Consider the following 55,107-nt stretch of genomic DNA (forward strand, 5'->3'; position numbering starts at 1 on the left):
AGGAGAATCCCGATGAAACGCATCATGATCACCTGCGCCGCCGTCCTCGCCCTCGCCGGCGCCACCGCGGCCCCCGCCGCGGCCGCCCCGCTGGCCCCGGTCGGCAAGGTCGACGTGGCCCGCTACGTGGGCACCTGGCACCAGCTCGCCACGATCCCCGCGCCGTTCAGTGTGCAGTGCGCACGGGACACCACGGCGACCTACCGGATCGTCGACGCGACGAACGTCTCGGTCCACAACAGGTGCACCACGTGGACCGGATCGACGTCGTCGATCCGGGGCAACGCCCGGGTCACCGATCCGCGCACCACCGCGCAGCTGCACGTCTCCTTCCCCGGCGTGCCCACGCAGGACTCCCTCGACGGCCCGCCGAACTACGTGATCGCCGCCCTGGCGCCCGACTACTCCTGGGCGTTCGTCGGCGATCCGGGCCGGCGCAGCGCCTTCGTGCTGTCGCGGACCCCGGCGGTGCCCGCCGCCCGGTGGGCGCAGCTGCGCGCCACCGCGGAGCGGCTCGGCTACAACGCCTGCACCATCCTCAGTACGCCGACCACCGGGGGACTCGAGCGGATCGCGCCGCTGTGTGCGCTCCCCTGACGGAGCGCCGTCCCGCGGACGGGGGCGCTATCGGGCCCGGATCGCCGGGAGCCGGTAACGTACCGCGGGACGAAGGAGGCACACGGATGACTCGTGCGCGAACCGAGGCCGACGACCTGCTCGAGCGCACCGCCGCCGGCGACGTCGGCGCCTTCCGCGAGCTGTACGAGCGCACCGGCCGCCTCGTCTTCGGGACGGCACTGCGGGTGATCGGCGACCGCGGCTACGGCGAGGAGATCACGCAGGAGGTGTACCTCGAGGCGTGGCGCAAGGCGGCCGAATTCGACGCCGCCCGCGGCTCGGCCGAGTCCTGGCTCGTGACCATCGCGCACCGTCGGTCCGTCGACCGGGTCCGCGCCGAGCGCTCCCGCGGGGAGCGCGAGAACAGCTTCGCCCACTCGAGTTATCAACGGCCCCATGACGTGGTGGCCGAGACGAGCGAGCAGCGAGAGGACACGGGCGCCGTGGTCGACTGCCTGGACACCCTCACCAGTCCCCAGCGCGACGCCCTCACCCTCGCCTACTACGGCGGCCACACCTACCGCGAGGTCTCGGAACGGCTCGACGCCCCGCTCGCCACGGTGAAGAGCCGGATCCGCGACGGCATCGCGCGCCTGCGCCGCTGCCTCGAGCCCCTCGGAGCCCCGTCATGAGCGACGCACCGGAGGGGACCGGGAGCGGGGACGCGCTCCTCGACGACGCGGAGGTCTACGCGATCCACGCCCTCGACCCCGACGAACGGGCGGGCGTCGAGTCCGCCCGCGACGCGGCGACCGCCGAGGTGCGCGCGGAGTTCGACGCCCGGGTCGGCGCAGTGCGCGAGACCATGGCGGCGCAGGCCGCCCAGCACGGCGTCGAGCCCCCCGCGGAGGTCTTCGAGCGCGTCCTCGCCCAGGTCGTCGACGATCCGGGCGTCACCCCGCTGCGCCGGCGTCGTTCGCCCGGCCCGTCGCGCACGGCGCTGCGCGCGGCCGCCGCGGCCGCCGTCGTGGTGGTCGCCGTCGCGGCCGGCGTCGTGCTCGGGCGCTCGGTCCTCTCCGGACCGGACGAGCGGACACCGTCGGAGACCGAGATCGTGCTCGCGGCGCCCGACGCCCGCACCACGCAGGCCCGGGTGGGCGACGCGACCATCTCGTTCATCTACTCCCGCGAGCGCAACGCCGGTGTGGTGCTGATGAACGACGTCCCGCCGCCGCAGGACGGCACCGTCTACCAGATGTGGCTGATGGACCCGGGCGGCGGCGCCCGCTCGCGCGGCACGATGACGCAGGCCGACGTGCGACCGACGACGACGGCCGCCCTCACGTCGATCGACGGTGCGGAGACCTTCGGCATCTCGATCGAGCGCCCGGGCGGCGCGGCCACCCCGTCGGACCGGATCGTGACGACCCTGCCGATCGCGCGCTGACCCGCGACCGGTCAGACGACCCGGCCCACGCCGACGTAGCCGTAGTCGCAGCGCAGCTGCGCCTCGGTGAGCGGGAACTCGGGGCGCCACCGGCCGTACCGCACCAGCCCGGGCTCGAGGATCTCGGTGCCCTCGAACCAGGAGAGGACCTCCGCTCGGGGCCGCATGTGCAGCGGCGTGGAGGTGTGCTCGTACCGCCGCCGGACCCACTGCAGCTCGGCGGCGGTCTCGGGGTACGCGGAGTCGTCGGAGAGGTGCGAGATCGCGATCATGCTGCCGGGCACGGTGGTCCGCCGGTACCGACGGAGCACCCCGCCGGGGTCGTCCTCGTCGCCGATGAAGACGAAGGTGCCGACGGCGAGCAGGCCGACGGGCCGGGTGCAGTCGAGGAGCCCGCGCGTGACGGCGTGGTCGAGCACGGCATCGGGGTCGCGGATGTCGAGCTTGAGCACCCCCGCGTGCGGATCGTCGCCGACCAGCTGGCGACCGAGCTCGAAGGCGATCGGTTCGCGGTGGACGAAGACCGTCCGCGCCGCGGGATTGACCAGCCGCGCCAGCTCGTGCACGGTGCCGCCGGCGGTGATGCCCGAGCCGAGGTCGAGGAACTGCTCGATGCCCGCGTTCGCCATCGTCTGCACGGCGCGACGCGCGAAGGTCCGGGTGAGCCGGGCGCCCAGGGCCCAGTGCGGGGCCTCGCGAGCGATCTCCTCGCCGGCGTCCCGGTCGACGGGGAGGTAGCTGGTGCCGCCGAGGAAGTAGTCGTAGAGCCGCGATCCGTTCGGCCGGTCCATGTCCAGTGGGGTCGGCGACGGTGCGCCGGTCGGTTCGGGGTTCGTCATCGCAACGTCGAATCTAATCGAACCGGGCGCCCCGCGTAGAGTGCTCGATCAGAACCGCGAACGAGGAGGGGCATGCCGGGAACCTCATCACCGCTGGGTTTCCTCGCACGCGGTGAATCCGTTGTCGCGCTGCTCGTGGACGAGTTCCTCCTGTCGATCGCGGACGACGTCTACCTCCCCCTGCCGGCCGCCGTGGTCCGGGCGGACCTGCTCACCGCCTTCCAGTCCGTGATCGCCGCGCTCGGTGCCGACGACTTCGATCCGGCGGTGGGCCGCGACGTGGGGCGACTGCTGGTCTCCCTGCAGATCACCGTGCCCGCGGGCGCCGCGGCGGGCGGCCGGGCGATCGCCACCCTGCCCGACGCACTGGTGCGGGAACCGTCGGCCGAGGTGCGGCGACGGACCGCCCTGATCCTCGCGGAGTACACCGCCGGCTACGCCGAGGCCCTCACCCGCCGGATCATCGACGGCCAGGCCGTGGTGCACCGCGCGGCCCAGCTGGCCCGGCGGTCCGCCGAGGAGGGCGAGCGGCAGGCCCAGGCGCGGATGCGCGTGATGTTCGAGCACGCCCGGTCCCCCGTCTTCGTCGCGGACGAGCAGGGCCGCATCCTCGAGGCGAGCTCGGCGATGACCGCCATGATGGAGGCCAACCCGACGCTCCTGGGCGCATCGGGCGACGACGTGCGGCCGTTGCTCGCCGACGATCCCGCGGACGTGGAGCGGGTGCTGCGCGAGCTGGCCGATGCGGGCGACGAAGGCATCACCCGATTCCTCGAGCACCGGCGGCTGCACTTCCTGGGCGGTTCCAGCGTCGGCCGCTGGGCGCTGAGCCGGGTGCCCGCGGAGGGGGACCGGCCGGCGCTGCTCGTGGGCGTCGGGCACGACGTCACCGAGCTGCGGGCGACCCATGCGCAGCTCAGTCACCTGGCCCATCACGACGCGCTCACGGGGCTGCCGAACCGGCGCCGGCTGCGCGAGGACCTCACGGACCACTCCGCGGGCGCGGTGGGCTTCTGCCTCGTCGACCTCGACGGCTTCAAGGCGATCAACGACCGGCTGGGGCACGCGGTGGGCGACCGGCTGCTCGGGGCGATCGCGGCGCGGATCGGCACCGCGCTCACCGGGGTCGGCACCCTGTACCGCGTCGGCGGCGACGAGTTCGCGGTCCTCGTCTCGCCGCCGTTCCGGCCCGGCGACGCGGCGCAGCTCGTGCACCGCGCGCTGTCGACGCCGGTCGAGCTGCCCGCGGCCGACAGCGCCGAGGCGCACGTGGTGCGGATCGGCGCGAGCATCGGCACCACCACGACCGCCGAGGCCGGCACATCCGTGGAGGCGCTCATCGTCGCCGCCGACGCGGGGCTCTACCGCTCCAAGGGGGCCCGGCGGGCCTGACGGCGCGCGTGCACCGTTCCACCGACCCACAGCAGCGCCACGACGACGGCCGTCGAGAGCACCTGCTCCCGGACGTCGTCGTTGGCGATCGCGAGGACGACGATGACCAGCAGCACCACGAGCACCGCCCACGACAGGTACGGGTAACCCCACATCCGCAGCGGCAGCGGCGTCCCGTCCCGGTCGGCCCGGCGGCGCAGCACGATCTGCGAGGCGATGGTCGCGAGCCAGGTGACGATGAGTGTCGATCCCACGACGGCCAGGAGGCGGTCCAGCACCTCGGAGCCCCAGACGTACGTCGCGGGCACGGCGAGGAAGCCGATCACCGCGCTGGCGAGCACCGCGGGGATCNNCACGCCGGCGGCGTTCGCGCGCCCCGCGACCGCCGGCGCCATGCCGCGCTCCGCGAGCGAGTAGAGCATCCGCGAGCTGCCGTACAGGTTGGCGTTGAGCGAGCTGAGCAGCGCGACGACGATGACCACGCCGAGCGTGGTGCCGACCGCGGGCAGCCCGGCGGCCTGGAGCACGGCGACGAAGGGCTCCTTCGCGACGGCCGGATCGTCCCAGGGCAGGGCCAGCAGGATCACCGCGACGCTGCCGACGTAGAAGACCAGGATCCGCCAGACGGTGGCGCGGATCGCCCTCCCGACGGTGCGCTCGGGGTCCTGGGTCTCGGCCGCCGCGACGGCGACGATCTCGATGCCGCCGAAGGCGAAGGCCACCACGAGCAGGGCGGCCACCACACCGCTGATGCCGTGCGGCGCGAAGTCGGTGAGGTTGTCGAGTCCGGGCGACGGCGCGGAGGTCCAGCCGAGGAGGTAGCCCACGCCGATGATCAGGAAGAGCGCCACGAAGACGACCTTGATCAGCGAGAACCAGAACTCGAACTCGCCGAAGCCGCGGACCCCGGCCAGGTTCAGCGCGGTCAGCGCGATCATGAACACCAGCGCCCACACCCACACGGGCGGCCCGCCGGGCAGCAGGCCGTTCAGGATGGCCGCCGCGGCGACGGCCTCCGCGGCCACCACCAGGCACAGCTGCACCCACCACAGCCAGCCCACGGCGAAGCCGGCGCCGGGGCCCAGGGCCCGGCCCGCGTAGTAGGAGAAGGCGCCGGGATTCGGATCGGCGGCCACCATCTCCCCGAGCATCCGCATCACGGCGATGACGACGAGCCCCGCCACGGCGTACGCGATGAGCACCGCCGGGCCGGCCAGGGCGATCCCCTTGCCCGCGCCGACGAACAGCCCGGCGCCGATCGCGGAGCCGAGGCTCATCATGATCAGGTGCCGGGCGCGGAGCCCGGCGTGCAGGCCGGGGTCGGTCGGCGCGGCCGCCGCGGTGTTCTCGCCCGACGGTGCCGCCATCAGGCGAACAGCGCGGGCAGGGTGCCCTCGTGCGCGGCGCGCAGGTCGGCCAGCGTCACGCTGAACCGGCCCTGGACCTCGACGGAGTCGCTGCCCTGGTCGACGACGCCGATGCGGACGGCCGGGAGCTCGCGCGCGGCGCACATGGCCGCGAACCGGGTCTCCTCGGTGCGCGGCACGGCGACCAGGGCGCGGCCGGTCGACTCGGAGAACAGCTGCACGAAGGCGTCCGAGCCCTCGGGGAGCAGCAGCCGGCAGCCCGTCTCGCCCGCGAGCGCGGCCTCGACGACGGCCTGCCAGAGGCCGCCCTCGGAGAGGTCGTGCGCGGCGGAGACGAGGCCGTCGCGGGACGCCGCGGTGAGCACGTCGGCGAGCAGCTTCTCGCGGCCCAGGTCCACGCGCGGCGGCACCCCACCGAGGTGGTCGTGCTCGACCTGCGCCCAGATGGAGCCGTCGAACTCGTCGTGCGTGTCGCCGAGCAGGTACAGCGTCTCGCCGGGCTCGGTGCCGAGCCCCGTCGGGATGCGGCGCCGCACGTCGTCGATGACGCCGAGCACGCCGATCACCGGGGTCGGGAGGATCGCGGTGCTGCCGGTCTGGTTGTAGAAGCTGACGTTGCCGCCGGTCACGGGGATGCCGAGCGCGACGCAGCCGTCGGCGATGCCGTGCACCGCCTGCTGGAACTGCCACATCACGCCCGGGTCCTCCGGCGAACCGAAGTTCAGGCAGTCCGTGACGGCCTTCGGGGTGGCGCCGGTGACGGCGACGTTCCGGTAGGCCTCGGCGAGCGCGAGCTGGCCGCCGACGTACGGGTCGAGGTAGGTGTAGCGGCCCGAGGCGTCGGTGGAGAGGGCGATACCGCGCTGCGTGGTCTCGTCGATCCGGATGACGCCGCCGTCGGCGTGCTCGGCGAGCACGGTGTTGCCGCGGACGTAGCGGTCGTACTGCTCCGTGATGAACTTGCGCGAGCACAGGGCGGGCGAGGCGAGCAGCTTCAGCGCGGTGGCGCGCAGCTCGTCGTCGGAGGCGGGGCGCCGCAGTCCCGACGTGGTGTCGGCGATGAGCGCGTCCATGAACGCGGGCCGCTCGACGGGGCGCTCGTACACCGGCCCGTCGTGGGCGATCGTGCGGGCGGGGGCGTCGACGACGGTCTCGCCGTGCCAGTCGATGACGAGGTGCTCGCCGTCGGTGACCTCGCCGATCACGGTGGCGAGGACGTCCCAGCGGGCGCAGACGGCCATGAAGGCGTCGACGTTCTCCGGCGTCACCACGGCGCACATGCGCTCCTGCGACTCGGACGAGAGGATCTCCGCGGCGCTCATGCCCTGGGCGCGGCAGGCCACCTGGTCGAGGTCGACGTACATGCCGCCGTCGCCCGCGGCCGCCAGCTCGGACGTGGCGCAGGACAGGCCGGCGCCGCCGAGGTCCTGGATGCCGACGACCAGCTTCTCGCGGTACAGGTCCAGGCAGCACTCGATGAGCACCTTCTCCATGAACGGGTCGCCCACCTGCACCGACGGCAGCTTCTTGGGCTTCTCGTCGGCGTCGAAGCTCTCCGACGCGAGCACGGAGACGCCGCCGATGCCGTCGAGGCCGGTGCGGGCGCCGAACAGGATGATCTTGTTGCCCTTGCCGGAGGCGAAGGCCAGGTGCAGGTCCTCGGTGCGCAGCACGCCGGCGCACAGCGCGTTGACCAACGGGTTACCCGCGTAGGAGGCGTCGAAGACGGTCTCGCCGCCCACGTTCGGCAGGCCCAGCGAGTTGCCGTAGCCGCCCACGCCGCGCACCACGCCGTCGAGCACGCGCCGGGTGTCGGGGGCATCGGCCGGGCCGAAGCGCAGCTGGTCCATCACGGCGATCGGGCGGGCACCCATGGCCATGATGTCGCGCACGATGCCGCCCACGCCGGTGGCGGCGCCCTGGTAGGGCTCCACGTACGACGGGTGGTTGTGCGACTCGACCTTGAAGGTCACGGCCCAGCCGTCGCCGATGTCCACGACGCCCGCGTTCTCGCCGATGCCCGCGAGCATCGTCGACCGCATCTCGTCGGTGGTGGTCTCGCCGAAGTAGCGCAGGTGCACCTTGGAGCTCTTGTAGGAGCAGTGCTCGGACCACATCACCGAGTACATGGCGAGCTCGGCGTCGGTGGGGCGGCGGCCGAGGATCTCGCGGATCCGCTGGTACTCGTCGTCCTTGAGTCCGAGCTCGCGGTACGGCTGGTCGACATCGGGCGTGGAGGCGGCGTGGGTCACCGTGTCTACGTGCACCAGGCCAGTTTAGACGGGTGATTCACGGCTCGAGTTTCAGCCAGCGATCGAGCACCACCCGCGCCTGCTGCGCGGGCTCGCCGTCGGCGGGCCGGAGCACCAGCTCGGGCCGTTCCGGCGCCTCGTAGGGCGCGCTGATCCCGGTGAACTCCGCGATCTCCCCCGCCCTGGCCCTGGCGTACATGCCCTTGGGATCGCGCTGCTCGCACAGCTCGACCGGGGTGTCGACGAAGACCTCGACTAAGGGCAGGCCCGCCTCCTCGTGCTGCGCGCGGATCCGGTCGCGGTCCGCGCGGTACGGGCTGATCAGCGAGGCGATCGCCACCGTCCCGGCGTCGGCGAGCAGCTGCGCGACAGCGCCCACGCGCCGCACGTTCTCGGCCCTGTCGGCCGCGGAGAATCCGAGGTCGGCGTTGAGCCCGTGCCGCAGGTTGTCGCCGTCGAGCCGATAGGCGGGCACACCGCGCGCCACCAGGAGGCGCTCGAGCTCGCACGCCACCGTCGACTTGCCCGACGCCGAGAGCCCCGTCAGCCAGACGGTGCCGCCCCTGCTCGCGCGGTCCTCACGGCGCACGGCCGCGCCGTGCCAGACCACGGCGCTCGACTTCAGCGTCGGCCCCGTGATCATCCCGGCGGCGACGGTCTCGTCGGTCTGCGGGTGCACGAGCACGAAGCTGCCGAGGGTGCGGCCCCGCCGGTACGGGTCGAAGAGCACGGGCCGGCGCGCCGTGAGCTGCACGCGGCCGATGTCGTTGAGCCCGAGCTCCGCGGCGTCCTGGTCGCGGTGCAGGGTGCTCGTATCGAGCCGGTAGTCCAGCGCCTCCACCCGCACGAGCTCGGAGCTGTGGGCGTGCAGCATCCGGTACTCGGCACGGACGGTGAGCCTCGCCGTGTCGGAGAACCAGCACACGGTCGTGTCCAGGTCGGTCGCGGACTGCGGCCGGTTCGCGGGCCGGCACAGCACGTCGCCGCGGCCCACGTCGAGGTGGTCGGCGAGCCGCACGCACGCGGCCTCCCCCGCCTCCAGCCGGTCGGCCTTCGCGCCGCCGGGCCGGTACAGCTCGGCCACCGTCGTGGTGAAGCCCGACGGGAGCGCGACCACCTCGTCGCCCACGGCGAACGCCCCGGAGGCGACGGTGCCGGCCACGCCCCGGAAGTCGCTGTCGCGGGGGCGGATCACGTACTGCACGGGCAGGCGCGCGTCGATGAGGTTCCGATCGCTCACCACGTGCACGTTCTCCAGGTGGTAGAGCAGCGACGGGCCGTCGTACCAGGGCGTGTTCGGCGAGCGCTCGGTGACGTTGTCGCCCAACAGGGCCGAGACCGGGATCGCCTCCACGTCGTGCACCTCGAGTTTGGCCGCGAACTCGGCGAACTCGGCGCGGATGGCGTCGAAGCGGGCGCGGTCGAAGCCCACCAGGTCCATCTTGTTGATGCACAGCACGACGTGTTCGACGCCGAGGAGCGAGGTGAGGAACGCGTGCCGGCGGGACTGCCGGGTGAGGCCGTGCCGGGCGTCGACGAGGATCAGCGCGACGTCGGCCGTCGACGCCCCCGTGACCATGTTCCGGGTGTACTGCTCGTGCCCCGGGGTGTCGGCGAGGATGAACTTGCGGGTGGCGGTGGCGAAGTAGCGGTGGGCCACGTCGATGGTGATGCCCTGCTCCCGCTCGGCCCGCAGGCCGTCGGTGAGCAGTGCCAGGTCGACGCCCTCCTCGCCGCGGGCGGCGGTGGTCGCGGCGACCGCGCTGAGCTGGTCCTCCAGCACCGCCTTGGATTCGAAGAGCAGCCGCCCGATGAGCGTGGACTTGCCGTCGTCCACGCTGCCGGCGGTCGCGATGCGCAGGATCTCCATCAGAAGTACCCCTCCTTCTTCCTGTCCTCCATGCCCGCCTCCGAGATCCGGTCGTCGGCGCGGGTCGCGCCGCGCTCGGTGATCCGGGTGGTGGCGACCTCGGCCACGACGGCCTCCGGGGTGGCGGCGTCCGATTCCACGGCGCCGGTGCACGTCGCATCGCCGACGGTGCGGAACCGCACGGTCCGGCGCTCGGGCGCCTCACCGGGCAGGGGCGCGACGAGCGGCCCGGTGGACAGCAGCATCCCGTCGCGCTCGATCACCTCGCGCTCGTGCGCGTAGTAGAGCGACGGCAGCGCTATCGCCTCGGCGGCGATGTACTGCCAGATGTCGAGTTCGGTCCAGTTGGAGAGCGGGAAGACCCGGATGTGCTCGCCCTTCCGGTGCAGGCCGTTGAAGATGTTCCACAGCTCGGGGCGCTGGGCGCGGGGATCCCACTGCCCGAAGCGGTCGCGGAAGCTGAAGATCCGTTCCTTGGCGCGCGCCTTGTCCTCGTCGCGGCGCGCTCCGCCGAAGGCCGCGTCGAAGCGGTGCTCGCCGATCGTCCGCAGCAGCGTCGCCGTCTGCAGCCGGTTGCGCGTGGCGCCCGGGCCGGTGGGCTCGACGACGGCGCCCGAGTCGATGTCGTCCTGCACGCTGCCGACGACGAGCCGCAGCCCGCGCTCCGCGGCGAGCTCGTCGCGGAAGGCGAGCACCTCGTCGAAGTTGTGGCCGGTGTCGATGTGCAGCACCGGGAACGGGATCGCGGCGGGCCAGAACGCCTTGGCCGCGAGGTGCACCATGACCACCGAATCCTTGCCGCCCGAGAACAGCAGCACGGGCCGCTCGAAGGTGGCGGCCACCTCGCGGAAGACGTACACCGCCTCCGCCTCGAGGACCCGCAGATGATCCGCGGCGACCGTCGTCTCCACCACTCCAACCTCCGGTTCATATTTGGACCATGTTGGTCCATTCCTGTTCCGGAGATTAGAACGCGTTCTCGCCGCCTGTCAACACCCGTCAGCGGCGGGGCTTACGACCCCCGATGCGCACGGTGATCCGGTCCGCTGCGGCGATGAGCGCGGCCGCGCGCTCCGCGATCCCCGGCTCGTCCAACTCCGCGCTGACGTACAGGCTGGCCACCATCGCCTGCGCCCCGTCGCCGTCGTAGACGGGCGCCGAGATCACGCTGACGTTCTGCGGCGAGCCGGCCGAATCGCCGTCGCCCCGCAGGTGGACGCGGTCGCCGATGCCCGCGACCACCTCGCCGAGCAGTGCCCGCAGCTCCGCCGGGATGTCACCGGGCACGCCCGCCATGAGGCGGTACAGCTGCTGCCCGGCGGGGGTGAGCAGCTCGACGAGATAGCCGTCCGCGCGGCAGGTCTCGATCACCCGCGCGAGCCGGTCACCGTCGGCGCGCACTCGGTCGCGGGCGAGCCAGCGCTCGAGCCGCCCGGTGCGGTCCCACAGCACGTACATGAGCCCGATCGGCGGCGTGAACGGGTAGCTGTCGCCCACCTTCACCATCGCGGGTCGCCCGGGGTCGACGGCCACGTCGAGCACCGTCACCCGGTCGCCGACCACTCCCGACAGCGAGACCGGGTGCCCGTAGGCCTCCCACAGCCCGGCGAGCACGTCGCCGCCCGCGGGATCGGCCCGCAGCGACGTGCGGGCCGCCCGGCCGAGCGGGATCAGGGCCGGGCCGAGCCGATAGGTCTTGTCCCGGTCGTCGCGGATCAGGTACCCGGATTCGACCAGCGTGGCGGCGATGCCGAGGCAGGTCGGCTTGCTCAGCCCGACGCGCCGCGCGAGCTCCGAGACGCCGAACCGCTCGCGCTCGTGCCGGGACAGGAAGTCGAGCACTGCGACCACCCGCGCGGTGGGCGGCGACGTGCGTCCCGCCGCCCCGCCGGGTTCCACGGGGTCCACCGGATCCGTCATCGAGACTCCTTGACACTCGTCGCCGCCTGCGCCTACGGTCTGGAACAGGTTCTACCGCATTGGTCCACATTTGTACCACTATCGGAGGTGGGATGTACAGCGATCCGCTCGTCGCGGCGATCACCGAGGCCGAGGGCCTCGTCGCCGCGGCATCGCACATCGAGAACGAGGCCGACCTGCTGGAGGGGTTGCAGTACCTGGCGCAGGGCGTCGCGGCCTGCGTGCACGGCGCCTTCCACTTCGACAAGGACCACCCGTTCCTGCTCAGCGGCACCGGGCCGTTCACCAAGATGGGCCTCGACAACCCGGACACGCTGTACTTCGGCGCGCGGGTCGACGGCGCGCACGAGTACGTGGTCACCGGCCGCCGCGGCACCACCTGCGACATCAGCTTCCAGGTGCTCGGCGGCGGCGAGTACACCGACGACAACGTGCCGGCCAGCGCCGTCGCCTTCGACGACCGCGACCTGACCGTCGACGCCGACGGCCGCTTCGCGGTCCGCTTCGGCCCCGGGGAGCCGGGCCCGGACTACTACCGGCTGCCGCCCGGCAAGGCGCAGTTGGTGATCCGCGAGGTCTTCGACGACTGGGCGGCGGAGCGCAGCACGTTCGCCATCGCGCGCGCCGACACCGCGGGCACCGCCCCGCCTCCGGTCACCCCCGAGCTCATGGCCAAGCGCTACGCCGCCGCGGGCAAGCAGCTGGTGAACCGCGTGAAGACCTGGCTGCAGTTCCCCCAGTGGTTCTACGACCCGCTGCCGGTGAACACGCTGACGGCCCCGCGGCTCACGCCGGGCGGCCTCGCCACGCAGTTCTCCTCGGTGGGGCATTACGACCTCGCCGACGACCAGGCGCTGATCATCACGGTGCCCCGCGGCGACGCCCCCTATCTGGGTTTCCAGCTCGGCAGCCTCTGGTACATCTCGCTCGACTACATCCACCACCAGACCTCGCTCAACGCGTCTCAGGCGCAGGTGGATCCGGACGGCATGATCCGGATCGTGGTCGCGCAGCACGACCCCGGCGTCACCAACTGGGTCGAGACACTGGGGCACCGCCGCGGCTACCTCCAGTTCCGGTGGCAGCGCACGGCGTCCCCGCTCACCGCCGCCGACGGGCCCACCGCGCAGGTGGTCCCGCTCGCCGATGTCGCGCAGCACCTCCCCCACTACGCGGCCAACCGCATCGAGGGCGCCGCCTGGCGCGCCCGGATCGCGGAACGCGCGCGCCTCATCGGCGAAAGGATGGTCGGCTGATGCCCGGGCTCGGATTGGACGGCAGGGTCGTCGTCATCGCCGGGGCCGGTCCGGCGCTCGGTGCCGTCCTCGCCCGACGGTTCGCCGACGAGGGCTCGCAGGTGGTCCTCGTCGCGCGGAACGCCGACCGCCTGGAGGCGATGGCCGCCGAGATCAGCGGCGCCGGCGGCACCGTCGTCGCGATCCCCGCGGACATCACCGACGAGGACTCGCTCGCCGCGCTCGCCGCGCAGGTGCAGGAGCGGTTCGGCCGGGTCGACGCGGTGATCAACAACGCCTTCACCTACCCGTCGATGCAGCGCCTGGTGAAGACCGACCCCGCGCACATCCTGCAGAGCGTCGACCTCATGGCGCTCGGCGCGCTGCGCACCGTGCTCGCCTTCCGCGAGGCCCTCGCAGTTGCTGACGGTGGGGGCGCGGTGGTGAACGTGAACTCGATGGTGATCCGCCACTCCGACCTGCGCTACGGCGGCTACAAGGCCGGGAAGACGGCGCAGCTCGCGCTCGCCCAGTCCCTCGCCACCGAGCTCGGCCCCGAGGGCATCCGGATCAATTCGGTGGTGCCGGGCTGGATCTGGGGCGACACGCTCAAGGCCTACTTCGAGTACCGCGCGAGCACCAAGGGCGTCACGGTGGACGAGGACTACGCCGACGCGGCGAAGAACTCCGACCTGCGGCGCCTGCCCACCGAGGACGAGGTGGCCTCGGCCGTCCTGTTCCTCGCGTCCCCCCGCGCGTCCGGCATCACCGGCCAGACGCTCGACGTCAACTGCGGAGAGTTCCATGTCTGAGATCACCACCTCCGTCGGCACGGTCGACGACCTGCACGAGTCCGCGATGCGGCGCACCGGGCTGAGCGACTTCGGCGACCCGTCGGACGGCTACCGCGAGGCCCTGCAGGTCCTCCTCGACTCCTACCGCGACGAGGCGGCGCTCACCGAGCTCGGCTCGAAGCTCTCCCGTGTGTTCCTCCGCGGCGCCCTCTCGGCCCGCCTCATCAGCGAGGCGGCGTTCGCCGCGAACCCCGCGCACGCCGAGACCGCCGTCGAGCGGCCGATGTTCGTCACGGGCCTCCCGCGCTCGGGGACGACGGCGCTGCACCGCCTGCTCGACGCCGACCCCGGCAACCAGGGCCTGCAGATGTGGCTCGCGGAGGTCCCGCAGCCACGGCCCCCGCGCGCGACGTGGGCGGAGAACCCCGTCTACCGGCTGCTCGACGAGCAGTACGCGCAGCATCACACCGAACACCCGGAATTCATGGGGCTGCACTACATGTCGGCCTCCGAGGTCGAGGAGTGCTGGCAGCTGCTGCGCCAGTCGGTGCACTCCGTCTCCTACGAGTGCCTCGCGCACGTCCCGTCGTATGCGGCGTGGCTGGCGGAGCAGGACTGGACGCCCGCGTACCGCCGGCACAAGCGGAACCTGCAACTGATCGGGATGAACGATCCCGGCAAGCGATGGGTGCTCAAGAACCCGAGCCACCTGTTCGCGCTCGACGCGGTGCTCGAGGTGTACCCGGACGCGCTGATCGTGCAGTGCCACCGCCCCGCCGAGACGATCATCGCCTCGGTCTGCTCGCTGGCGCAGCACGCCACGGAGGGCTGGTCGACGGCGTTCACCGGCGCGACGATCGGCGCGGACCAGCTGGACACGTGGGCCCGTGGGCTCGACGCCTTCGACGAGGCCCGCGCCCGGCACACCGCCGCCGGCCGCGGCGCCCAGTTCGTGGACGTGGACTACCGCGATCTGGTCGGCGATCCGCTCGGCACCGTCGGGAACATCTACGGATCGTTCGGCCTGGACCTGACCGACGATGCGCGGCAGGCGATGTCGGCGATGCACGACGCCAGCCGATCGGGCGCCCGGCGCCCCAACCACACCTATGCGCTGGCGGACTACGGGCTCACGGAGGATGCGGTTCGCGCGCGTTTCGCCCGCTGAGCGCCCGGCGGGCCTACCCTCGGGACCATGGCGAATCGACGAGGAATCCGGACCGCGACCGCCGCGACCGTCCTGGCGGTCGCCCTCACCGCGACCGCCGCGTGCGGCCGGTCGGGACAGACGGGGCACACCGGGCACGAGAGTCCCAGTAGCAGTGCGCCACCCGCGGCGGCGGCGCTGCAGCTGCGCCTGGTGACGTCCGCGGAGCCCCTCGGCGCTCGGGCCTGCCCCACGGAGAGCCCGGCCCCGTCGAGCGCGGCGGAGCTGTGCGAGCGCACCGGACCGATGCTCTACCGGCTCGACCGATCGGTGACGCACTCGCCCGCGACGGACGCGACCGTCGCGCAGCAGTCCGGCCAGTGGCTCGTCACGATCCAGCTCGACGACGCCGACACCCGCGCGGTCGCCGAGACCACCGCCCGGAACATCGACAAGCAGCTGGCGATCGTGGTCGGGGCGCGCGTCGTGTCCGCGCCGGTGATCCGCGGCGGCATCGACGGCGGCCGGATCCAGCTGGCGGGTGGTTTCACCGAGCAGCAGGCGCGCGACCTCGCACACGAGCTGAAGCCGTCCTGACCGCGGACGGTCGGGACGGCTTCGGCTGCGAGTGAGGTCAGTGCGCGACCGCCACCTTCGCGTCCGGGGCGGAAGGGCCCTCGGCGCCGTGGTCGTCGACCATCGTCGCCTCGTCGAACGGGTCCTGCTTGTCGAGCACGCGGTGCGTCTGCGCCAGGTCGACGGTGGAGGTCCACTTACCGATGAGCAGCGTGGCGATCGCGTTGCCCGAGAAGTTGGTGAGCGCGCGCGCCTCCGACATGAACCGGTCGATGCCGACGATCACGGGCACACCGTCGAGCAGGTCCGGGCGGTGGGTCTGCAGCCCGCCCGCCAGCGTCGCGAGGCCGGCGCCCGTGACGCCCGCCGCGCCCTTCGAGGCGATCATCATGAACAGCAGGAGGGAGAACTGCTCGCCGATGGAGAACGGCGCACCCATCGCGTCGGCGATGAACAGCGACGCCATCGTCAGATAGATCGCGGTGCCGTCGAGGTTGAAGGAGTAGCCGGTGGGGACCACGATGCCGACGGTCGACTTCTCCACGCCCGCGTGCTGCATCTTCGCGATCAGGCGCGGCAGCGCGGACTCGCTGGACGAGGTGGCGACGATGAGCAGGTACTCACGGCCCAGGTAGCGCGCCAGCTTGAAGACGTTGAGCCCGGTCACCAGCCGCAACAGCGTGCCGAGGATGACGAAGACGAAGATCGCGCAGGTCAGGTAGAAGGCCACCATGAGCCAGGCGAGCTGCTTGACGGCCTCGAAGCCGGTGGCGCCGACCACCGCCGCGATGGCACCGAACGCGCCGACCGGCGCGAGCCACAGGACCATCACGAGGATGCGGAAGACCAGCTTCTGCACCAGGCCGATTCCGCGCAGCACCGGCTCACCCGCACTGCCCATCGCCTGGAGCCCGAACCCCACCAGCAGCGCGACCAGCAGGGCCTGGAGAACGCTGCCCGACGTGAGCGAGGAGAAGAGGGTGTCGGGCACGATGCTGCGGATGAAGTCCCAGGTGCCGCCCGCCTCGTGCGCCTGATCGGCGTACTTGGCGCCGCCACCCGGCTCCTTCGGCAGGTTCAGGCCGGTGCCGGGCTTGAGCAGGTTCCCCACGAACAGGCCGATCGCCAGGGCGAACGTGGACATGAGCACGAAGTATCCCATCGCCAATCCGCCGATCTTGCCGACCGACGCCGCGGCGCGCACCGAGCCGATGCCGAGCACGATGGTGCAGAAGATGACCGGCGCGATCATCATCTTGATCAGGTCGACGAAGAGATCGCCGAGGGGCTTGAGCCCCTTGCCGAACTCGGGGGCCAGCAGCCCCACGATCACGCCGGCCACCACGGCGATGATCACCGCGATGTAGAGCCAGTGCGTCCGGTCGCGTTTTCCTTGAGCCGCCACGGCGTCCTCCTTGATCGATGGGGCTACTGCGAGTCTGGATAGATCCTGCGAGAACTGTGACCTGCAGCACAGCTTGTGTTCATTGTGTAAACGTCTTCACCGTGAGGAAAAGAACCCGCAGCGTCGCCGCGCAGTCCTTCCTGGCCCAGGTGGCGATCCTGCTGACCATCGCCGTGGGCGCGTCGTGGCTGGTCGTGACCCAGGCGCGGGACGACGGTGACCGCACCGCCCGGGCGCAGACCCGGGCCGCCGCGGTGGCACTGGCGGCCTCCCCGTCCACGGTGGCGGCGCTCGCCGCCCCCGACGGTCCCGCGGTGATGCAGCCCGTCGCGGAGCAGGTCGGGGCGCTGGGCGGCCTCGACTTCGTGGTGGTCATGCGGCCGGACCGCACCCGGCTGAGCCACGCCGACCCGGCCCTGATCGGCGGGAAGTTCACCGGCACCATCGACCGGGCGCTCGCGGGCGAGACGTTCACGGAGACGTACGCGGGCAGCCTCGGCCCGTCGATCCGCACCGTCACCCCGGTGTACGACGCCTCCGGCGCGCTCGTCGGCCTGGTCTCGGCGGGCGTGACCCGCGACCGGCTCGGGGACCAGGTGCGCGGCGCCCTGCCCCGTGTGCTCGCGGTCGTGGCCGCGGCCCTGCTCCTGCTGGTCGCGCTCTCCGCGCTCGCGCAGCGGCGGCTGCGCCGCCAGACCCTCGGGCTCTCCGCGCACGACCTGCGCGGCCTCTACGAGCACCACGACGCGGTCCTGCACACCCTCTCCGAGGGCCTGATCGTCTTCGACGCCGACGCGCCCGACGGGCCCGCGCGGGTCGTCAACGACGAGGCCCGCCGCCTGCTGGAGCTGCCGGACGGCGCGGTGGCCCAGGACGACCTGCCGCCCTCGCTGCGCGGCGCCGCCGATCTCACCGACGAGCTGCACGTGACCGGCAGCCGCGTGCTCCTGGTGAACCGCCGCCCCGTCACCGGTCCGACCGGTCCGCTCGGCACCGTCCTCACCGTGCGCGACCGCACCGAGCTGCAGACCGTCCTCGGCGAGCTCGACACCGCCCGGTCCCTCGCGGACGCCCTGAGCGCGCAGGCGCACGAGCACGCCAACCGGCTGCACTCCGTGGTCACCATGATCGAGCTCGGCGAGGACGAGGCGGCGGCGGACCTGGCCGTGGCCGACCGCTCGGCCTCGCAGCGGCTCATCGACCGGCTCGCCGGCGATCCCGCGCCGTCGGCGGTCGCACTGCTCGTGGCGAAGACCGCCGCGGCGGCCGCCCTCGACGTCGAGCTCACCGTCGCCGAGGGCACCGACCTCGCCCGCGCGCCGCTCCCCGACGTCCAGCTGCTCACCCTCCTGGGCAACCTGGTGGACAACGCGATCGACGCCGCGGGGCCGGGCGGCTGGGTGGAGCTCTCGACGGCGAACCCCGGCCGGTCCTGGGAGCTGCGGGTCGCCGACAGCGGGCCGGGCATGTCCGTCGACGAGTTCGCGCGAGCCCGGACCCGCGGCTATTCGACGAAGGACCGCAGCGGCCGCCTGCACGGCGGCGGGCTCGGGCTCGCCCTGGTCGATCAGGTGGTGCGGCAGGCGGGTGGCACGATCGAGGCGGAGCGCGCGCCGTCGACGGTGACGGTGCGCCTGCCGGAGGGAGAGCGATGACGATCCGGGTGCTGGTGGTCGACGACGAGCCGCAGATCGCTCGCGCGCACGCCGAATACGTCCGGCGCATAGACGGATTCGAGCTCGCCGGGGTCGCCGGCACCGCGGCCGCCGCCCTCGGCGAGGTCCGCCGGTCCGCCGTCGCCGGCCCGCCCGTTGACCTGGTGCTCGCGGACGTGGGGCTGCCGGACCGCAGCGGGCTCGACCTCGCGGCGGACCTGGCGGGCGTCCGCCCGCGGCCCGACGTCATGGTGATCACCTCGGCGCGCGACATGGAGACCGTCCGCGGCGCGATGGCGAGCGGCGCGATCCTCTACCTCATCAAGCCGTTCACGTTCGCCGCCTTCGCGGACCGGCTGCGCCGCTACCTCTCGTTCCGCGACGCGCTGGGCGGCGGCGACGTGGGCCAACGGGAGGTGGACGCCGCCTTCGCCGCGCTGCGCGAGGCGCCCACGGAGACGACGGCGCCGAAGGGGCTGGCACCGTCGACCCTCGAGGCGGTGACCGGCGCGCTGCGGCACGCCGACGGCCCCCTCGGCGCCGCCGAGGTCGCCGCCCGCACGGGGATGTCGCGGGTCACCGCGTGGCGCTACCTCGAGCGCCTCGCCGACGACCGGCTGTGCGAGCGGCTCACCGAGTACGGCGGCCGCGGGCGCCCGGAGGTGCGCTACCGCTGGCTGTGATCGCGGCTAGCCGGAGGCCTTGGCCGCCGCGGAGTCGCGCGTGGTCAGGTAGTCCTGGTGCAGCATCCGGCGGGTGATGCGCGGCGTGAACGTGCGGCCGAGGGCGCCGAACACCCCGAGCGGGGTGTTCACCCGCGTCGGCCGGTCGCGCATGGCCTTGATGATGATCCGGGCCGCCTTCTCCGGGCTGATCACGTGCGCGTCGTCGTAGGCCTCGGTCGGGGCGATCATCTCGGTTCGCACGAGCGGCATGTGGATGTTGGTGAACGTCACGTGATCCGACAGCATCTCGGTCGCGGCGATGTCGGTGAAGGCGTCCAGGGCCGCCTTGCTCGCGACGTAGGCGGAGAACCTCGGCCCGCGGGCGAGGACGCCGATGCTCGAGATGTTCACGACGTGGCCGAAGCCCCGCTCGCGCATGTGCGGCAGCAGCGCGAGGATCATGCGGACCGCGCCGAAGTAGTTGACGTCCATCGTCCGCTCGAAATCGTGCATCCGGCCCGTGGAGGCCTTCACCGAGCGGCGGATCGACCGGCCCGCGTTGTTGATGAGGTAGTCGACGTGGCCGTGCTCCGCGAGGATCCGGGCCACCGTCGCGGCCACCGCATCGGCGTCGGTCACGTCGCACACGTACGCGGACGCCTCGCCGCCGCCCGCCCGCACCTGGTCCGCGGTCGCCTCGAGCTCGGCGGCGTTGCGGGCCAGCAGGATCACGCGCGCACCCTGCTCCCCGAGGGAGATCGCCGTCTGCCGGCCGATGCCCGACGAGGCGCCGGTGATCACCACGTGGCGCCCCGCGATCGGGTCGCGGCGGCGGAGCCGGGCCGGATCGAGTTGCTCGCGCCAGTAGTCGAACAGCCGCGGGCCGTACTCCCGCAGCGCCGGCACCTCGATTCCCGTTCCCGCCAGCGCGGCCCGCGTGACCTGCGCGGTGTACGTGGCCGTGAAGCCGAGGTTCTCGAAGGCCTTCGGCGGGATCCCGGCCTGCTTGAGGACGGTGTCGCGCACGACGCCGACCCGGCCGGCGCCGCTGGCGCGGACGGCGGGGTCCACCACGCGGCGCGGCACCCGCCCCACGGCGCGCGGCGCCCCGGCGGGCCGGGCGATGGCGCGGTAGAGCTCCAGCACGCTCTGCGGCTCCGGGTTCACCAGGTGGTACGTCCGTCCGGTTCCGTCCGGCCGCAGCAGCAGTTCGACGAGCGCCTCGGCGACGTAGTCGACCGGCACCACGTTGGTGTCGCCGGTGTCGGGCAACACCATCGGCAGCACGGACGGCACGCGGCGCAGGGCGTCGAAGGCGGGGAAGAAGTAGTAGGGCCCGTCGATCTTGTCCATCTCGCCGGTGACCGAGTCGCCGACCACGATGGCCGGCCGGTAGACGCGCCAGCGGAGCCCCTCGGCGTCGCGGACCAGCTTCTCGGACTCGAACTTGGTGCGGTGGTACGGCGACGGGAAGCCCTGGCCGAGGTCGAAGTCGTTCTCACTGAACGGCCCCCGGTGATCACCGGCGACGGCGACCGACGAGACGTGGTGCAGCTCGGCCCCCGCGGCGCGCGCCAGGTCGATGACGGCGCGCGTGCCCTCGACGTTCACCCGATCGTTCGCCTCGTCCCCCGCCGACATGTCGTAGACCGCGCCGAGGTGCAGGACGGCGTCGATCCCCGCGGGGACGGACGTGATGCCGAGGCCCGGCGCCGCGAGGTCGCCCGGGAGGGGGACGACGCGATCGCCGTACCGTGCGCGCCACTCGTCGAGCTTCGCCAGCGACGACGGGCGCACCAGCAGGTGCACCGTCGCGCCGGGATCGCGCTCCAGCAGCAGGGGGACGATCCGGCGGCCCAGGAAGCCGGTGGCGCCGGTGATCAAGTAGGTACTCATGGGTGCGACTCCTCGGGGAGGCTCTCAGCAACTGACTTTTGAGTAACCTTACTCCATAGTCAGTTCGATGCCGGCCCCGTCACTCCACTGTGACCAGGTTCTCCAGGTCGGACGCGTCCACGAGCGGGTCCTCGAGATCCACGACCAGTCGCGAGTGCGCGATCAGCCGCGCGCGGCCGGTGATCGCGGAGTGCAGCGCCGGGTACTCGCCCACCCGCCCCGCGGCGCCGACGGTGCCGATGAACCGGTTGCCGCGCGGGGAGATCGTCTCCAGCGACTGCCCCTCGGCGATCTCGCCGCGACGGTGCATCAGCGCGAGGCGCGCCGAGGTCCCCGTCCCCGTCGGGCTGCGGCACAGGACGCCGGGGTGGACGTAGGTCGCGGAGCGCGACTCGTACCGGTCCTCGCCGATCCGGCGCACGTCGCCGGTGAAGTGCGCGAACGACAGCGGCCCCACGTCGCCGAGGTCCGGATGCTCCTGCAGCAGGTCCGGTCGCGCCGCCCGCACGAACGCGTCGCCGAACGCGGTCAGGGCGATCTGCTCCTCGCGGCCGAGCGTGAAGTCGTGGGCGCGCGCGTCGATCACCGCGTAATACGCGCCGCTCCACACCAGGTCGAAGCCGACGGTGCCGTAGTACGGCACGTCGACGGCGAGCCCCTCCCGCGCGACGTAGGCCGGCTCCCCCTGCGTGGTGATCGATTCCACGCGGCCGTCGCGCACCTCGGCCCGGATCCGGGCCAGCCCGGCGGGCGATTCGAGGACCACGCTCTGCGTGCCCTCCCGCATCGGGATCGCGCCGCTCTGCAGCAGGGCCGTCGCCGTGCAGATCGTGTTGGAGCCCGAGTACATCGGGTACCCCATGGCCTCCATGATGATGTAGCCGGCCTGCGCCTCGGCGTGCCCGGGTTCCACGATGAGGTCCACCGACATCGCCGGATCCCCGTACGGCTCCGAGAGCAACAGGCGCCGCAGGCCGTCGCCCTCGGACTGCAGGAACCGGGCCTTCTCGCGCACCGTCGACCCCGGAATCGGACCGATCCCGGCGACGACGATGCGGCTGACGTCACCGCCCGACTGGGTGTCGATCAGCTCAAGCGTGCACTCACGCCGCAGCATGGGGCGCTCCCACGTCCGCCCAGTGCCGGTCGGGGACGACCACCAGCTTGCCGACGTACGACTTGGCCAGGAACGCCCGCTGCGCGTCGTGGATCCGCGACAGCGGATACGTACCGGACAACAGCGGCCGGATCGCGCCGGACTCGATGTACCCGAGCAGGCGCCGGAACGCGGTGCGCGTGCCCTGCGAGGAGCCGTGCAGCTCCAGCTGTTTCAGGTACATCGTGCGCAGGTCGAGCTGCACCACGGGGCCGCCGATGGCGCCGGCGGTGGTGTACCGCCCCTCGGGCCGCAGGATCCGCAGCAGGTCGTTGAACATCGGCCCGGCCACGAGGTCGGCGACCACGTCCACCGGCCCGTCCACCGCGCGCTCGACCTCGTCGACGAGGTCGCCGCCGGCGTCCCGCGCGATGACGGCCTCCGTCCCGATGTCGAGCAGCGCCTGTTCCTTGCCCCGGCTCGAGACGGCGTAGGGGATCGCGCCGCGCACGCGCGCCAGTTGGAGGATCGCCGATCCGACGCCGCCCGAGGCACCGGTGACGAGCACGTTCTCGCCGCTCGCCAGACGTGCGCGGTCGAGCATCTGCTCCGCGGTGAGGTAGGCGCAGCAGAAAGTCGCCAGCTCGGCGTCGTCGATCGGGGCGTCGGTGCGATACGCGTTCTCGGCCGGGACCGCGACGTACTCCGCGTAGCCGCCGTCGCGGCCGTGGCCGATGTAGTCGATGTCGGCCAGGCTGTCGTCGCCCTCCGGCCGGTTGTAGATGCTGAAGTCGACGATCACGCGCTCGCCGACCCGGGCGGGTTCCACCCCGTCGCCGACCGCGGCGATCCGGCCCACGATGTCGGCGCCCTGGATCCGCGGGAAGGTCAGGGTGGAGCGGCCGCGCCGCCAGGTGGAGACGGAGGCCGGATCGGTCTCCGTGCCGTACGCGCCCTCGCGCACCCAGACGTCGGTGTTGTTCATCCCGCAGGCGTGGACGTCGATGAGGACCTCGCCGGGGGCGGGGCTGGGCACGGGCACGTCCTCGCGGTAGACGAGGTTGTCCAGCCCGCCGTGGGCGACCAGCTGCACTGCCCTCATCGTCGCAGGAGCACCGGATCGGTCTGATGACTCCATTACCCCGATGCTAACCACGCGTCCCTTCGGCGTCAGCCGTTTCGTGACCTCCGCTACAGATCAGGCGAGCGGGACGAACTCCGAGACGAGGACGTACTGCGGATCCTCGGAGTCGTCGTACCCCGAGTAGCGGATCACCGCGAACTGGAAGCCCTCGATGGCGGCACCGGAGCCGTCCACCGCGGCGCCCACCACCGACGCCCGGACGAACTCCCGCAGCATGCGGTACGCGGCCTTGGTCTCCACGTCGCCGCGGGAAGCAGCGACACCGACCTCCGTACAGACGTCGGACAGGGCCTTGTCACGCCGCCGCTCGGGGAAGAAAAGGGCGTGCCGCCACGTCCGCCGGCGTGACGCGACCGTCTCCCGCCAGTCGGTCACGGCCCCGTCGGCCCCGACTGTCCGGTGGACGACGTGGAAGTCGTGCCGCGCGGGCTCCGGCGCGAAGAAGCGCCAGTTGGGGATGAGGATCCCGATCGGATCCAGGCGCCGCACCCGGTCGAACATCTTGTTGGGATGCTGGGCCGCCGCGGTGACCAGCAGCGCGCCCGCGAGGCCCCACTCGACGGAGCGCGCAGGCATCCGGGCGCGGCCGTCACGCCCGGACATGCTCGCCGCCCACCGTCGACTCGGACGCCACGAACGCGCGGATCTCCGACGCGACCCGGCGTGCGTGCGCACGGTCGTAGAGCAGGCCGTCGTGGTCCGCCCCGTCGATCACGGCGCGCCGGGACCGGATCCCGCCGGCGGCGTACTCGTCCTGGAGCTCGCGGTGCACGGGGTCGTTGTGCTCGCTGGTCTCCGCCGTGAGGACCAGGCGCGGGACGTCGGTCGTGGGCGGTCTGCCCCCGCACGCCGCGAAATCCGCTACGAGGCCGCGCCACTCGTGCCGCGCGGTCACCCACAGTCCCTGTTCGCGGAACCGGTCGAGCGCCGCTGCGCGCACGGCCCGGGGCAGGCGGTCGAGGGACGCGGGGCGCTGCGCCAGCGGGCCCAGGCCCAGCCTCATGGACCAGGCGATGATGCCGAGCGCGGGTCCCAGACGGCTGGTGCCGGTCGCCTGGGCCGGCGAGCGGCGCAGCTGGTCCGGGTGACTCGCGTCGAGCAGGCTGACGGTGCCGACTGCGGCGCCCGCCTCACCGGCGGCGCGCAACGCGAGGTAGCCACCGACCGAATGTCCCACCAGGTGAACGGGCCTCCCCTCGCCCGCCGCCAGCGCCAGGTCGACGAGCCGCCCCACCTCCCCGTCGAGCCCGGGGCCCGATGGTGGCGCGGCGGCCCGGTCGACGATGACAACGCGGTGGTCCGCGGCGAGGTCGGTGGCGACCCACTCCCACCCCTCCGGCACCGCGCCCAGGCCGTGCACGAGGATCACCGCCGGAGCGTCCGGACCGGCCGCCCCGTCGGCGAACCAGTAGCGCAGCGCCCCGCCGCGGGTGGCGAGGACGCGCTCGTCCCCGCGACCCGCGCGGACCCGGCGGCGGCGACGCGCGTTCTCCACGGCGAGCAGGGCCGCGCCGCCCACAGCGGCGAGGGCGACGGTGCACGGGAAGGCGTCGCTGCGTGGGGATTCGCCCGCGCGGGCGCCACCCGCGCGGCGTTCGCGGTCGGTCGCGTACAGCAGCGGCGGGTACATCGCGGTGAACGCCCAGAGGAACCGCCCCAGCCCCATCACCCGCGTGTTGGCGAGGTGGAAACAGCCCATCGCGAGGGCGAAGAACGGCGCGGGGCGACCACCGAGCAGGTGTGCGGCGGGGAAGAGGCACTCGCACGCGAGGACCCCGCGCTCGAGGAGGGCCGTCGTGCGGGGGTGTTCGTGGAACAGCCTCCACGCCAGGGGATCACCGTAGGTCCGGGTGCGGGTCACCTCGATCACCGCGCGCCCCGACCGCCACACCGGGCTGGTGAGCTTCACCCAACCGGAGGCGCCGTAGGAGAGCGTCGCCTGGGCCGCCAGGTACCACAGACAGGCGTCCACCCACCGCGCATCGCGGCCGCGGAGGCGCGCGAGGGCGCAGGTCGTGGACACGAGGAAGGAAACGTGGTCGGCACCGTCGGCGCCGAAGTGGTTGCGCGGCTGCAGGATCGCAGAAGACGCGCCGAGCGTCGCGTTCGCTGCGAACCGGACCCGCGGCGCGGTGGGAGCCAGCACCGCCGCGGCGGCCGCGAGCCGTACGACGTGCAGCGCGTTCGTCGCGGCGGGACCGGAGACGGCGTCGACCGGCGGCCCGAGGCGCGGTGCGCGGGCGAGGAAGTCCTCGCGGTCGAGGCGCCAGTCGGCGAGGCCGCCGGGGCGGCGGTCGATGTCGCGGGCGAGGTATTCGGCAGAGGCGATCGCGTGACAGGCGGCGGCGAGGCGCTCGGCACCGTCGAGCGCACCGTCGCGCCCGATCGACGGTCGGCGCAACGGGATCCGGTTCAGCATCGAGAGCATGGCGGGGGAAGGGCCGCGCCCCGCGAGGAACGGGGCGCGGCCACCTGCCGTCCGGTCAGAACGCGCCGGCCGCCGCCGCGAAGTTGGCGTCGCCGCCCATGCCCGCGACGTCGACACCGCCCCCGCCGCCGGCCGCGAAGCCGACGCTGGTCACGGGCGCGGTCGCGCCCACGTACGCCGGCCGATCGAGGTCCACGGGGGTCTCCGCGAGGACAGCGCTCCGGTTCACCTTCGAAATCATCTCCGTCATGAGAAAACCCTTCGTCTCCGCCGCCGAGCGGCGTCGTCGGATGGTGGGTGAACGTCCCCGTCCTGCTGCTCGAATCGGGAACGGCGCGAAGGTAGCTTCGCCCGTGCGGGAGCGTCAACGGCTTCGCGGCGCGCGGACGCGCCGATCGCGGGGCGCGCGGGTCGAGATCCCCTTCCCGTACATCGTCCGAGCAGTGGCTTTACCGCCCGATTACGCTGCCCGGATCCGCGTGGAGCACGGTTGCCCTATTCCCAACCCAGTGTGCTTCAGATCACTTGTCGGACCTCGGCGCGATACTGCCGCCATGAGCATGGACGCGCGGGCCGAGGCGTCGATCCTCCATGCCGATCTCGACTCCTTCTACGCCTCTGTCGAGCAGCGCGATCATCCGTGGCTGCGGGGCCGCCCCGTGCTCGTCGGCTCGGGCGTCGTGCTCGCCGCGAGCTACGAGGCGAAGGCGAAGGGCGTCCGCTCCCCCATGCCGCACCGCGAGGCCCTGGCGCTGGCCCCGTTCGCGATCACCCAGCCGCCCCGCTTCGAGGCGTACATGGAGGCGAGCCGGCGCGTCTTCGAGATCTTCCGCGACACGACGCCGCTGGTGGAGGGCCTGTCGGTCGACGAGGCCTTCCTCGACGTGGGCGGCCTCCACGCCATCCGCGGCACACCCGTGCGGATCGCGGCGCGGCTGCGCGAGCGGGTGCGCGAGGAGGTCGGGCTGCCGATCACCGTCGGCGTCGCCCGGAGCAAGTTCCTCGCCAAGGTCGCCAGCGCGGTCGGCAAGCCCGACGGTCTGCTCGAGGTCCCGCCCGGCACCGAGCTGCAGTTCCTGCACCCCCTTCCGGTGCGGCGCCTGTGGGGCGTCGGCCCGAAGACGGAGGCCCGGCTGCACGAGGTGGGGATCGCCACCGTCGGGCAGATCGCGGAGCTCGGCGAGCATAGTCTCGCCGCCTTCCTGGGGCGCGGCGCCGCGCGGCACCTCTACGCGCTGTCGATGGCGCACGACCCGCGCCGGGTCGACACCGGGCGGCGGCGCAAGTCGATCGGCGCGCAGCGGGCGCTGGGCCGGCGGCACAAGACCGAAGCCGAGATCGAGGGCACCGCCCTCGCGATCGTGGACCGCCTCGGGGAGCGCCTGCGCGCCGCGGGGCGCGTGACGCGGACCGTCGAACTGCGCCTGCGGTTCGACGACTTCACGTCCGTCACCCGATCCCGGTCCCTGCGGGAGCCGACCGACCGGACGGAGGTCGTGCTCGCCACCGCGCGGGCCCTGCTCGACGAGGCCATGCCGCTGGTGCGCGAGCGCGGCTGCACGCTGATCGGGCTCTCGCTGGCGAACCTGGAGAACCACGGCGCGGTGCAGCTGGCGCTGCCCTTCGAGGGCGGCGAACACGACGCCGACCTCGACCTCGCGATGGACTCGCTGCGGACCAAGTACGGCCGCGCGGCGGTGACCCGGGGCTCGCTCCTGCACCGGCCCCTGGGCCCGGACGCGCCGATGCTCACCGAGCAGGACTAGGCGGCGCCGCCGGTCCGATCAGCCCTGCGCGGCCCGCCACCGCGCGGCGGCCTTCTTCTCCTCCTCCACGCGGGCGGCGAACGCCTGCCGGGCGGCGAGGTGCTCCGGGTTGCGGCGCAGCACGAGGTAGGCGGCGCCGACGATGAGGAACCAGATCGGCGTGACCAGCATGGCCTGCAGCGTGTCGGTCTCGCGCGTGAAGGCCCACAGCAGGAACAGGAAGAACGCGAAGACGATCCACGGCATGACGGTGCCGAGCGGCATCTTGAACGCGCTCTCCGCATGCGCCTGCGGGCGCCGCGACCGGTACACCAGGTAGCTGACCAGGATGATCGTCCAGACGAACATGAAGCACAGCGAGGAGACCGTGGTGACCACGGTGAAGCCGGCCGACTTGTCCAGGCCGAAGCCGAGCAGCACGACGGACGACAGCATCATCACGCCCGTGAGGAAGAGGGCGTTCTGCGGCACCTTGCGGCCCGAGAGCTTCGCGAAGATCCTCGGGGCGTCGCCCTCGGTGGCGAGGCCGTAGACCATGCGCGAGGTGGAGTAGATGCCGGAGTTCGCCGACGACATGGCCGAGGTGAGCACGACCGCGTTGACCAGGTGCGCGGCGGCGCCGAGCCCGGCGAGGGTGAAGAGCATGACGAACGGCGACTCGTCCTTGCTGAACCGGTCCCACGGCACGACCGACATGAGGATCACCAACGAGCCGACGTAGAACAGCAGGATGCGGAGCGGGATGGCGTTGATCGCGCGGGGCAGGTTCTTCTCGGGGTTCTTGGTCTCCGCGGCCGCGGTGCCCACGAGCTCGATGCCGACGAAGGCGAACACGGCGATCTGGAAGCCGGCGACGAAGCCCATGAAGCCCTGAGGGAAGACGCCGCCGTGCTCCCACAGGTTGGCGAGCGAGGCGCGGGCGCCGTCGTGCTCGAAGCCCGTGATGATGAGCACCGCACCCACGACGATGAGCGCCACGATGGCGACGATCTTGATCATGGCGAACCAGAACTCGGTCTCGCCGAAGGCGCGCACCGTCGGCAGATTGAGGCCGATGAGCAGCACGATCACAGCGACGGCGGGGATCCACGGCGGGATGTCCTTGGCCCAGAACGTGATGTAGACGGACGCGATCACCACCACGTCGGCCACGGCGGTCACCACCCAGCAGAACCAGTAGGTCCAGCCGGTGAAGTGCGCGGCCCACGGGCCGAGGATGTCGCCGGCGAAGTCGGAGAAGTTGCGGTACCCGGTGCGGCTGAGCAGCAGCTCGCCCATCGCGCGCATCACGAAGTACAGCATGAAGCCGATCACCATGTAGACCACGATCACCGACGGTCCGGCGACCGAGATCGTCTTGCCGGAGCCCATGAACAGGCCGGTGCCGATGGCCCCGCCGATCGCGATGAGCTGGATGTGGCGGTTGCTCAGGGCTCGGGTGAGGTGCTCACCCTCCTCCGGGTCCGACGGTGCCGCGGGCGAGGTGGTCATGCTTCGGGACCCTAATCGCTTCGGTGAGGCACGGTTCACTCGGGAGCCGCCCGACCCCTCGGCGGAACCTCCGCGCGCCGTGCGCCACAGACCACTTTTGTTCAGCTGGTTGTACACCGTTCGATCTAGTGTTAACTTCATGGCATCGGATGTGACGCCGGTCACGACCCGATGGTTCGAAGGAGACGCCGTTGTCGACCACCACCACCTCGCCCGAACAGGACCCCGAGTACGCCGCGAACCTCAAGCGCGCGACCCTGGCCTCCAGCATCGGCAGCGCGCTCGAGTACTTCGATTTCGCGCTGTACGGCCTGTCCACGGCGCTGATCTTCAACGTGCTGTTCTTCCCGCAGGGCGATCCGGCCATGGCCACGGTGGCGGCCTTCGCGACCTTCGGCGTGGGCTTCGCCGCCCGCCCGTTCGGCGGCCTGTTCTTCGGCCGCCTCGGCGACAAGGTGGGCCGCAAGGCGGTCCTCGTCATCACGATCATGCTGATGGGCGGCGCCTCCACCCTGATCGGCCTGCTGCCGACCTACGAGTCGATCGGCATCTGGGCGCCGATCATGCTGGTCGCACTGCGCCTGCTGCAGGGCTTCGGCGCGGGCGCCGAGCAGGCCGGGTCGACGGTGCTCATGGCCGAGTACGCGCCGGTCAAGCGCCGCGGCTTCTTCTCCGCGCTGCCCTTCATCGGCATCCAGGCGGGCACACTGCTCGCCGCCCTGGTCTTCACGCTGATCAGCCAGCTGCCCGAGGAGGCGATGCTCAGCTGGGGCTGGCGCGTGCCCTTCCTCTCGTCCTTCCTGCTGATCCTGCTGGCCGTCGCCATCCGGATGAAGCTGCAGGAGACGCCGACCTTCGTCGAGCTGGAGAAGCACGAGCAGGTCGCCGACAAGCCCGTCCGCGAGCTGTTCAAGCACGGCTTCCCGGGCGTCCTCGTGGGCATCGGCCTGCGGATGGCGGAGAACGGCGGCTCGTACATGTTCCAGGCGCTGGCGCTGTCCTTCTTCGTCAGCGTCACCGGGCCGGGCGCCGACAAGGGCGTGCTCACCTGGGGCGTCACCCTCGGTTCGCTCGTCGGCGTCTTCTCGGTCCCGTTCACCGGGCACCTCTCCGACCGGTTCGGCCGCCGCATCGTCTACCGGGCCGGCGCCCTGTTCCTGCTCGTCTACGCGCTGCCCGCGTGGTGGGCGCTGACGCTGCACAACCACGCGATCGCCGTCGCCGTCATCGCGATCGGCATCGGCGTGGGCGTGAACTCGATGCTCGGCCCGCAGTGCGCGCTCATCCCCGAGATGTTCGGCGCGCGGCACCGCTACCTGGGCGTCGCCATGGCCCGCGAGATCTCCGCGGTCCTCGCCGGCGGCGTGGCGGGCGTGCTCGGCGCCTACCTGATCAGGGTCACCGACGGGAACTGGCTCGTCCTGGGCCTGTACATGGTGGCGCTGTGCACCATCACCGCGGCGAGCACCTTCCTGGTGCCCGAGACCGTGGGCCGCGACCTCACCCGCACCGACGACGCCGTGAAGATCTCGGACGCCGAGGCCGGCGCCGGCTACGCGGTGCCCGGTACCGCCGCGCTGAGCACGCTCGACTTCCCGTCCCCCGACGTGGTTCCCGCCNCCGCGACGGCGGCGCCGTNCGCCCCGTCCACAGCGCACTGAAAGGCACCCATGCCCAGCGACACCACCGCCTTCGACCTGACGGGCCGCACCGCGCTCGTCACCGGCAGCACCCGCGGCATCGGGCGCCGGCTGGCCGCGGGCCTCTCCGCGGCGGGCGCGAGCGTGATCGTGCACGGCCGCGACCTCACCACGGCCCGTCGGACGGCCGCGGAGATCGTGACCGGGAACCCCGTGCACGCCACGGCCTTCGACGTGACCGACGAGGCCGCCGTCGACGCGACGATCGGCGCGATCGAGGCCGAACACGGCACCCCGGACATCCTGGTCAACAACGCGGGCATGCAGATCCGGCACCCGCTCACCGAGTTCCCCGCCGCCGACTGGAACACGTTGCTCGCCACGAACCTCACCAGCGCCTTCCTCGTCGCGAAGCGCGTCGCGGCGGGCATGATCGCGCGCGGCAGCGGGCGGATCGTGAACCTGGGCTCGGTGCAGTCGCAGCTCGCCCGGCCGAACATCACCCCCTACGCGGCGACCAAGGGCGGCATCGTCATGCTGACCAAGGGCCTGTGCGCCGAGCTCGCGCCGCACGGCATCACCGCGAACGCGATCGCCCCCGGCTACTTCGCGACGGAGCTGACGCAGGCCCTCGTCGAGGACGCCGAGTTCTCCGCGTGGGTCGCCGGCCGCACCCCGGCCGCGCGCTGGGGCGACGTCGCGGATCTGGTGGGGCCGTTGGTCTTCCTCGCCTCCGAGGCGTCCGCGTTCGTCAACGGGCAGGTCCTGTACGTCGACGGCGGCATGACGGCGGTCGTATGAGCGGGGAACAGATGAACCTGGGTGTCGTCGCGCACGCGGCCGAGGACCTCCGCGTGGAGGCGCTCCCCGAGCCGGCGCCCGCCGCGGACGAGGCCGTGATCGCGATCGACTACGGCGGGGTGTGCGGCTCCGACCTGCACTACTGGCTGCACGGCGCCGCCGGGACCTCGATCCTGCGCGCCCCGATGGTGCTCGGCCACGAGGTGGTCGGCATCGTCGACCGGGCCGCGGCCGACGGGTCCGGGCCCGCGGCGGGCACGCCCGTCGCCGTGCACCCGGGCACGCCGCACGGGGTCGACGGGGTGCCGTACCCGGCGGACCGCCCGAACCTGGCGCCCGCGTCCACGTACCTCGGGTCGGCGGCGCACTTCCCGCACTGCGACGGGGCGTTCGCCCGCCGGGTCGCCCTCCCCACCCGGATGTTGCGCGCCCTCCCCGCGGGCCTGGACCCCCGGGACGCGGCGCTCATCGAGCCGGCCNCCGTCGCCTGGCACGGCGTGGAACGGGCCGGCGACGTCGCGGGCAAGCGGGTCGCCGTGATCGGCGCCGGGCCGATCGGGCTGCTCGCCGTCGCGGTGGCCCTGCACCACGGCGCCGCCGAAGTGGTGGCCACCGACATCGCGGCCGAACCGCGCGAGCGCGCGCGGGCACTGGGCGCCACGGCCGTCCTCGACGCCCGGGAGTCCGACGCCGTCGCCGCGCTGCACGCGGACGTGGTGATCGAGTCCTCCGGCACGGTGCCCGGTCTGCACGCCGCGGTCGACGCCGCGGCGCGCGGCGGCGTCGTGGTCATGCTCGGCCTGCAGCGTGCGGGCCACATCGACTTCCCCGCGGCCACGGTCATCACCCGCGAACTGGACCTGCGCGGGGCCCTGCGGTTCAACGACGAGATCGACCCCGTGATCGCGGCGCTGGCCGACGGTTCGCTGGACGTGCGCGGCGTGGTGACCCATGTGCTGCCCGCCGCCGACGCCGCGCAGGCCTTCGCCATCGCCCGCGACCCCGCGGCGTCCGGGAAGGTGCTGCTGGACTTCCGGGGCTGAGCCTGGAGCAGGACCGAGGAACGCCAATACGCTGATGTACTTGCGGCGGCATCGAGCGGCAGGGGGCGATTCTCCCCATCGGTCTACGAGGCCCCGTGGGAACCGCTCGGGCGCCTCGCGGCCTACGTCCATCGAATCGAACCGCCCGCCAGTGCAACCCGTTGCGGGCGACTGTGTCAGGGAACTACCAGCTGCACCGACCGCTCGGACCCGGCGCCTGAAGCCACAATCAAACCGCAAAGTGACAGCAACTGCAGCAATCAACTTCCACTGCGTTTCACTTTCGCGTCGTTGACGCGAGATATCCCGTATCGCGCATCCGAGAAATCTGGTCACAAATATGCGAACCCAACCCGTTTGCCGACCAGGGCGAATCATCTCGAGCCATCCGATCAAGCTGGCTCATTATGTGTCCATTAGACGCACCTTCCTCAGAAGCCGCAATTAGAGCCTGCACTCGCGCAGTGTGAAGTATGTCAGACTCGTAGAAATACGCTGCCGAGTCAGCAGCAAGCTGACGAATTGATCGGCGAGCTACGAAAAGACTGTCTTCAGTCCCATCGAGAAGTCGCAGCAGGGCCATTCCAGATCCTCCTGCCGCTCGGTTTTGACCCGCGCGCAGCCCGCCAATCTTGTTCCATTCAGGTCGCGAACCCTCGTCGAGAACTCCAGATTGAATAAGCTGACCTTCGATCAATGCGATCGCTTCCCTCGCTTCGGCATCATACTCGAAGTCTTCAATCCAATCAGTGATTCCAATGTTTCGGTTGAACCGTGAGTTGTGCGCCTGATGTAAAGGCGTCTGAACGAAGGCCGAATACCCAAGATACTCGTGCACCCGAAACCAGTCCTCGATCTTCTCGCGCTTCGAGGAGCCAGCACGAGTCGCTTTGATCCCGTTGTGCTGAGCAAACCGGTCGGACAAGTCGACGGCAAGGCCGACATACTTGATCCGCCCACCGCATGCTTGACGCGCGCCTAATTCCGGATCATAAAATGCGTAGACCCCCGCGCTCGACCATCCGATCTGATCTGTCGGCGATGCAAGATCGTCAATAGCATCCCGCAGCTCCCCGGCATCCGCTCGCGAGAAGACATCCCAGATAATTGTCCCGAACATTAGTCAATGTTGACATACAACTAGGGAGTGTCGGAGGGAATACACGCCATGTAGTCCGAGCGCAGTCGGATTGCCGCCGCTCATCGGGGCACACCTCGCGCCATGGCGGTCAGTATCCACTGATTCACCCGGCTTCCCGGAGACCGTGCCGCCGATCGAGCGCGTTCGTTGCCGCTCCGCCTTTGCCTCAGGCGGGCGCGAGGAACGCGGCGAGGGCTGCGGAGTAGTACCCGACGTCGGCGGAGCCCATGAGTTCGCGGGCGCTGTGCATCGCGAGCTGCGGGGCGCCCACGTCGACCGTGGTCAGGCCGGTGCGGGCCGCGGTGATCGGGCCGATCGTCGAGCCGCAGGGCAGGTCGGCCCGGTGCACGTAGCGCTGCAGCGGCACGCCCGCCTGCTCGGCGGCGAGGGCGAGCAGCGCCTCGCCGTCGGAGTCCGAGGCGTAGCGCAGATTCTGGTTCACCTTGAGCACGGGGCCGCCGTTCACCGCGATGTGGTGCGCGGGCTCGTGCCGGTCCGGGTAGTTCGGATGCGTCGCGTGCGCCATGTCGCCCGACGCCACCGCGGACAGGCTCAGCGTGCGCAGGAAGTCCTCGCGGCTGAGACTGTGCGACAGGCCGATCCGCTCCAGCACCGTGATGAGGAAGTCGGACGCGGCGCCGCGATCGGAGCCCGAGCCCACCTCCTCGTGGTCGAACAGCGCCAGCACGGGCACGATCCCGTCGACCGGGGTGACCGCCAGCAGCGCCTCGGTGCCCGCGTAGCAGGTGCCCTGGTTGTCGAGCCGGGGCGCGGAGACGAGGGCACCGTCGGCCCCGACGGTGCGCGACGGCGCCAGGTCGTGCGTCATCAGCTCGAAGCCGAGCACGTCCTCGGCGGCGTACCCCTCCGAGGCCGCCACCCGCGCGAGGAAACCGCCCGCGCCGGCCGTGCCCCAGATCGCGTGCAGGTGCCGCTGCGGGTCGAGCTCGACGCCCTTGCGGTTCTCCGAGAGGTGGATCGCCAGCTGGGGGACCCGCAGTAGCGGCTCGTCGATCCGCACCAGCGTGTGCACGACCCTGCCGCCCTCGCGCACCGCGATCCGTCCGGACACCCCGAGGTCGCGGTCGAGCCAGGAGTTGAGCCACGCGCCGCCGTAGGGCTCGAGGAGCACCTGCGCCAGGCCGGCGGATTCCGCGTCGTGGTGCTGCTTGACCCGCAGGTTGGGGCTGTCGGTGTGGCCGCCGACGATGCGGAAGGCCGGGAGCTCGCCGTGCTCGCAGTGCGAGGAGTCGAAGGCGATGATCGAGCCGCCGCGCGCCACGAAGTACTTGCCGGGGCCGGGCCACACGTCGTGCTCGACCAGCTCGGTGTATCCGGCGTCACCGAGCCGGCGGGCCACCGTCTGGCAGACGTGGAAGGGCGACGGGGAGGCGTCGACGAAGGCGCACAACCCGTCCGCGGACGCTCGGCCGGTAGCCATCAGGCCGACAGCACCGCGTCCAGCGCGGAGTAGAAGATGCCGAGGCCGTCGTCCGACGGCCCGGTGAGCGCCTCGGTGGCGTGCTCCGGGTGCGGCATGAGGCCGACGATGCGGCCGTCGGCCGAGCTGATCCCGGCGATGTCGCGCTGCGAGCCGTTCGGGTTGCCGCCCACGTAGCGGAACGCGACGCGGCCCTCGCCCTCCAGCTCGTCGAGCACCGCCTCGGACGCCTGGAAGCGACCCTCGGCGTTCTTGACCGGGATCAGGATCTCGGCGCCGGACTCGTAGCGCGAGGTCCACGCGGTGTTCGTGGCCTCGACCCGCAGCCACTGGTCGCGGCAGACGAAGTGCAGGCCCTCGTTCCGGGTGAGCGCGCCGGGGAGCAGGCCCGCCTCGCACAGGATCTGGAAGCCGTTGCAGATGCCGAGCACCGGCATGCCCTTGCCCGCGGCCTCGACGACCTCGGTCATCACGGGGGCGAGGGAGGCGATGGCGCCGGCGCGCAGGTAGTCGCCGTAGGAGAAGCCGCCGGGCACGACGACCGCGTCGACGCCCTGGAGGTCGTGGTCCTTGTGCCAGAGCGAGACGGCCTCGCCGCCCGCCCGCTCCACCGCGCGCGCCGCGTCGACGTCGTCGAGCGTGCCGGGGAAGGTGATGACGCCGACCCGCGTCATGCGTCGACCCGGGTGACGGTGAAGTCCTCGATGACGGTGTTCGCGAGCACGTCGGCCGCGATCTTCTCGAGCTGATCGTCACTGAGGTCGCCCTCGACCTCGAGCTCGAACCGCTTGCCCTGCCGCACATCCGCGACCCCGGCGAAGCCCAGGCGGTCGAGCGCGCCCACGATCGCCTTCCCCTGCGGGTCCAGGATCTCGGCCTTCGGCATCACGTCCACCACAATCCGCGCCACGTGCGGCTCCCTCTCGATTCGACCGCGCTCTCGGGGTGTCGATCGCGCTGTACAAGTGAGTTTACCGGCGCATACTGGGCGCATGCGACTCACCCACTACCGCCATTCGTGCGTCCTCGTGGAGATGTCCGAGACGTCGGTGCTCTTCGACCCCGGAACGTTCTCCCACGGCTTCGAGGAACTCACCGGGCTGGACGCGATCGTGGTCACCCACCAGCACCCCGATCACCTCGATCCCGCCCGGATCGACGCCCTCGTCGCCGCCAACCCCGACGCGCAGCTGTTCGCCGATCCGACCACCGCGGCCGCGCGCGGCGGCCGCTGGATCGCGGCCCTCCCCGGCCACGACTACGGCATCGGCAACCTCATCGCCCGCGCCGTGGGCGGCACCCACGCCGTCATCCATCCCGACCTGCCGACGATCGACAACACGTCGGTGCTGCTGGGCGACGAGGAGCGGATCGGCCGGTTCTACCACCCCGGCGACGCGCTCTTCGTGCCCGACGTCCCCGTCGACGTGCTGGGCCTGCCGGTCAACGCGCCGTGGTGCCGGATCAGCGAGACGATCGACTTCCTCCGCGCGGTCCGCCCCGCCGTCGCGGTCCCGATCCACGACGCGCTGCTCTCCGCCGAGGGCGCGGGGGTCTACCTCGGCCGGCTCGCGGACATGCGGCCCGACGGTGCCGAGTTCGTCGCGTGGGGCGCCGGGGAGACGCGCGAGTTCTAGGCGGCGACGAGGACCCGGGTGCGGTGCTCGTAGACGACCGGCGTCGCGCCGTGATGCAGCGCGAGGTCGACGGCGTCGAGCATCGTGCGCGAGACGGTCGACGAGGCGAGGCGGCGGGCGTCGACCGCGAGGCGGAGCGTGCCGCCGCGCCGGGCGATGCGGTTGGCCTGCGCGAGCAGCGCCCGGCACCACCACGGCTCGCTGAGGAAGCCGTCGCCGATGCCGAGGACGCGGGCCTTCTCCTCCTCGCCGGTGACGAGGTCGGCGATGGCGGTGTAACCGAGGTTGAGCCGGAAACCGGCGTCGGGCAGCGCGAGTACCGCGCCGGTGGAGGCGTTCCAGCGGGGCGCGGCGAAGACGCGGGTGCGCAGCCCCACCGTCTCGAGCACCCGGTCGGCGGCGGCGAGCCGCAGCGCGGCCTCGTGCGCACCGAGGGTGGAGAACTCGGCGCGGCGGCGCTTCGTCGCGGCCTGGTCGTAGCCGTTGAGCACGACGGCGTCGCCCGCCGCGCGGCGCTCCCGCAGGAAGGACTGGGTCGACGGGTCGTCGACCAGCTTGTACTTGCCCTTCAGGCGGGGCGCCACGAGCAGCGAGACGGGCACACCACGCTCGTCCATCCGGGCCGCGAACCGTTCCGCGTCCGCGCGGGTGGCGTCGGAGAGGGCGGAGACGGAGACGTACAGCGGCGAGCTCATGTCCGCAGTGTGCGCGCCCCAGGTGTCCCGCTCGGGGACGAGAGGTTGCGTGTCGCTGAACGGTCCGGCGCGGCGACGCGCGGCGGCGAGACGCTGCGGCGAGGCGCGCGGCCGGTCAGGCGGGGAGGACGGCCTCGATCGCGCCGACGACCTCGTCGGACTCGGGCTCCGTGCGCGGACGGAAGCGCTGCACCGCGACGTGATCGGGCGCGACGAGGAACTTCTCGAAGTTCCACTGGATGTCGCCGGCCTCGCCCTCGGCGTCGGCGGTCTTCGTCAGCTCGGCGTACAGCGGGTTCCGGTTCTCGCCGTTGACGTCCGTCTTCTCCAGGAGCGGGAAGGTGACGCCGTAGCTGGTGGAGCAGAACGTCGCGATCTCCTCCGCGGTGCCGGGCTCCTGGCCGGCGAACTGGTTGCAGGGCACGCCGAGCACCGTCAGGCCGCGCTCGGCGTAGCGGGTCGCGAGCGCCTCCAGGCCGGCGTATTGCGGGGTCAGGCCGCACTTGCTGGCGACGTTGACGACGAGCACGGCCCGGCCGGCGTAGTCGGCGAGGGAGGTGGCGGCACCGTCGAGCGTGGTGAGGGCGATGGAGTCGAGAGCGGTCATGCGCCCGAGCCTACGCGGAGGTGTAACGCAGGACACATCTATCTCGATTGCGCAATGATTGCGCGAGAGTTATCGTTTTTGGGTGCAAGCAACCTCCACGGACGTGACCCCCGAGGACCTCACCACGGTCTTCTCGGAGTTCATGGGCCGACTCATGTGCAACGTCACGCAGGAGAGTCTGGGCACGATGCTGTCGTCGGACATCACCGCGCACCAGTTCCACATCCTGCTGCAGCTCACCGCGGCCGAGACCCCGCTCCCGATCAACCGGCTCGCCGACGATCTGGGGCTGTCCGTCGCCGCCACGGGACGCAACGTGGAGAAGCTCGTCCAGCTCGAGATGGTGGATCGGCGTGAGGACGCCTCGGACCGCCGGATCAAGAACCTGACCATCACCGACCTCGGGCGAAAAACGGTTGCGTCCGCGGTCAGCGACAAGCACCGTGAGGTGCTGAGTTTCGCGGAGCGGCTGCCGCTCGCGCTCCGCACCAGGCTGCACGACGTGATGGTCGAGATCCTCGACGAGGGCCTGATCCCTCCGAACCCCTTCTTCACCGCAATGAAAGAGAACGCATGAGTACCGAGAACACGCTCGACAAGAGCGGGATCCCGCACGCGGGTGAGGGCCTCGACCGTCGCGTCCTGATGGTGGCCGGTGTGGTCGTCCTCGGGTCGATCATGGCCATCCTGGACATGACGATCGTGGCCGTCGCGCAGAACACCTTCCAGGCACAGTGGGGCGCCTCGCCGGCCACCGTCGCCTGGACCATGACCGGTTACACCCTGGCGCTCGCCGCCGTCATCCCCGTGACGGGCTGGGCCGCGGACCGATTCGGCACCAAGCGGCTCTACATGGCCGCGACCGCGATGTTCGTCGCGGGTTCGGCGCTGTGCGCCACCGCGACCTCGATCGACCTGCTGATCCTGTACCGGGTGCTGCAGGGCCTCGGCGGCGGCATGCTGATGCCGCTCGGCATGATGATCCTGACCCGGGCCGCCGGCCCGGAGCGCATCGGCCGCGTCATGGCCGTGCTCGGCATCCCGATGCTGCTCGGCCCCATCGGCGGCCCGATCCTCGGCGGCTGGCTGATCGAGTCCTTCTCGTGGCACTGGATCTTCCTGATCAACGTCCCGATCGGCGCGATCGCGATCGTCTACGCCTGGTTCGTGCTGGACAAGGACGAGCCCGTCAAGGGCCAGAAGTTCGACCTCGTGGGCTTCGTGCTGCTCTCGCCCGGCCTCGCGCTGTTCCTGTTCGGCGTCTCCTCGATCCCCGAGGCGCAGTCGGATTCGTCGATGTACACCAGCCGGGTCATCCCCGCCACGATCGTCGGCCTCGTGCTGATCGTCGCGTTCGTGTTCTGGGCGCTGCGCGCCAAGCTGCCGCTGCTGGACCTGCGGCTGTTCAAGAACCGCAACATGACGGTCGCCATGATCACCTTCGCGATGTTCGCGATGGCCTTCTTCGGCAGCTCGATCCTGTACGCGCAGTACTTCATCGGCATCCGCGGCGAGTCGACCCTCATGGCCGGCCTGCTGCTCGCACCGCAGGGCCTGGGCGCCATGCTGACCATGCCGATCGCCGGCGTGCTCACCGACAAGATGGGCCCGGGCAAGTTCGTCATGACCGGCCTCGCGCTGATCACCGGCGGCATGATCGCCTTCACGCAGCTCACCGCGGAGACCCCGTACTGGATCCTGCTGGGCTCGCTGCTCATCCAGGGCCTCGGCATGGGTATGACGATGATGCCGACCATGTCGGCCGCGATCCGCACCCTGGCGCCGGAGTCCATCTCCCGCGGTTCGACGCTGACGAACATCGTCCAGCAGATCGCCGCCTCGATGGGTACCGCGATCTTCTCGGTGCTGTTCACCAACTGGCTGACCAACGCCGGCCCCGCGATGCCGACCCCGCAGGGCGAGAAGCACACGGGCGCGCTGGCCTTCGGCCTGAACTCGAGCCCCGAGGCTCGCGAGCAGGGCATCGCGATGTTCCAGGGCGAGACCGGCTTCTCGAAGTTCCTGCACGACAACCTGCCGTTCGCGGCGGAGGCCTTCGGGAACACGTACTTCGTGGCCGCGATCCTGGTGGCGCTGTGCATCATTCCGGCGTTCTTCCTGCCCCGCTCCCACGAGGCGGACACCGAGGCCGCCGAGCGGCAGATGGTCATGCCGCACTGATCCTCGCCTGATCCGACGAGTGCCCGGCCCCCGATGGGGGCCGGGCACTTCTCGTTCGTCACGCCGCCGCGCTCCGGCGACGGTGGGCGGCGGACGGCTCTCGGAGCTACTGCGCGACGCGCAGCCGGTCGAGGACCCAGGCGTACTCGAAGGCGGTCTCGCGCCACTTCGCGTACCGCCCGCTGACGCCGGCGTGGCCCGCGACCATCTCCGTCTTGAGCAGGATCTGCTCGCCCGACGTGGTGTGGTCGAGGAGCTTGGCCACCCACTTCGCGGGCTCGGTCGGGAGCACGCGGGTGTCGTTGAGCGAGGTGGTCGCGAGGATCGCCGGGTAGGGCTTCGCGGCGACGTTCTCGTACGGCGAGTAGTCCCGCATGTACCGGTACACCTCGGCGCTCTCGAGCGGGTTGCCCCACTCGTCCCACTCCCCCACGGTGAGCGGCAGGCTCGGGTCGAGGATCGAGGTCAGCGGATCCACGAAGGGCACGTCGGCGACGATCCCGGAGAACAGCTCCGGCGCGAGGTTCGCCACGGCGCCCACGAGCAGGCCGCCGGCGCTGCCGCCCATGGCCACGAGCCTTTGTGGCACGGCGCGTCCGGAGTCGATCAGGTGCTGGGCGACGTCGACGAAGTCGGTGAACGTGTTGGTCTTCTCCAACTGCTTGCCGTGGTCGTACCAGGCGCGGCCCATCTCGCCGCCGCCGCGCACGTGCGCGACGACGAAGGCCACGCCGCGGTCCATGAGCGAGAGACGCGCGACCGAGAACCACGGGTCGAACGTGGCCTCGTAGGAGCCGTAGCCGTACAGCAGGGTGGGAGCAGGGCCGTCGCCGGTGTCCTTGCGGCGCACCACCGATACCGGCACCTGCGCGCCGTCGCGGGCGCTCACCCAGACCCGCTCCGCGGTGTAGAGCTCGGCGTCGTAGCCGGGCACGTTATGGCGCTTGAGCACCGCCTGCTCACCCGTCGCCGGGTCGAGCTCGAGGACGGTGCCCGGGGTCACGAAGGATTCGTAGGCCAGCCGCAGCCGCGGCGCGTCCCACTCGGGGTTCGCGGCGGGTCCCAGGTTCACGAGCTCCTCGCCCGGGTCCCACTCGGTGAACTCCGGCGCGGCCGTGGCCGCGGCGAGCGCAAGCCGAGGGAGGCCGCCCCGTCGGTACCCGAGGGCGAGCCGTCGGGCGTAGGCGTCCACGTACTCGAGCCGCACGTCGTCGCGGTGCGGGACGAGCACCGTCCACTCCCCCGGGGCGTCGACGGGGGCCGAGGCCAGCTCGAAGTTGATGCCGGTGCGGTTGTGCAGGAACAGGAACCGGTCCTCGCCGTCCAGCACCGCGTGCTCGACGGAGTACTCGACGTCCTCCTCGCGCGGCCGCAGCACGCGGAACTCGCCCGTCGGGTCGGTCGCATCGAGGACCCAGGTCTCGGAGCTGAGCGTCGACGAGGCGGCGATCATCAGGTACTTCTCGCTGCGGGTGAGGCCGACGCCCACACCGAAGCGCTGGTCCGCCTCATGGAAGACCTTCACATCGTCTGCGGTGGAACCGATCTCGTGCCGCCAGATGGTATCGGCCCGCCAGGCGTCGTCGACGGTGGTGTAGAACAGGTGCCGCCCGTCGAGCGCCCAGGTGGCGCCGTAGAAGGCGCCCTCCACTGTGTCGGGCAGCAGCTCGCCCGTGTCGATGTTCCGGACGCGCAGCGTGAACCGCTCGTCGCCGTCGGTATCGAGCGAGAAGGCCAGGAGCGTACCGTCGGGCGAGACCGCCGCCGCGCCGACGGCGATGTACTCGTGCCCCTCGGCCTCGACGTTCAGGTCCAGCAGCACCTGCTCGCCGGGGAGCGGCGCGTCGGACAGCACCGGCGGGGTCCAGTCGTCGGGCCCCGTGATCGGTGCGCGGCAGTGGATCCCGTACTGCTTGCCCTCGACGGTCCGCGCGTAGTACCAGTGATCCTTGCGGCGCTGCGGGACCGACATGTCGGTCTCCTGGGTGTGCGCCTTGATCTCGCCGAAGATCGCCTCGCGCAGCGGCTCCTGATCCGCGGTGGCCGCCTCCGTGAAGGCGTTGTGGGCGCGCAGGTAGTCGAGCACCTCGTCGTTCTTGATGTCGGCGAGCCAGGCGTAGTCGTCGATCACGGTGTCGCCGTGGAAGGTCCGCGGCGCCGGAACCTTCTTCGCGATGGGCTGCACCGGGCCGGTCATGCGGCACCGCCCGGCCAATCGGCGAAGCTCAGGCCCGAGATACGCTCGTACGCCTCGATGTAGCGGGCGCGGGTGCGCTCCACCACCTCCGCGGGGAGGGCCGGGGGCGGGGCGCCGGCGTCGGTGGACCACCCGGAATCCTTGGTGAGCCAGTCGCGCACGATCTGCTTGTCGAAGCTGGGCAGCACCGTGCCGGGCTCGTACAGCGCGCCGTCCCAGTACCGGGAGGAGTCGGGCGTGAGCACCTCGTCGGCGAGGAGGAGGTCACCGTCGGAGCTGAGCCCGAACTCGAACTTGGTGTCCGCGAGGATGATCCCCCGCGTCCGGGCGATGTCGGCGCCGCGGCCGTAGACGTCGAGCGTGAGATCCCGCAGGCGCGTCGCCAGCTCGATCCCGACGTCCTCGGCGACCCGCTCGAAGGAGACGTTCTCGTCATGGTCACCGACGGCCGCCTTGGTGGCGGGCGTGAAGATCGGCGGGTCGATGCGACTGCCGTCGACCAGACCCTCGGGCAGCGGCACCCCGCACACCTCGCCGTTCGCGCGGTACTCCTTGAGGCCGGAGCCGGTGAGGTAGCCGCGGGCCACGCACTCCACCGGCACCATGTCGAGCCGGCGGGTGACCAGCGCGCGGCCGAGCACCGACTCGGGAATGCGCGGATCGTCGGCCGGCCCGGCGAGGTGGTTCGGCACGCCCAGCGCGTCGAAGAAGAAGACCGACATCGCGGTGAGCACGCGCCCCTTGTCGGGGATCGGCGTGTCCAGGACGTAGTCGTAGGCGCTGATCCGGTCGCTCGCGACGAGCAGCAGGTGCTCGCCGTCGATCTCGTACAGCTCGCGGACCTTGCCCGAGTAGATCGGCGTGTATTCGCTCAGTTCAGGACGCACACCCCAACCCTATCGCCCCGCCGGTTGCCAGCGGTTTCGGCGGGCGGCAGTGCTCTGCATCTCCCCTCGAACCGGGTTCGCCGTACGACTCGCCTGAAGGGCTTCGGGCGTCGAATGTCAGGGAATCGCCGGATGCCGAGAGCGGGGAGGTGCTTCTATCGTTGGCGTATGAAATCTCTCGTTGCCCTGGGAGACCGTCTCTTCGTGGCCGTGACGGGCGCCTTCCCCGTGCACTTTCTGGTCTGGCCGGTGCGTGTACTGCTCGCTGTCGCGTTCGTCCCGTCGGGCGCGAAGAAGGTTCTCGGTCAACCGTTCACGCGGCTCCCGCCCTCCGACCCCGTCGGAGGCTTCTTCGCGCACCTCGAGGCATTGCCGTCCGTGTACTGGCTCGTCGGGGTCAGTCAGCTCGTGGCAGCGGTGTTGCTACTGATCCCGTCGCTGGCGGCCGTCGGTGTACTGGTCTATCTACCGCTGGCGATCGGCATCGTCGTCGTGACCTGGACCCTGCCGTTCGGGAACACCCGGTTCATCACGGCAGGATTGCTGGTGGGCGTGATCTTCCTACTCTGTTGGGACTGGCCCCGGCTGCGGTACCTCGTGCTACCGCGCGTCGCGCCCTCGCCGGCGTAGCGCTCAGAGGATGGGGGCCGGGTTGTACGCGGCGGCGTCGGGGTACTTCGCGGTCAGCTCCTCGACCGCCGCGACGACCTGGGCGACCTGGGCCTCGGCAGCGCCGGTGAAGACGGCGCGGTCCGCCAGCGCCTCGTCGAGCTGCGCCCGGGACAGTCCGAGGCGGGCGTCGCCGGCGAGGCGATCGAGCAGGTCGGGCTCCTTGCCCTCCTCGCGCATGGCCAGCGCGACGGCGACGGCGTGCTCCTTGATCGCCTCGTGCGCCACCTCGCGGCCCACGCCCGCGCGGACCGCGGCCATGAGCACGCGCGTGGTCGCGAGGAAGGGCAGGTAGCGGTTGAGCTCGTTCTCGATGACGGCCGGGTAGGCGCCGAACTCGTCGAGGACGGTCAGGAAGGTCTCGAAGAGGCCGTCGATCGCGAAGAACGAATCCGGCAGGGCCACGCGGCGGATCACGGAGCAGAAGACGTCGCCCTCGTTCCACTGCGAGCCCGCCATCTCGGCCGCCATGGAGCCGTACCCGCGCAGGATCACGGTGAGGCCGTTGACGCGCTCGCACGAGCGGGTGTTCATCTTGTGCGGCATCGCGGAGCTGCCCACCTGACCGAGCTGGAAGCCCTCGGTGACCAGCTCGTGCCCGGCCATGAGCCGGATCGTCGTGGCCATCGACGACGGTCCCGCCGCCACCTGGACGAGCGCGCTCACCACGTCGTGATCCAGCGACCGCGGGTACACCTGGCCGACCGAGGAGAGCGACTGGGAGAAGCCCAGATGCTCGGCGACGCGCGTCTCCAAGGAGGCGAGCTTGGCGGCGTCGCCGCCGAGGAGGTCGAGCATGTCCTGCGAGGTGCCCATCGGGCCCTTGATGCCGCGCAGCGGGTAGCGGCCGATGAGGTCCTCGAGCCGGGCGATCGCCACCAGCAGCTCGTCGGCCGCCGAGGCGAAGCGCTTGCCCAGCGTCGTGGCCTGCGCGGCGACGTTGTGCGAGCGACCCGCCATGACGACGGACGAGTACTGCGCCGCCCGCTCGGCGAGCCGCGCCGCCACCGCGACGGCGTGGTCGCGGACGTACTCCAGCGAGCGCAGCACCTGCAGCTGCTCGACGTTCTCCGTCAGATCGCGGGAGGTCATGCCCTTGTGGATCTGCTCGAAGCCGGCGAGGTCGCTGAACTCCTCGATCCGCGCCTTCACGTCGTGCCGGGTGATCCGCTCGCGCTCCGCGATGGACGCCAGGTCCACCTGGTCGACCACCTTCTCGTAGGCCTCGACGGCACCGTCGGGAACATCGATCCCGAGGTCGCGCTGCGCCTTGAGCACCGCGATCCACAGCTGGCGCTCGAGCACGATCTTGTACTCCGGCGACCACAGCTCGCGCATGCGCGGGCTGGCGTAGCGGTTGGCGAGGACGTCGGGGATGCGGGGAGTGCTCACCCCCCGATTCTCTCACGGGCGGCGCCGGGGCCCGTCACGGAAGGGCGGGCACCAGATCGTCGACGACGGTGGCGAGCGCGTCCCGGACCGCGCGGGGCACGTCGGACCCGTGGGTGGTGAACGCGGCGAGGGCGGCCCCGTCCTCGATCGCCATCAGCCGACCGACACACGGCGCCGTGGCCCGGCGGCCCGAGCGGGTCAGCACCTCGACGTGCAACTCCGCCAGCACGTTCCGCATCTGCCCCTGCAGGCGGGTGAGCTCGGGGTCGCGGGCGCACAGCACCATCCGCTCGTAGCGCGAGACGAGGGCACCGCGCTCCGCCGCGGTGTCGCAGGCGAAGAAGATCGACGCGAGGAGCTTCGCCAGGGCGGAATCGCCGCGCTTGCGCCGGCTCACCGCCTCGACGCGGCCCCGGACCGCGGCCACGTCGAGCTCCCCGGCGTAGGCGACGGCGTTCGAGAGCAGGTCGCCCAGCGACTCGAAGTAGTAGGTGGTCGCGGCCAGAGGGATGTGGGCGCGGTGCGCGACGGCGCGGTGCCGGACCGATTCGAAGCCGCCCTCGACGAGGAGCTCTCCGGCCGCCGCCACGAGGGCCGCGCGCCGGCGCTCACCCTTGGGCGTGGTCGCGGCTGTCATCTGAGACATGCTGCCAGCACGTCCCGCTCGACCAGACGGTTTCGACCAAATCGTCGGCACCCGGTGCGGCCGACGTGGCCGAATTGCTACTGCAAGGCCTGGTGCCCGATGTCCGTCCGGAAGTGACTGCCCGGCAGCTTGATCCGCTCGAGCTTCGCGTACGCGTCCGCGCGGGCCGCCGCCAGGTCGTCGCCGACGCCGACCACGTTGAGCACGCGGCCCCCGTTGGAGACGAGGCGTCCCTCGCCGTCGACGGCCGTTCCGGCGTGGTAGATCCCCGCGCCCTCGGCGCCCGTGATGACGTCGCCCTTGCGCGGCGCGGCCGGGTAGTTCTCGGCGGCGAGCACCACGGTGATCGCGGCACCGTCGCGCCACCGGAGCGGCGGCAGCGCGCCCAGCGCGCCCGTGGCGGTCGCGTGCAGCGCCGCGCCGAGGGGCGACTCGAGCAGGCTCAGCACGGCCTGCGTCTCGGGGTCTCCGAAGCGGCAGTTGAACTCGACGACGGCCGGGCCCTCGGCCCCCATCGCCAGGCCCGCGTAGAGCAGCCCGGAGAAGGGGGTGCCGCGCCGCACCATCTCCCGCGCGACGGGGCGCACGACGGTCTCGACGATCTCCTCGGTCGCGCCGGCGGCGAGCCACGGCAGCGGCGCGTAGGCGCCCATGCCGCCGGTGTTGGGGCCGGTGTCGCCGTCGCCGACCCGCTTGTGATCCTGCGCGGGCAGCAGCGGCACCACGTCCTCGCCGTCGACGAGGCAGAACAGGGACACCTCGGGGCCGTCGAGGAAGGACTCCAGCAGTGCCGGCCGGCCCGATTCGATGAGGTCCGCGGCGTGGGCGCGGGCCGCGGCGCGATCGGCGGTGACGACCACGCCCTTGCCCGCGGCGAGGCCGTCGTCCTTGACGACCCAGGTGGGGCCGAAGCGGTCGAGCGCGGCGTCGATGCCCGCCGGGCTGTCGACGATCTCGCTGCGCGCGGTGCGCACGCCGGCGGCGTCCATGACGTCCTTGGCGAAGGCCTTGGAACCCTCGATCTGCGCCGCGGCGGCGGACGGGCCGAAGACGGCGATGCCGCGGGCGCGGACCGCGTCGCCGACGCCGAGGACCAGCGGGACCTCGGGGCCGATCACCACGAGGTCGGCGCCGAGCCGCTCGGCGAGTGCCGCCACCTCGTCACCGGACGAGGCGTCGACCGCGTGGTTGGTCGCGATGGCCGCGGTCCCCGGGTTGCCCGGGGCCGCATGCAGCTCGGTGACCTGCGGGTCGCGCGACAGCGCGTCGAGGAGGGCGTGTTCGCGGCCGCCGGTGCCGATGACGAGTACTCGCACGGCCATGACACTACCGGGACCCTCCACTAGCCTGGCCCCATGGCATCCGTCTTCTCGAAGATCATCGCCGGCGAGCTCCCGGGCCGGTTCGTGTACCAGGACGATTCGGTGGTGGCGTTCCTGACCATCGCCCCGCTCACGCAGGGCCACGTGCTGGTGGTGCCGCGCGAGGAGGTCGACCACTGGGAGTCGATCGACGACGAGCTCTGGACGCACCTCACCACCGTCGCGCGCAAGCTCGGGCGGGCCGTCAAGCGCGCCTTCGACGCGCCGCGCGCCGGCCTGATCGCCGCGGGCTTCGAGATCCCGCACCTGCACCTGCACGTCTTCCCGGCGTACGGACTCACCGACTTCGACTTCGCGAACGTCGACCAGAACCCGAGCGCCGATTCGCTCGACGACGCGCAGACCAGGATCGTCGAGGCGCTCGCGGCGGAGTGACCCGCCCGGCGCGGACCCGCCCGGCGCACTAGCGGGGCAGGCGCACCGTGAAGGTCGCGCCCCCGCCCGGGGCGGTGTCGACGGTGACGGTGCCCCCGTGGCGCTCGACGATGCCGTGCACGATCGACAGGCCCAGCCCGGCGCCCCCGCTGCCGCGGCTGCGCGAGGAGTCGGTGCGGTAGAACCGCTCGAAGACGCGGGCGGCCTCGTCGGGCTCCATGCCCGGGCCGGTGTCGGCGACGGCGAGCACCACCGCGCCCGGCTCCTCGGTGAGCCGGACCCGGACGGTCGCCTCGTCGGGCGTGTGCCGCAGGGCGTTCGAGACCAGGTTGGTGACCACCTGGTGCAGGCGATCGCGGTCGCCGGTCAGCGCGACGGTGTCGGCGCCGTCGAGCTCGAGCGCGATGTCCCGGCCCGGCTCGCGGGCCTGCGCGGCGTGCACCACGTCGTCGGCGACGGCGACCAGGTCGACGGTGTCGGCGGCGAGCGGCCGGCGGGCGTCGAGGCGGGCGAGCAGCAGCAGGTCCTCGACGAGCAGGCCCATCCGCTCCGCCTCGGATTCGATGCGGGACATGACGAACCCGGTGTCGTCGGTGGCGCCCTGCCGGTACAGCTCGGCGAACCCGCGGATCGAGGTGAGCGGGGTGCGCAGCTCGTGCGAGGCGTCGCCGACGAAGCGGCGCATCCGCTCCTCGTCGGCGCGGGCCCGCTCCTCGGACGCCGCGACGCGATCGAACGAGTCCTGCACCTGGTGCAGCATCGTGTTGATCGACGTCGACAGCCGGCCGACCTCGGTGTGCGCCGGCGCCTCGGGGACGCGGCGGGTGAGATCGCCCGCGGCGATCGCCTCCGCGGTGGCCTCCACCTCCTCGAGCGGGCGCAGCGAGCGGCGCACCACGAGGTAGCCGAGGCCGCCCGCGATGATCACCACGCAGGCGCCGATGAGCAACTCCAGCACGATCATGACCCGCAGCGTGGAATCGACGTCGGTGAGTGTGACCGCGACGAAGGCCACGCCGTAATCCGACGAGGACTGCACCACGCGCCACTCCGGTCCCCCGCCGCCGACGGAGTGCACGGTGACGGCGTCGCCGTGCAGGTCGCCGAGGCGCGAGAGATCGGGCCGCTCCGTGAAGTCGGGGTTGCTGATCTGCAGCTGCCGGCCGTCGGGGAGGAAGACCGCCTGGTAGAAGCGGGTGGGCGGGCGCCCGCCGCGGGGCGGCTCGGGCAGCAGGGGCGGCTTGGGCCGGGCCCACGTCTCGGCCGCCTGGCGCAGCGCCTGGTCCTCGCGGGAGAGGAGCTGGTCCTTCATCGCCGCCGTCAGCGCCGTTCCCGAGGCCAGCAGCCCGAGGAAGACGAGGCCGACGACGAGCGCGACCAGCGACAGTCGCAGCGGCACGCGGGACGCGACCGAGGTCGGCCGGCGCGCGGGCGAAGCCATCGCGCGCCTACCGCGGTTCGCGGAGCACGTACCCCACGCCGCGGAGGGTGTGGATCAGCCGTCGCTCGCCCGTGTCGACCTTGCGGCGCAGGTAGGAGACGTAGGACTCGACGACGTTGACGTCGCCGCCGAAGTCGTAGTGCCACACGTGGTCGAGGATCCGCGGCTTCGACAGCACGACGCCGGCGTTGACCATGAAGTAGCGCAGCAGCGTGAACTCGGTGGGCGAGAGCGCGACCAGCTCGCCCGCCTTCCACACCTCGTGCGTCTCGTCGTCGAGCTCGAGATCGGCGAAGGTCAGGCGGGTCGAGTCCGCGGCCTCGCCGAAGCCGTGCCGGCGCAGCAGCACGTTGATCCGGGCCACGACCTCCTCGAGGCTGAAGGGCTTGGTGACGTAGTCGTCGCCGCCCAGCGTCAGCCCGGCCACCTTGTCCTCGACCGAGTCACGGGCCGTCAGGAACAGGACGGGTGCCTCGATCCCGTCCTGCCGCAGCCGCTTGAGCAGGCCCAGGCCGTCCATGCCGGGCATCATGATGTCGAGCACCATGACGTCCGGCCGGAAGGTGCGGACCCGGTCGAGCGCGGCCGGCCCGTCCTGGGCCGCGGCCACGTCGAATCCCTGGAACTTCAGGCTGACCTGCAGCAGCTCCCGGATGCTCTGCTCGTCGTCGACCACGAGCACACGCGGCTTGGCTTCGTCTTTCGCACTGGACACACCGTCATAGTGCACGCCCCGGCGCCCGGGACTCTGACGACTCGCTGTCAGTTCGCTGTGAACGTCTCGATCACTGCAGGGAGGCGAGGATCTCCGGGGTCACCGGGTCGACGATGTCCTGCACCTCCGGGTGCTTGGAGACGTACCGCTTGACCAGCGGGCACACGGGCACCACGCGCTTGCCCGCGGCGCGGGTGTCCTCCAGCGCGTCGTGCACCAGGATGCCGCTGAGGCCGCGGCCGGAGAACTTCTCGTCGAGCTGGGTGTGCGGGAAGATGCGCTGCTCACCGCGGTCGATGAAGACGGTGAAGCCGGCGAGCTCCCCGTCGACGGTGATGTCGTAGCGGCCCTCCGCGTCATTGCGTGCGACGGCGACGGTCTCGGTGTTCTCGGTCACTGCGGGTTCCTCCTGCGGGGCTTGAGCCGGGTGGTGGGGAGTGGTGGTGCCGGCAGGTACTGATCGTCGCGCCATCCGCTCACACTGCCGAAACGCGCGGTACGGGCCTGCCATTCCTCGCGGTACTCCACGATCTCGTCGTGGGTGCGCCCGACGAAGTTCCACCACATGACGATGTCCTCGTCGAAGGGGACGCCGCCGAGCAGGATCACCCGCGCGTCCGCCTCGGTGGGGTTGTGCAGGCGGAGGCCGCCGAGGCCCGGCGCGGCGTACCCGAGGTCGCCCCAGCCGAGCGACACCCCGTCGAGCAGGAGGCGTTCGGTGTCGAGCAGGACGCCGTGCTCGAAGGCCGGATCGACGGCGAGGCCGACCCGCGCGCCCGGCCGCAGGACGAGCTCCGCGCCGAGCAGCGGGGTCGCCGTGACGATCGGGGACGTGCTGCCCGCGAGCTCGCCGATGAAGACGCGGGCGGTGCCGCCCGGGCCGCCCGATCGCACGTCGGGCAGGTCGACGGTGGGCGGCGCGTAGTGCTGGAAGCCGTTGGGGGCATTGCGTGCCCGCTCCGGCAGCGCGAGCCACAGCTGGACGCCGTGCAGGCGCGTGGTCTCGGGGGTGGAGACCTCGGAGTGGCTGATGCCGTAGCCCGCGGACATGAGGTTGATCTCGCCCGGCAGGACCGGCGCCTCGACGCCGGCGCTGTCGCGATGCTCGATCTCCCCCTCGAACAGCCAGCTCACCGTCTGCAGGCCGGTGTGCGGGTGCGGCGGGACGTTCATGCCGCCGGAGCGGTCCACCTCGTCGGGGCCGTAGTGGTCGGCGAAGCACCACGCGCCGACCATCGAGCGCTCGTGCGTCGGGAGGGTGCGGCGCACCGTCATCGCGCGCGGGCCGCCGAGCGGCACCTCCCGCGGCTCGATCACCTCCACCCCGGCGGCGGGGGCCGGGCCGTTCGCGGAGGCTCCGCACTCGACCTCTTCGGGCTGTCGGTCGACGTTGCTCATGACCGCTAGCCTAGTGGCATGCCAGCCCAGCGCGTGCGGATCGACAAGGCCTCCCCCGGAATCTACAAGCGGTTGGTCGCGGTCTCCGCGGAGGTGGCCGAGGCGGCCGCGGCCGCCGGAATCGGCCGCGACGTCGTCGAATTGGTGAACCTGCGGTGTTCGCAGCTCAACGGCTGCGCGTTCTGCCTGGACCTGCACGCCCGCGCCGGGCGCGCCGCCGGCGTGAGCGATCAGCAACTCGACGTGCTGGCCGCGTGGCGCGAGGCGCCCGCCCTCTTCGACGACGTGCAGCGCGCCGCGCTCGAGATCGCCGAGCTGGTGACGGCGTTGCCGCCGCACCACGCGGCGGACATCGCCTACGACCGCGCCACCGACGTGCTCGACGAGACGCAGACCTCCGTGCTCATCTGGGCCGCGGTGACGATCAACGCCTTCAACCGGGTGTCCGTGATCAGCGGGTACGAGGTGCGGCACCGGGTGTGAGGCACGAGGCGAACTCGGCCACCAGCGCGCTGCAGAACGCGGGCAGATCGTCGGGCCGCCGACTGGAGACGATCGGCCCCGCGCCGTCCCGGCAGGTCACCACCTCTTGATCGACCCAGGTGGCGCCCGCGTTGACCAGGTCCGTCCGCACACTCGGGTAGGAGGTCAGCGTGCGGCCCCGCACCACTCCGGCTTCGACGAGCGTCCACGGCCCGTGGCAGATCACGCCGATCGGCGTCCCCGTCTCCGCGCACCGTCGCACGAAGTCCACCGCGGCCTCGTCGGTCCGCAGGAAGTCGGGGTTCGCGACGCCACCGGGGAGCACGAGGGCGTCGAACGCGGAGGGGTCCGCCTCGCCCACCACGCCGTCGACGGCGAAGGTGTCGGCGCGGTCGAGGTGGTCGAAGGCCTGGATCGTGCCCGTCTCCGTGGACAGGAGCCGGTTCGTGGCGCCCGCCTCCCGCAGCGCCCGCCACGGTTCCGTGAGCTCCACCTGCTCGGTCCCCTCGGGCGCCGCGAGGAACGCGATCGTCCTGCCGTCGAGTCCGCCCATGTCCACTCCTTCCGTCGCTGTCCGTGATGCCCGAGGGATACCCCGTGCGCCGCGCGCCGAAACCCCGGCGGCCGGGCCGCCGGGGTCGCTGATCGAGCCGCGTCCTACAGCGCGGGCTCGTACGAGATCTGGTAGCCGTTCGGGGCGATGACGGCGAGGCCGCGGCCCACGTCGACGCGGTAGGTGTAGCCGTTGTTGACGGCGCTGTAGGACGCGCCGTTCGACCACACCACCGGCGCGGTGACGGCCAGGCCGTTGCCCTTGCCGAAGCCGCGGTACTCGGTGCGGCCGTCGCCCTGCCAGCGGCAGATGGAGGCGCTGGAGCTGGGGGTCTCGATGTGGGCGACGGTCCATTGGTGCACGTCGCAGCCGTTGGGCGCGGCGTTGGCGGCGCCGGGGGCGACGGCGGCGATCCCTGCAGCTGCCGCCAGGGCGGCGGTGGCGGCGACGATCTTCTTCCGGACGATCATGACTGCTCCTTCTCCGTGGACGTTCGCTGACCTCCACACCGTCGCGCACAGGTCTTGAGCCTCGCTCAAGAGCCGCTTAAGACGCAGGTCCGAGCAGCTCGGCGCTCGGGCGCACCTCCTCCCCTGGGCGGATGCCCCGCGCCGTCGCGCGTGGTTGGGTGAGGGCATGACGGAACGGATCACGGAGTTCACGCGGTCGGGGCTGACCTTCCCGGTGGTCGACAGCGGGCCGATCGACGGGGAGATCGTCGTGCTGCTGCACGGCTTCCCGCAGACGCCCACCTCGTGGGAGGCGACGGCCGGGCACCTGCACGCGCAGGGGTACCGCACCGTCGTGCCGTGGCAGCGGGGGTACGCGCGGACCGCGAGCCCGGCGCGGCGCTGGCAGTACCGCAGCTCCGAACTGGCCGCCGACGTCGCGGCGCTGCTGGAGCGGACGGGGCCGGCGCACCTGGTCGGGCACGACTGGGGTTCGTCGACGGCGTGGCTGACCGCCGCGACGTACCCGCACCTCGTGCGCACGCTCACCGCGGTGTCGGTGCCGCACCCCCTCGCCTTCCTGCGGGCGTTCCTCCGCTCGGACCAGGCGCTCAAGTCGTACTACATGTACCTGTTCCAGATCCCCGCGGTGCCGGAGCTGCTGGCCCGACGGTTCCCGGGGCGTGTCGAGGCCTTCCTCCGCGCGAGCGGCATGCCCGCCGGCGCGATCCGCACCGTCGTCGACGAGGTGCTGACGCCCGGGCTGCTCCGCGGGGGCCTGAACTACTACCGGGGCATGCCGTTCACGGCGGTGAAGCCCGGCGAGGGGACGCGCGTCGCCTGCCCCGTGACGTACGTCTGGAGCACCGACGACGTCGCGCTGACCCGGGCCGGGGCCGAACTCGCGGGCGAGTACGTCGACGGGCCCTACCGGTTCGTCGTCCTCGACGGGGTGAGCCACTGGATCCCCGACGAGCGGCCGGAGCAGCTCGCGGAGCTCATCGCGGCGACCGCCGCGCGGGTGTGACGAGTCGGTGACGGCGGCTCGCGCCCGGTCGACCGGGCCGGCGCGACGGGCCAGCATGGTGGCATGCGGATACTCCTCACGGGCGCGGCCGGGTTCATCGGCTCCCACGTCGCCGACCTGCTCACCGAAGGAATCGGCCACGAGGTCGTCGGCATCGACGGGATGCTCCCGCAGGCGCACGGCACCGTCGAGGTGCCGGCGGGCGTCGAGCGGCTGAACCTGCTGGACCCGGCCGGCCTGGACGAGGTCCTGCGCGGGGTCGACGTCGTGTGTCATCAGGCCGCCGCGGTCGGCGCGGGGGTGGACGCCGCCGACGCGCCGCTGTTCGCCGCGAACAACGACCTCGGCACCGCGGAGCTGCTGGCGGCGATGGCGCGGGCGGGCTGCCGCAGGCTGGTGCTCGCCTCGTCGATGGTGGTCTACGGCGACGGGGCGTACGTCGATGCGGACGGGCAGCCCGCGCTGCCGCTGCCCCGCGCCGTCGCGGACCTGCGGGCGGGCCGGTTCGAGCGCCCGCTTCCCGGCGGCGGCACTGCCCGATGGGCGCTGACCGGCGAGGACGCACCGATCGCGCCGAACGGGCTCTACGCGGCGTCCAAGGCGGCGCAGGAGTTCTACGCCGCGGCGTGGGCGCGCGCCACGGATTCGGCGGTGATCGCGCTGCGCTACCACAACGTCTACGGTCCGCGGATGCCCCGCGACACGCCCTACGCGGGGGTCGCGTCGATCTTCCGCTCGGCGCTGGCGGCGGGCCGGGCGCCGCGGGTGTTCGAGGACGGGGGCCAGACCCGGGACTTCGTCCACGTGCGCGACGTGGCCGCGGCGAACCTGCTGGCGGTCGGCGCGGCCGCGGACCGCCCGTTCCGGGCGTACAACGTGTGCTCGGGGGTTCCCGTGACGATCGGCGACGTCGCGACGCACCTCGCCCGGGGCACCGCCGGGGCGCCCGCACCCGTGGTGACCGGCGAGTTCCGCGTCTCCGACGTGCGTCACATCGTGGCCGACCCGGCGCGCGCCACGGCGGAACTCGGCTTCACCGCCGCCATCGGCCCGGAGCGCGGGCTGACCGAGTTCGCTACCGCCCCCCTGCGTTGACCCCGCGCGGGGGCTCCACCGGCAGGCGCACCTCGAACCGCGCGCCCTGCCGCTGGTTCGTGGCGACGACGGTGCCCCCGTGCACGTCCACGAGGCCGCGGGCGATCGCGAGGCCCATCCCGGTGCCCGCCGGGAGGCCGGCGGTGTTCACCGGCGACCGGTGCGCCGTGCCGCGATAGGCGAGGTCGAAGATGCGCTCGAGGTCGACGTCGTCGATGCCGGTGCCCGTGTCGTCGACCCGGAGGACGACCTCGTCGGCGTCCCCGCGG

Annotated in this window: 53 protein-coding genes and 3 pseudogenes (1 of these 56 only partly in view); 23 read left to right on the forward strand and 33 right to left on the reverse strand. The window is 72.0% G+C overall.

Features of this window, described 5'->3' with window-relative positions:
• Positions 1-12 precede the first annotated feature (12 nt).
• The 3 genes from ACNAYW_RS18745 to ACNAYW_RS18755 all read left to right on the forward strand — a co-directional run bounded on the left by ACNAYW_RS18745 (position 13) and on the right by ACNAYW_RS18755 (position 2,005).
• Positions 13-597, forward strand: coding sequence for a lipocalin family protein (locus ACNAYW_RS18745; protein ID WP_415851171.1), 585 nt, complete (start codon positions 13-15; stop codon positions 595-597).
• Positions 598-683: 86 nt separating this feature from the next.
• Positions 684-1,250, forward strand: a complete 567-nt coding sequence (gene sigK, locus ACNAYW_RS18750; protein ID WP_415851172.1) for an ECF RNA polymerase sigma factor SigK — start codon at positions 684-686, stop codon at positions 1,248-1,250.
• Complete coding sequence (locus ACNAYW_RS18755; protein WP_415851173.1) at positions 1,247-2,005, forward strand: anti-sigma factor; 759 nt, start codon at positions 1,247-1,249, stop codon at positions 2,003-2,005. The genes sigK and ACNAYW_RS18755 overlap by 4 nt, the downstream gene beginning before the upstream one ends.
• Before the next feature lie 11 nt (positions 2,006-2,016).
• Here the strand turns inward: ACNAYW_RS18755 and ACNAYW_RS18760 are convergent, their stop codons facing one another.
• Positions 2,017-2,844, reverse strand: a complete 828-nt coding sequence (locus tag ACNAYW_RS18760) for an SAM-dependent methyltransferase (protein WP_415851174.1) — start codon at positions 2,842-2,844, stop codon at positions 2,017-2,019.
• A gap of 72 nt (positions 2,845-2,916) precedes the next feature.
• On the opposite strand from ACNAYW_RS18760, the gene ACNAYW_RS18765 reads away from it, so the two are divergent.
• Positions 2,917-4,236: a diguanylate cyclase domain-containing protein gene (locus ACNAYW_RS18765; protein WP_415851175.1), complete on the forward strand. Its 1,320-nt coding sequence runs from the start codon at positions 2,917-2,919 to the stop codon at positions 4,234-4,236.
• On the opposite strand, the pseudogene ACNAYW_RS18770 reads toward ACNAYW_RS18765, so the two are convergent.
• The 6 genes and pseudogenes from ACNAYW_RS18770 to ACNAYW_RS18795 all read right to left on the reverse strand — a co-directional run.
• Positions 4,206-4,587 (reverse strand): annotated as a pseudogene (locus ACNAYW_RS18770) (amino acid transporter); the annotation flags it as partial. The gene ACNAYW_RS18765 and the pseudogene ACNAYW_RS18770 overlap by 31 nt on opposite strands.
• A gap of 2 nt (positions 4,588-4,589) precedes the next feature.
• A pseudogene (locus ACNAYW_RS18775) lies at positions 4,590-5,603 on the reverse strand (amino acid permease); the annotation flags it as partial.
• Positions 5,603-7,870: a phosphoribosylformylglycinamidine synthase subunit PurL gene (gene purL, locus ACNAYW_RS18780; protein WP_415851176.1), complete on the reverse strand. Its 2,268-nt coding sequence runs from the start codon at positions 7,868-7,870 to the stop codon at positions 5,603-5,605. The gene purL and the pseudogene ACNAYW_RS18775, both read right to left, overlap by 1 nt.
• 22 nt (positions 7,871-7,892) lie before the next feature.
• On the reverse strand, positions 7,893-9,725 hold the full coding sequence (gene cysC, locus ACNAYW_RS18785; RefSeq protein ID WP_415851177.1) for an adenylyl-sulfate kinase: 1,833 nt from the start codon (positions 9,723-9,725) through the stop codon (positions 7,893-7,895).
• Positions 9,725-10,636, reverse strand: coding sequence for a sulfate adenylyltransferase subunit CysD (gene cysD, locus ACNAYW_RS18790; protein WP_415851178.1), 912 nt, complete (start codon positions 10,634-10,636; stop codon positions 9,725-9,727). The genes cysC and cysD overlap by 1 nt, the downstream gene beginning before the upstream one ends.
• A gap of 88 nt (positions 10,637-10,724) precedes the next feature.
• Positions 10,725-11,645 (reverse strand): IclR family transcriptional regulator, encoded by a 921-nt coding sequence (locus ACNAYW_RS18795; RefSeq protein WP_415851179.1) that lies wholly within the window; start codon positions 11,643-11,645, stop codon positions 10,725-10,727.
• Positions 11,646-11,737: 92 nt separating this feature from the next.
• Here ACNAYW_RS18795 and ACNAYW_RS18800 point away from each other — a divergent pair, with 92 nt between their 5' ends.
• Genes ACNAYW_RS18800 through ACNAYW_RS18815 form a run of 4 tightly spaced genes read left to right on the forward strand, consistent with a single transcriptional unit; the run spans position 11,738 to position 15,418 of the window.
• The gene (locus ACNAYW_RS18800; protein ID WP_415851180.1) at positions 11,738-12,901 is read left to right on the forward strand and encodes a hypothetical protein; all 1,164 of its coding nucleotides are present in this window, start codon (positions 11,738-11,740) and stop codon (positions 12,899-12,901) included.
• Entirely contained in the window at positions 12,901-13,692 is a 792-nt protein-coding gene (locus ACNAYW_RS18805) for an SDR family oxidoreductase (protein WP_415851181.1), read from the forward strand. Before ACNAYW_RS18800 ends, ACNAYW_RS18805 begins: the two co-directional genes overlap by 1 nt.
• A complete protein-coding gene (locus ACNAYW_RS18810) occupies positions 13,685-14,842 on the forward strand; it encodes a sulfotransferase family protein (RefSeq protein WP_415851182.1) in 1,158 nt (385 codons plus the stop codon). Before ACNAYW_RS18805 ends, ACNAYW_RS18810 begins: the two co-directional genes overlap by 8 nt.
• Positions 14,843-14,869: 27 nt before the next feature.
• A complete protein-coding gene (locus ACNAYW_RS18815; RefSeq protein WP_415851183.1) occupies positions 14,870-15,418 on the forward strand; it encodes a SecDF P1 head subdomain-containing protein in 549 nt (182 codons plus the stop codon).
• A gap of 37 nt (positions 15,419-15,455) precedes the next feature.
• On the opposite strand, the gene ACNAYW_RS18820 is transcribed toward ACNAYW_RS18815, so the two are convergent.
• Complete coding sequence (locus tag ACNAYW_RS18820) at positions 15,456-16,802, reverse strand: cation:dicarboxylate symporter family transporter (protein WP_415851184.1); 1,347 nt, start codon at positions 16,800-16,802, stop codon at positions 15,456-15,458.
• A 101-nt stretch (positions 16,803-16,903) separates the two neighbouring features.
• Between ACNAYW_RS18820 and ACNAYW_RS18825 the strand changes: the two genes are divergently transcribed.
• Together ACNAYW_RS18825 and ACNAYW_RS18830 are read left to right on the forward strand one after the other, a co-directional pair.
• Positions 16,904-18,457, forward strand: coding sequence for a sensor histidine kinase (locus ACNAYW_RS18825; RefSeq protein WP_415851185.1), 1,554 nt, complete (start codon positions 16,904-16,906; stop codon positions 18,455-18,457).
• Positions 18,454-19,140 (forward strand): response regulator, encoded by a 687-nt coding sequence (locus tag ACNAYW_RS18830; RefSeq protein ID WP_415851186.1) that lies wholly within the window; start codon positions 18,454-18,456, stop codon positions 19,138-19,140. Before ACNAYW_RS18825 ends, ACNAYW_RS18830 begins: the two co-directional genes overlap by 4 nt.
• A 6-nt stretch (positions 19,141-19,146) precedes the next feature.
• Here ACNAYW_RS18830 and ACNAYW_RS18835 read toward each other — a convergent pair whose 3' ends face one another.
• From ACNAYW_RS18835 to ACNAYW_RS18860, 6 genes are all read right to left on the reverse strand, one after another.
• Entirely contained in the window at positions 19,147-21,018 is a 1,872-nt protein-coding gene (locus ACNAYW_RS18835; protein WP_415851187.1) for an SDR family oxidoreductase, read from the reverse strand.
• A gap of 79 nt (positions 21,019-21,097) precedes the next feature.
• On the reverse strand, positions 21,098-22,135 hold the full coding sequence (locus tag ACNAYW_RS18840; protein ID WP_415851188.1) for a proline racemase family protein: 1,038 nt from the start codon (positions 22,133-22,135) through the stop codon (positions 21,098-21,100).
• Positions 22,122-23,216 (reverse strand): alcohol dehydrogenase family protein, encoded by a 1,095-nt coding sequence (locus ACNAYW_RS18845; protein ID WP_415851189.1) that lies wholly within the window; start codon positions 23,214-23,216, stop codon positions 22,122-22,124. The genes ACNAYW_RS18840 and ACNAYW_RS18845 overlap by 14 nt, the downstream gene beginning before the upstream one ends.
• Positions 23,217-23,312: 96 nt before the next feature.
• Positions 23,313-23,861 (reverse strand): DUF5819 family protein, encoded by a 549-nt coding sequence (locus ACNAYW_RS18850; protein ID WP_415851190.1) that lies wholly within the window; start codon positions 23,859-23,861, stop codon positions 23,313-23,315.
• Positions 23,848-25,677: an alpha/beta fold hydrolase gene (locus ACNAYW_RS18855; RefSeq protein ID WP_415851191.1), complete on the reverse strand. Its 1,830-nt coding sequence runs from the start codon at positions 25,675-25,677 to the stop codon at positions 23,848-23,850. Before ACNAYW_RS18855 ends, ACNAYW_RS18850 begins: the two co-directional genes overlap by 14 nt.
• Before the next feature lie 64 nt (positions 25,678-25,741).
• Entirely contained in the window at positions 25,742-25,936 is a 195-nt protein-coding gene (locus ACNAYW_RS18860) for a hypothetical protein (protein WP_415851192.1), read from the reverse strand.
• 304 nt (positions 25,937-26,240) lie between these two features.
• On the opposite strand from ACNAYW_RS18860, the gene dinB reads away from it, so the two are divergent.
• Entirely contained in the window at positions 26,241-27,452 is a 1,212-nt protein-coding gene (gene dinB / locus ACNAYW_RS18865; protein WP_415851193.1) for a DNA polymerase IV, read from the forward strand.
• Between the two features lie 18 nt (positions 27,453-27,470).
• Here dinB and ACNAYW_RS18870 read toward each other — a convergent pair whose 3' ends face one another.
• Entirely contained in the window at positions 27,471-28,943 is a 1,473-nt protein-coding gene (locus tag ACNAYW_RS18870; RefSeq protein WP_415851194.1) for an amino acid permease, read from the reverse strand.
• A gap of 191 nt (positions 28,944-29,134) precedes the next feature.
• Between ACNAYW_RS18870 and ACNAYW_RS18875 the strand changes: the two genes are divergently transcribed.
• The 4 genes and pseudogenes from ACNAYW_RS18875 to ACNAYW_RS18890 all read left to right on the forward strand — a co-directional run.
• On the forward strand, positions 29,135-30,562 hold a 1,428-nt coding region (locus ACNAYW_RS18875; protein ID WP_415851195.1), incomplete at its 3' end, for an MFS transporter.
• Between the two features lie 51 nt (positions 30,563-30,613).
• Entirely contained in the window at positions 30,614-31,384 is a 771-nt protein-coding gene (locus tag ACNAYW_RS18880; RefSeq protein ID WP_415851196.1) for an SDR family oxidoreductase, read from the forward strand.
• Positions 31,381-31,863: alcohol dehydrogenase catalytic domain-containing protein (locus tag ACNAYW_RS18885; RefSeq protein ID WP_415851197.1), on the forward strand; the 483-nt coding region annotated here is incomplete at its 3' end. The genes ACNAYW_RS18880 and ACNAYW_RS18885, both read left to right, overlap by 4 nt.
• Before the next feature lies 1 nt (position 31,864).
• A pseudogene (locus tag ACNAYW_RS18890) lies at positions 31,865-32,427 on the forward strand (zinc-binding dehydrogenase); the annotation flags it as partial.
• 277 nt (positions 32,428-32,704) lie between these two features.
• Here ACNAYW_RS18890 and ACNAYW_RS18895 read toward each other — a convergent pair.
• The 4 genes from ACNAYW_RS18895 to purS form a co-directional block, all read right to left on the reverse strand.
• Positions 32,705-33,547 carry a GIY-YIG nuclease family protein gene (locus ACNAYW_RS18895; protein ID WP_415851198.1) on the reverse strand — a complete coding sequence of 281 codons (843 nt, stop codon included), beginning with the start codon at positions 33,545-33,547 and terminating at the stop codon, positions 32,705-32,707.
• 187 nt (positions 33,548-33,734) lie between these two features.
• Positions 33,735-35,009, reverse strand: coding sequence for a M18 family aminopeptidase (locus ACNAYW_RS18900; protein ID WP_415851199.1), 1,275 nt, complete (start codon positions 35,007-35,009; stop codon positions 33,735-33,737).
• A complete protein-coding gene (gene purQ, locus ACNAYW_RS18905) occupies positions 35,009-35,683 on the reverse strand; it encodes a phosphoribosylformylglycinamidine synthase subunit PurQ (protein WP_415851200.1) in 675 nt (224 codons plus the stop codon). Before purQ ends, ACNAYW_RS18900 begins: the two co-directional genes overlap by 1 nt.
• Positions 35,680-35,919 carry a phosphoribosylformylglycinamidine synthase subunit PurS gene (purS, locus tag ACNAYW_RS18910; RefSeq protein ID WP_068522811.1) on the reverse strand — a complete coding sequence of 80 codons (240 nt, stop codon included), beginning with the start codon at positions 35,917-35,919 and terminating at the stop codon, positions 35,680-35,682. Before purS ends, purQ begins: the two co-directional genes overlap by 4 nt.
• Positions 35,920-36,001: 82 nt before the next feature.
• Between purS and ACNAYW_RS18915 the strand changes: the two genes are divergently transcribed.
• A complete protein-coding gene (locus ACNAYW_RS18915; RefSeq protein ID WP_415851201.1) occupies positions 36,002-36,646 on the forward strand; it encodes an MBL fold metallo-hydrolase in 645 nt (214 codons plus the stop codon).
• Here the strand turns inward: ACNAYW_RS18915 and ACNAYW_RS18920 are convergent.
• Together ACNAYW_RS18920 and ACNAYW_RS18925 are read right to left on the reverse strand one after the other, a co-directional pair.
• Positions 36,643-37,341: a DUF2334 domain-containing protein gene (locus ACNAYW_RS18920; protein ID WP_415851202.1), complete on the reverse strand. Its 699-nt coding sequence runs from the start codon at positions 37,339-37,341 to the stop codon at positions 36,643-36,645. The genes ACNAYW_RS18915 and ACNAYW_RS18920 overlap by 4 nt on opposite strands.
• Before the next feature lie 115 nt (positions 37,342-37,456).
• On the reverse strand, positions 37,457-37,948 hold the full coding sequence (locus ACNAYW_RS18925) for a glutathione peroxidase (protein WP_415851203.1): 492 nt from the start codon (positions 37,946-37,948) through the stop codon (positions 37,457-37,459).
• Between the two features lie 82 nt (positions 37,949-38,030).
• Here ACNAYW_RS18925 and ACNAYW_RS18930 point away from each other — a divergent pair, with 82 nt between their 5' ends.
• Positions 38,031-38,525: a MarR family winged helix-turn-helix transcriptional regulator gene (locus ACNAYW_RS18930; protein WP_415851204.1), complete on the forward strand. Its 495-nt coding sequence runs from the start codon at positions 38,031-38,033 to the stop codon at positions 38,523-38,525.
• The gene (locus ACNAYW_RS18935) at positions 38,522-40,129 is read left to right on the forward strand and encodes a DHA2 family efflux MFS transporter permease subunit (RefSeq protein WP_415851205.1); all 1,608 of its coding nucleotides are present in this window, start codon (positions 38,522-38,524) and stop codon (positions 40,127-40,129) included. The genes ACNAYW_RS18930 and ACNAYW_RS18935 overlap by 4 nt, the downstream gene beginning before the upstream one ends.
• A gap of 106 nt (positions 40,130-40,235) precedes the next feature.
• Here ACNAYW_RS18935 and ACNAYW_RS18940 read toward each other — a convergent pair whose 3' ends face one another.
• Positions 40,236-42,326 carry a S9 family peptidase gene (locus ACNAYW_RS18940; RefSeq protein WP_415851206.1) on the reverse strand — a complete coding sequence of 697 codons (2,091 nt, stop codon included), beginning with the start codon at positions 42,324-42,326 and terminating at the stop codon, positions 40,236-40,238.
• Complete coding sequence (locus ACNAYW_RS18945; RefSeq protein WP_415851207.1) at positions 42,323-43,213, reverse strand: phosphoribosylaminoimidazolesuccinocarboxamide synthase; 891 nt, start codon at positions 43,211-43,213, stop codon at positions 42,323-42,325. Before ACNAYW_RS18945 ends, ACNAYW_RS18940 begins: the two co-directional genes overlap by 4 nt.
• 168 nt (positions 43,214-43,381) lie before the next feature.
• Here ACNAYW_RS18945 and ACNAYW_RS18950 point away from each other — a divergent pair, with 168 nt between their 5' ends.
• Positions 43,382-43,843 carry a hypothetical protein gene (locus ACNAYW_RS18950; RefSeq protein WP_415851208.1) on the forward strand — a complete coding sequence of 154 codons (462 nt, stop codon included), beginning with the start codon at positions 43,382-43,384 and terminating at the stop codon, positions 43,841-43,843.
• Between the two features lie 3 nt (positions 43,844-43,846).
• Here ACNAYW_RS18950 and purB read toward each other — a convergent pair whose 3' ends face one another.
• From purB to purD, 3 genes are all read right to left on the reverse strand, one after another.
• On the reverse strand, positions 43,847-45,274 hold the full coding sequence (purB, locus tag ACNAYW_RS18955) for an adenylosuccinate lyase (protein WP_415851209.1): 1,428 nt from the start codon (positions 45,272-45,274) through the stop codon (positions 43,847-43,849).
• Positions 45,275-45,308: 34 nt separating this feature from the next.
• On the reverse strand, positions 45,309-45,911 hold the full coding sequence (locus ACNAYW_RS18960) for a TetR/AcrR family transcriptional regulator (protein WP_415851210.1): 603 nt from the start codon (positions 45,909-45,911) through the stop codon (positions 45,309-45,311).
• 86 nt (positions 45,912-45,997) lie between these two features.
• On the reverse strand, positions 45,998-47,236 hold the full coding sequence (gene purD, locus ACNAYW_RS18965) for a phosphoribosylamine--glycine ligase (RefSeq protein WP_415851211.1): 1,239 nt from the start codon (positions 47,234-47,236) through the stop codon (positions 45,998-46,000).
• Between the two features lie 39 nt (positions 47,237-47,275).
• Between purD and ACNAYW_RS18970 the strand changes: the two genes are divergently transcribed.
• Positions 47,276-47,677 carry an HIT family protein gene (locus ACNAYW_RS18970; RefSeq protein WP_415851212.1) on the forward strand — a complete coding sequence of 134 codons (402 nt, stop codon included), beginning with the start codon at positions 47,276-47,278 and terminating at the stop codon, positions 47,675-47,677.
• Between the two features lie 28 nt (positions 47,678-47,705).
• On the opposite strand, the gene ACNAYW_RS18975 is transcribed toward ACNAYW_RS18970, so the two are convergent.
• The 4 genes from ACNAYW_RS18975 to ACNAYW_RS18990 all read right to left on the reverse strand — a co-directional run bounded on the left by ACNAYW_RS18975 (position 47,706) and on the right by ACNAYW_RS18990 (position 51,231).
• Positions 47,706-49,118, reverse strand: a complete 1,413-nt coding sequence (locus ACNAYW_RS18975; RefSeq protein ID WP_415851213.1) for a sensor histidine kinase — start codon at positions 49,116-49,118, stop codon at positions 47,706-47,708.
• 7 nt (positions 49,119-49,125) lie between these two features.
• Entirely contained in the window at positions 49,126-49,833 is a 708-nt protein-coding gene (locus tag ACNAYW_RS18980; protein WP_415851214.1) for a response regulator transcription factor, read from the reverse strand.
• Positions 49,834-49,903: 70 nt separating this feature from the next.
• The gene (locus ACNAYW_RS18985; protein ID WP_415851215.1) at positions 49,904-50,230 is read right to left on the reverse strand and encodes a GNAT family N-acetyltransferase; all 327 of its coding nucleotides are present in this window, start codon (positions 50,228-50,230) and stop codon (positions 49,904-49,906) included.
• Positions 50,227-51,231: a pirin family protein gene (locus ACNAYW_RS18990; protein WP_415851216.1), complete on the reverse strand. Its 1,005-nt coding sequence runs from the start codon at positions 51,229-51,231 to the stop codon at positions 50,227-50,229. The genes ACNAYW_RS18985 and ACNAYW_RS18990 overlap by 4 nt, the downstream gene beginning before the upstream one ends.
• A gap of 18 nt (positions 51,232-51,249) precedes the next feature.
• Between ACNAYW_RS18990 and ACNAYW_RS18995 the strand changes: the two genes are divergently transcribed.
• Positions 51,250-51,714 (forward strand): carboxymuconolactone decarboxylase family protein, encoded by a 465-nt coding sequence (locus ACNAYW_RS18995; RefSeq protein ID WP_415851217.1) that lies wholly within the window; start codon positions 51,250-51,252, stop codon positions 51,712-51,714.
• Here the strand turns inward: ACNAYW_RS18995 and ACNAYW_RS19000 are convergent.
• Together ACNAYW_RS19000 and ACNAYW_RS19005 are read right to left on the reverse strand one after the other, a co-directional pair.
• On the reverse strand, positions 51,683-52,267 hold the full coding sequence (locus ACNAYW_RS19000) for a type 1 glutamine amidotransferase domain-containing protein (RefSeq protein WP_415851218.1): 585 nt from the start codon (positions 52,265-52,267) through the stop codon (positions 51,683-51,685). The two genes, ACNAYW_RS18995 and ACNAYW_RS19000, sit on opposite strands and share 32 nt — an antisense overlap.
• Positions 52,268-52,371: 104 nt before the next feature.
• Positions 52,372-52,737 carry a hypothetical protein gene (locus ACNAYW_RS19005; RefSeq protein WP_415851219.1) on the reverse strand — a complete coding sequence of 122 codons (366 nt, stop codon included), beginning with the start codon at positions 52,735-52,737 and terminating at the stop codon, positions 52,372-52,374.
• A 166-nt stretch (positions 52,738-52,903) separates the two neighbouring features.
• On the opposite strand from ACNAYW_RS19005, the gene ACNAYW_RS19010 reads away from it, so the two are divergent.
• Positions 52,904-53,743, forward strand: coding sequence for an alpha/beta fold hydrolase (locus ACNAYW_RS19010; RefSeq protein ID WP_415851220.1), 840 nt, complete (start codon positions 52,904-52,906; stop codon positions 53,741-53,743).
• Between the two features lie 63 nt (positions 53,744-53,806).
• A complete protein-coding gene (locus ACNAYW_RS19015; RefSeq protein WP_415851221.1) occupies positions 53,807-54,838 on the forward strand; it encodes an NAD-dependent epimerase/dehydratase family protein in 1,032 nt (343 codons plus the stop codon).
• On the opposite strand, the gene ACNAYW_RS19020 is transcribed toward ACNAYW_RS19015, so the two are convergent.
• A protein-coding gene (locus tag ACNAYW_RS19020) for a sensor histidine kinase (RefSeq protein WP_415851222.1) crosses the window boundary here: on the reverse strand, positions 54,819-55,107 show its final stretch. Its footprint extends 755 nt past the window's final position; only the last 289 of its 1,044 coding nucleotides appear in the window; the start codon falls outside the window, past its right edge — the gene reads right to left on this strand; it ends in the stop codon at positions 54,819-54,821. The genes ACNAYW_RS19015 and ACNAYW_RS19020 overlap by 20 nt on opposite strands.

The organism is Tsukamurella ocularis (assembly GCF_965138335.1).
Classification (GTDB): Bacteria; Actinomycetota; Actinomycetes; order Mycobacteriales; family Mycobacteriaceae; genus Tsukamurella; species Tsukamurella ocularis_A.

Bases quoted from the DNA above. Each gene is read 5' to 3' on its own strand.
- ACNAYW_RS18815 (WP_415851183.1), top strand. From the start codon at position 14,870: ATGGCGAATCGACGAGGAATCCGGACCGCGACCGCCGCGACCGTCCTG.
- ACNAYW_RS19010 (WP_415851220.1), top strand. From the start codon at position 52,904: ATGACGGAACGGATCACGGAGTTCACGCGGTCGGGGCTGACCTTCCCG.
- sigK (WP_415851172.1), top strand. From the start codon at position 684: ATGACTCGTGCGCGAACCGAGGCCGACGACCTGCTCGAGCGCACCGCC.
- purQ (WP_415851200.1), bottom strand. From the start codon at position 35,683: ATGACGCGGGTCGGCGTCATCACCTTCCCCGGCACGCTCGACGACGTC.
- ACNAYW_RS18795 (WP_415851179.1), bottom strand. From the start codon at position 11,645: ATGACGGATCCGGTGGACCCCGTGGAACCCGGCGGGGCGGCGGGACGC.
- ACNAYW_RS18805 (WP_415851181.1), top strand. From the start codon at position 12,901: ATGCCCGGGCTCGGATTGGACGGCAGGGTCGTCGTCATCGCCGGGGCC.
- ACNAYW_RS18830 (WP_415851186.1), top strand. From the start codon at position 18,454: ATGACGATCCGGGTGCTGGTGGTCGACGACGAGCCGCAGATCGCTCGC.
- ACNAYW_RS18745 (WP_415851171.1), top strand. From the start codon at position 13: ATGAAACGCATCATGATCACCTGCGCCGCCGTCCTCGCCCTCGCCGGC.
- ACNAYW_RS19000 (WP_415851218.1), bottom strand. From the start codon at position 52,267: ATGGGCGGACTCGACGGCAGGACGATCGCGTTCCTCGCGGCGCCCGAG.
- ACNAYW_RS18925 (WP_415851203.1), bottom strand. From the start codon at position 37,948: ATGACCGCTCTCGACTCCATCGCCCTCACCACGCTCGACGGTGCCGCC.
- cysC (WP_415851177.1), bottom strand. From the start codon at position 9,725: ATGGAGATCCTGCGCATCGCGACCGCCGGCAGCGTGGACGACGGCAAG.
- ACNAYW_RS18855 (WP_415851191.1), bottom strand. From the start codon at position 25,677: ATGCTGAACCGGATCCCGTTGCGCCGACCGTCGATCGGGCGCGACGGT.
- ACNAYW_RS18860 (WP_415851192.1), bottom strand. From the start codon at position 25,936: ATGACGGAGATGATTTCGAAGGTGAACCGGAGCGCTGTCCTCGCGGAG.
- ACNAYW_RS18880 (WP_415851196.1), top strand. From the start codon at position 30,614: ATGCCCAGCGACACCACCGCCTTCGACCTGACGGGCCGCACCGCGCTC.
- ACNAYW_RS18970 (WP_415851212.1), top strand. From the start codon at position 47,276: ATGGCATCCGTCTTCTCGAAGATCATCGCCGGCGAGCTCCCGGGCCGG.
- ACNAYW_RS18850 (WP_415851190.1), bottom strand. From the start codon at position 23,861: ATGTCCGGGCGTGACGGCCGCGCCCGGATGCCTGCGCGCTCCGTCGAG.
- ACNAYW_RS18835 (WP_415851187.1), bottom strand. From the start codon at position 21,018: ATGAGTACCTACTTGATCACCGGCGCCACCGGCTTCCTGGGCCGCCGG.
- ACNAYW_RS18960 (WP_415851210.1), bottom strand. From the start codon at position 45,911: ATGACAGCCGCGACCACGCCCAAGGGTGAGCGCCGGCGCGCGGCCCTC.
- ACNAYW_RS18840 (WP_415851188.1), bottom strand. From the start codon at position 22,135: ATGCTGCGGCGTGAGTGCACGCTTGAGCTGATCGACACCCAGTCGGGC.
- ACNAYW_RS18800 (WP_415851180.1), top strand. From the start codon at position 11,738: ATGTACAGCGATCCGCTCGTCGCGGCGATCACCGAGGCCGAGGGCCTC.
- ACNAYW_RS18845 (WP_415851189.1), bottom strand. From the start codon at position 23,216: ATGAGGGCAGTGCAGCTGGTCGCCCACGGCGGGCTGGACAACCTCGTC.
- ACNAYW_RS19005 (WP_415851219.1), bottom strand. From the start codon at position 52,737: ATGATCGTCCGGAAGAAGATCGTCGCCGCCACCGCCGCCCTGGCGGCA.
- ACNAYW_RS18755 (WP_415851173.1), top strand. From the start codon at position 1,247: ATGAGCGACGCACCGGAGGGGACCGGGAGCGGGGACGCGCTCCTCGAC.
- ACNAYW_RS18975 (WP_415851213.1), bottom strand. From the start codon at position 49,118: ATGGCTTCGCCCGCGCGCCGGCCGACCTCGGTCGCGTCCCGCGTGCCG.
- ACNAYW_RS18900 (WP_415851199.1), bottom strand. From the start codon at position 35,009: ATGGCTACCGGCCGAGCGTCCGCGGACGGGTTGTGCGCCTTCGTCGAC.
- ACNAYW_RS18810 (WP_415851182.1), top strand. From the start codon at position 13,685: ATGTCTGAGATCACCACCTCCGTCGGCACGGTCGACGACCTGCACGAG.
- ACNAYW_RS18760 (WP_415851174.1), bottom strand. From the start codon at position 2,844: ATGACGAACCCCGAACCGACCGGCGCACCGTCGCCGACCCCACTGGAC.
- ACNAYW_RS18990 (WP_415851216.1), bottom strand. From the start codon at position 51,231: ATGAGCAACGTCGACCGACAGCCCGAAGAGGTCGAGTGCGGAGCCTCC.
- ACNAYW_RS18935 (WP_415851205.1), top strand. From the start codon at position 38,522: ATGAGTACCGAGAACACGCTCGACAAGAGCGGGATCCCGCACGCGGGT.
- ACNAYW_RS18950 (WP_415851208.1), top strand. From the start codon at position 43,382: ATGAAATCTCTCGTTGCCCTGGGAGACCGTCTCTTCGTGGCCGTGACG.
- ACNAYW_RS18870 (WP_415851194.1), bottom strand. From the start codon at position 28,943: ATGACCACCTCGCCCGCGGCACCGTCGGACCCGGAGGAGGGTGAGCAC.
- ACNAYW_RS18765 (WP_415851175.1), top strand. From the start codon at position 2,917: ATGCCGGGAACCTCATCACCGCTGGGTTTCCTCGCACGCGGTGAATCC.
- ACNAYW_RS18895 (WP_415851198.1), bottom strand. From the start codon at position 33,547: ATGTTCGGGACAATTATCTGGGATGTCTTCTCGCGAGCGGATGCCGGG.
- dinB (WP_415851193.1), top strand. From the start codon at position 26,241: ATGAGCATGGACGCGCGGGCCGAGGCGTCGATCCTCCATGCCGATCTC.
- ACNAYW_RS18995 (WP_415851217.1), top strand. From the start codon at position 51,250: ATGCCAGCCCAGCGCGTGCGGATCGACAAGGCCTCCCCCGGAATCTAC.
- ACNAYW_RS18940 (WP_415851206.1), bottom strand. From the start codon at position 42,326: ATGACCGGCCCGGTGCAGCCCATCGCGAAGAAGGTTCCGGCGCCGCGG.
- ACNAYW_RS19015 (WP_415851221.1), top strand. From the start codon at position 53,807: ATGCGGATACTCCTCACGGGCGCGGCCGGGTTCATCGGCTCCCACGTC.
- ACNAYW_RS18915 (WP_415851201.1), top strand. From the start codon at position 36,002: ATGCGACTCACCCACTACCGCCATTCGTGCGTCCTCGTGGAGATGTCC.
- ACNAYW_RS18920 (WP_415851202.1), bottom strand. From the start codon at position 37,341: ATGAGCTCGCCGCTGTACGTCTCCGTCTCCGCCCTCTCCGACGCCACC.